Annotated in this window: 37 protein-coding genes and 2 pseudogenes; 18 read left to right on the forward strand and 21 right to left on the reverse strand. The window is 74.0% G+C overall.

Annotation, left to right across the window (positions count from 1 at the left end):
* Window positions 1-24 precede the first annotated feature (24 nt).
* The gene (locus ACFRAV_RS13495) at window positions 25-2,736 is read left to right on the forward strand and encodes a SpoIIE family protein phosphatase (RefSeq protein ID WP_382554728.1); all 2,712 of its coding nucleotides are present in this window, start codon (window positions 25-27) and stop codon (window positions 2,734-2,736) included.
* A gap of 28 nt (window positions 2,737-2,764) precedes the next feature.
* Window positions 2,765-3,598, forward strand: coding sequence for an SDR family NAD(P)-dependent oxidoreductase (locus ACFRAV_RS13500; RefSeq protein WP_382554731.1), 834 nt, complete (start codon window positions 2,765-2,767; stop codon window positions 3,596-3,598).
* A 74-nt stretch (window positions 3,599-3,672) separates the two neighbouring features.
* Here ACFRAV_RS13500 and ACFRAV_RS13505 read toward each other — a convergent pair whose 3' ends face one another.
* The 7 genes and pseudogenes from ACFRAV_RS13505 to rph all read right to left on the reverse strand — a co-directional run bounded on the left by ACFRAV_RS13505 (window position 3,673) and on the right by rph (window position 11,981).
* The gene (locus tag ACFRAV_RS13505) at window positions 3,673-4,980 is read right to left on the reverse strand and encodes a phytase (RefSeq protein WP_382554733.1); all 1,308 of its coding nucleotides are present in this window, start codon (window positions 4,978-4,980) and stop codon (window positions 3,673-3,675) included.
* 301 nt (window positions 4,981-5,281) lie between these two features.
* Complete coding sequence (locus ACFRAV_RS13510) at window positions 5,282-5,635, reverse strand: GNAT family N-acetyltransferase (RefSeq protein ID WP_382554816.1); 354 nt, start codon at window positions 5,633-5,635, stop codon at window positions 5,282-5,284.
* A pseudogene (locus tag ACFRAV_RS13515) lies at window positions 5,636-6,610 on the reverse strand (pirin family protein); the annotation flags it as partial.
* 125 nt (window positions 6,611-6,735) lie between these two features.
* A complete protein-coding gene (locus tag ACFRAV_RS13520) occupies window positions 6,736-7,317 on the reverse strand; it encodes a TetR/AcrR family transcriptional regulator (RefSeq protein ID WP_382554735.1) in 582 nt (193 codons plus the stop codon).
* Between the two features lie 55 nt (window positions 7,318-7,372).
* Window positions 7,373-8,086, reverse strand: a complete 714-nt coding sequence (locus tag ACFRAV_RS13525) for an ABC transporter ATP-binding protein (protein WP_382554738.1) — start codon at window positions 8,084-8,086, stop codon at window positions 7,373-7,375.
* Window positions 8,083-9,210 carry an ABC transporter permease gene (locus tag ACFRAV_RS13530; RefSeq protein ID WP_382554819.1) on the reverse strand — a complete coding sequence of 376 codons (1,128 nt, stop codon included), beginning with the start codon at window positions 9,208-9,210 and terminating at the stop codon, window positions 8,083-8,085. Before ACFRAV_RS13530 ends, ACFRAV_RS13525 begins: the two co-directional genes overlap by 4 nt.
* 158 nt (window positions 9,211-9,368) lie before the next feature.
* A pseudogene (gene rph / locus ACFRAV_RS13535) lies at window positions 9,369-11,981 on the reverse strand (rifamycin-inactivating phosphotransferase).
* A gap of 178 nt (window positions 11,982-12,159) precedes the next feature.
* Between rph and ACFRAV_RS13540 the strand changes: the two are divergent.
* Window positions 12,160-13,362, forward strand: a complete 1,203-nt coding sequence (locus ACFRAV_RS13540) for a winged helix DNA-binding domain-containing protein (protein ID WP_382554741.1) — start codon at window positions 12,160-12,162, stop codon at window positions 13,360-13,362.
* Between the two features lie 231 nt (window positions 13,363-13,593).
* Window positions 13,594-13,971 carry a hypothetical protein gene (locus ACFRAV_RS13545; RefSeq protein ID WP_382554744.1) on the forward strand — a complete coding sequence of 126 codons (378 nt, stop codon included), beginning with the start codon at window positions 13,594-13,596 and terminating at the stop codon, window positions 13,969-13,971.
* Window positions 13,972-13,996: 25 nt separating this feature from the next.
* On the opposite strand, the gene ACFRAV_RS13550 is transcribed toward ACFRAV_RS13545, so the two are convergent.
* On the reverse strand, window positions 13,997-14,449 hold the full coding sequence (locus ACFRAV_RS13550) for a flavodoxin family protein (RefSeq protein ID WP_108953053.1): 453 nt from the start codon (window positions 14,447-14,449) through the stop codon (window positions 13,997-13,999).
* A 42-nt stretch (window positions 14,450-14,491) separates the two neighbouring features.
* Here ACFRAV_RS13550 and ACFRAV_RS13555 point away from each other — a divergent pair, with 42 nt between their 5' ends.
* The 3 genes from ACFRAV_RS13555 to ACFRAV_RS13565 are packed head-to-tail and all read left to right on the forward strand — an operon-like array spanning window position 14,492 to window position 17,210.
* Window positions 14,492-15,139, forward strand: coding sequence for a class I SAM-dependent methyltransferase (locus ACFRAV_RS13555; RefSeq protein WP_382554747.1), 648 nt, complete (start codon window positions 14,492-14,494; stop codon window positions 15,137-15,139).
* Window positions 15,140-15,180: 41 nt separating this feature from the next.
* Window positions 15,181-16,191, forward strand: a complete 1,011-nt coding sequence (locus ACFRAV_RS13560) for an ADP-ribosylglycohydrolase family protein (protein WP_382554749.1) — start codon at window positions 15,181-15,183, stop codon at window positions 16,189-16,191.
* Entirely contained in the window at window positions 16,188-17,210 is a 1,023-nt protein-coding gene (locus tag ACFRAV_RS13565) for a zinc-binding dehydrogenase (RefSeq protein ID WP_382554752.1), read from the forward strand. The genes ACFRAV_RS13560 and ACFRAV_RS13565 overlap by 4 nt, the downstream gene beginning before the upstream one ends.
* Here the strand turns inward: ACFRAV_RS13565 and ACFRAV_RS13570 are convergent.
* Complete coding sequence (locus ACFRAV_RS13570) at window positions 17,200-18,264, reverse strand: phosphotransferase family protein (RefSeq protein ID WP_382554754.1); 1,065 nt, start codon at window positions 18,262-18,264, stop codon at window positions 17,200-17,202. The genes ACFRAV_RS13565 and ACFRAV_RS13570 overlap by 11 nt on opposite strands.
* Before the next feature lie 233 nt (window positions 18,265-18,497).
* On the opposite strand from ACFRAV_RS13570, the gene ACFRAV_RS13575 reads away from it, so the two are divergent.
* Entirely contained in the window at window positions 18,498-19,298 is an 801-nt protein-coding gene (locus tag ACFRAV_RS13575) for a type 1 glutamine amidotransferase (RefSeq protein WP_382554757.1), read from the forward strand.
* Here the strand turns inward: ACFRAV_RS13575 and ACFRAV_RS13580 are convergent.
* The 7 genes from ACFRAV_RS13580 to ACFRAV_RS13610 form a co-directional block, all read right to left on the reverse strand.
* Window positions 19,288-20,541 carry a cytochrome P450 gene (locus ACFRAV_RS13580; protein ID WP_382554759.1) on the reverse strand — a complete coding sequence of 418 codons (1,254 nt, stop codon included), beginning with the start codon at window positions 20,539-20,541 and terminating at the stop codon, window positions 19,288-19,290. The two genes, ACFRAV_RS13575 and ACFRAV_RS13580, sit on opposite strands and share 11 nt — an antisense overlap.
* Window positions 20,538-21,812: a cytochrome P450 gene (locus ACFRAV_RS13585; protein ID WP_382554762.1), complete on the reverse strand. Its 1,275-nt coding sequence runs from the start codon at window positions 21,810-21,812 to the stop codon at window positions 20,538-20,540. The genes ACFRAV_RS13580 and ACFRAV_RS13585 overlap by 4 nt, the downstream gene beginning before the upstream one ends.
* Before the next feature lie 7 nt (window positions 21,813-21,819).
* Window positions 21,820-22,449: an ATP/GTP-binding protein gene (locus ACFRAV_RS13590; protein WP_382554765.1), complete on the reverse strand. Its 630-nt coding sequence runs from the start codon at window positions 22,447-22,449 to the stop codon at window positions 21,820-21,822.
* The gene (locus ACFRAV_RS13595) at window positions 22,430-22,786 is read right to left on the reverse strand and encodes a DUF742 domain-containing protein (protein ID WP_351117554.1); all 357 of its coding nucleotides are present in this window, start codon (window positions 22,784-22,786) and stop codon (window positions 22,430-22,432) included. The genes ACFRAV_RS13590 and ACFRAV_RS13595 overlap by 20 nt, the downstream gene beginning before the upstream one ends.
* Entirely contained in the window at window positions 22,783-23,220 is a 438-nt protein-coding gene (locus ACFRAV_RS13600; RefSeq protein ID WP_351117555.1) for a roadblock/LC7 domain-containing protein, read from the reverse strand. The genes ACFRAV_RS13595 and ACFRAV_RS13600 overlap by 4 nt, the downstream gene beginning before the upstream one ends.
* A 46-nt stretch (window positions 23,221-23,266) precedes the next feature.
* A complete protein-coding gene (locus ACFRAV_RS13605) occupies window positions 23,267-24,835 on the reverse strand; it encodes a sensor histidine kinase (RefSeq protein ID WP_382554768.1) in 1,569 nt (522 codons plus the stop codon).
* 206 nt (window positions 24,836-25,041) lie between these two features.
* Window positions 25,042-26,169, reverse strand: a complete 1,128-nt coding sequence (locus ACFRAV_RS13610; RefSeq protein WP_382554771.1) for a lipid II:glycine glycyltransferase FemX — start codon at window positions 26,167-26,169, stop codon at window positions 25,042-25,044.
* A 238-nt stretch (window positions 26,170-26,407) separates the two neighbouring features.
* On the opposite strand from ACFRAV_RS13610, the gene ACFRAV_RS13615 reads away from it, so the two are divergent.
* Window positions 26,408-27,430, forward strand: coding sequence for a phosphotransferase (locus ACFRAV_RS13615; protein ID WP_382554773.1), 1,023 nt, complete (start codon window positions 26,408-26,410; stop codon window positions 27,428-27,430).
* A 159-nt stretch (window positions 27,431-27,589) separates the two neighbouring features.
* Window positions 27,590-28,189, forward strand: coding sequence for a hypothetical protein (locus tag ACFRAV_RS13620; protein WP_382554776.1), 600 nt, complete (start codon window positions 27,590-27,592; stop codon window positions 28,187-28,189).
* On the opposite strand, the gene ACFRAV_RS13625 is transcribed toward ACFRAV_RS13620, so the two are convergent.
* Window positions 28,183-28,692, reverse strand: coding sequence for a hypothetical protein (locus ACFRAV_RS13625; RefSeq protein ID WP_382554779.1), 510 nt, complete (start codon window positions 28,690-28,692; stop codon window positions 28,183-28,185). The two genes, ACFRAV_RS13620 and ACFRAV_RS13625, sit on opposite strands and share 7 nt — an antisense overlap.
* 107 nt (window positions 28,693-28,799) lie before the next feature.
* Between ACFRAV_RS13625 and ACFRAV_RS13630 the strand changes: the two genes are divergently transcribed.
* Entirely contained in the window at window positions 28,800-29,651 is an 852-nt protein-coding gene (locus ACFRAV_RS13630) for a DUF3626 domain-containing protein (RefSeq protein ID WP_382554782.1), read from the forward strand.
* A 19-nt stretch (window positions 29,652-29,670) separates the two neighbouring features.
* Here ACFRAV_RS13630 and ACFRAV_RS13635 read toward each other — a convergent pair whose 3' ends face one another.
* Window positions 29,671-30,321 (reverse strand): nucleoside/nucleotide kinase family protein, encoded by a 651-nt coding sequence (locus ACFRAV_RS13635; protein ID WP_382554784.1) that lies wholly within the window; start codon window positions 30,319-30,321, stop codon window positions 29,671-29,673.
* Between the two features lie 145 nt (window positions 30,322-30,466).
* Here ACFRAV_RS13635 and ACFRAV_RS13640 point away from each other — a divergent pair, with 145 nt between their 5' ends.
* A complete protein-coding gene (locus tag ACFRAV_RS13640) occupies window positions 30,467-31,255 on the forward strand; it encodes a class I SAM-dependent methyltransferase (RefSeq protein ID WP_382554787.1) in 789 nt (262 codons plus the stop codon).
* A 47-nt stretch (window positions 31,256-31,302) separates the two neighbouring features.
* On the opposite strand, the gene ACFRAV_RS13645 is transcribed toward ACFRAV_RS13640, so the two are convergent.
* Window positions 31,303-32,382, reverse strand: coding sequence for an acyltransferase family protein (locus ACFRAV_RS13645; RefSeq protein WP_382554789.1), 1,080 nt, complete (start codon window positions 32,380-32,382; stop codon window positions 31,303-31,305).
* 144 nt (window positions 32,383-32,526) lie between these two features.
* Between ACFRAV_RS13645 and ACFRAV_RS13650 the strand changes: the two genes are divergently transcribed.
* Window positions 32,527-34,179, forward strand: coding sequence for an N-6 DNA methylase (locus tag ACFRAV_RS13650; RefSeq protein ID WP_382554791.1), 1,653 nt, complete (start codon window positions 32,527-32,529; stop codon window positions 34,177-34,179).
* A 117-nt stretch (window positions 34,180-34,296) separates the two neighbouring features.
* On the opposite strand, the gene ACFRAV_RS13655 is transcribed toward ACFRAV_RS13650, so the two are convergent.
* Window positions 34,297-34,953, reverse strand: coding sequence for a hypothetical protein (locus ACFRAV_RS13655; RefSeq protein ID WP_382554794.1), 657 nt, complete (start codon window positions 34,951-34,953; stop codon window positions 34,297-34,299).
* A gap of 228 nt (window positions 34,954-35,181) precedes the next feature.
* Here ACFRAV_RS13655 and ACFRAV_RS13660 point away from each other — a divergent pair, with 228 nt between their 5' ends.
* The gene (locus ACFRAV_RS13660; RefSeq protein WP_382554797.1) at window positions 35,182-35,580 is read left to right on the forward strand and encodes a hypothetical protein; all 399 of its coding nucleotides are present in this window, start codon (window positions 35,182-35,184) and stop codon (window positions 35,578-35,580) included.
* Here ACFRAV_RS13660 and ACFRAV_RS13665 read toward each other — a convergent pair.
* Window positions 35,498-36,193 (reverse strand): HAD-IA family hydrolase, encoded by a 696-nt coding sequence (locus tag ACFRAV_RS13665; protein WP_382554799.1) that lies wholly within the window; start codon window positions 36,191-36,193, stop codon window positions 35,498-35,500. The genes ACFRAV_RS13660 and ACFRAV_RS13665 overlap by 83 nt on opposite strands.
* A 523-nt stretch (window positions 36,194-36,716) precedes the next feature.
* Between ACFRAV_RS13665 and ACFRAV_RS13670 the strand changes: the two genes are divergently transcribed.
* The 4 genes from ACFRAV_RS13670 to ACFRAV_RS13685 all read left to right on the forward strand — a co-directional run bounded on the left by ACFRAV_RS13670 (window position 36,717) and on the right by ACFRAV_RS13685 (window position 40,522).
* The gene (locus ACFRAV_RS13670; protein ID WP_382554802.1) at window positions 36,717-37,790 is read left to right on the forward strand and encodes a glucose-1-phosphate thymidylyltransferase; all 1,074 of its coding nucleotides are present in this window, start codon (window positions 36,717-36,719) and stop codon (window positions 37,788-37,790) included.
* Between the two features lie 5 nt (window positions 37,791-37,795).
* Complete coding sequence (rfbB, locus tag ACFRAV_RS13675) at window positions 37,796-38,764, forward strand: dTDP-glucose 4,6-dehydratase (protein ID WP_382554822.1); 969 nt, start codon at window positions 37,796-37,798, stop codon at window positions 38,762-38,764.
* 70 nt (window positions 38,765-38,834) lie between these two features.
* Window positions 38,835-39,719: a dTDP-4-dehydrorhamnose reductase gene (gene rfbD, locus ACFRAV_RS13680; RefSeq protein WP_382554804.1), complete on the forward strand. Its 885-nt coding sequence runs from the start codon at window positions 38,835-38,837 to the stop codon at window positions 39,717-39,719.
* Entirely contained in the window at window positions 39,716-40,522 is an 807-nt protein-coding gene (locus tag ACFRAV_RS13685; RefSeq protein ID WP_382554807.1) for a class I SAM-dependent methyltransferase, read from the forward strand. Before rfbD ends, ACFRAV_RS13685 begins: the two co-directional genes overlap by 4 nt.
* Window positions 40,523-40,558 lie beyond the last annotated feature (36 nt).

Consider the following 40,558-nt stretch of genomic DNA (forward strand, 5'->3'; position numbering starts at 1 on the left):
CGGGCGGCGGTGCAGACTGGCCCCATGGACAGCTCGCCGTCGCCCGGAGCGCCGCGCTCCCGGCGGTTCGACGGGCGGCGGGCGGACAGCGTGGCCGCCGCCCGCGGCTTCGTGCGGTCCGTCCTCGAGGCGGCGGGCGCCCCGCCGGGGCCCCTGGACACCGCGTGCCTGCTGGTCAGCGAACTGGCGACCAACAGCTTTCTGCACGCCCGCACCGAGGTGGAGGTGACGGTCCGGGCCGACGAGGAGCGGATCCGCGTGGAGGTCGCCGACCGCAGACCCGACCTCATGCCGGTGCCCCGCACGTGTCCCCCCAACGCGGGCACCGGGCGGGGGCTGGGCGTGGTCACCGAACTCGCCGACCGGTTCGGAGCCGACCGGGGCGGCGAGGAGAAACGGGTGTGGTGCGAACTGCTGCTGCGGGAGGGGAGGCCCGGCGCGCCCTCCCGGTGGCCCCCGGCCCGCCCGCTCGCCGGCCCCGACACCGTCCCCGTGGTGCTCATCGACCTGCCCGGCGCGCTGCACGTCACCTCCGAGCACCACCGGCACGCCGTCCTGCGCGAACTGGCCCTCGCCGGAACCATCGGCGACCGGCTGGGCGTCGACCCGGAGGAACTGCTCGCCGCACGCGACACCTGCAACGTGCTGAGCGCGGCGGCCCAGGCCGCCCTCGGCGGCCGGCGAGGCGTCACCGGGATCCGCACCGTCACCCTCTCCCTGCCCGTGGGCAGCGGCCCCGCCGTCCGGCTGCTGCGCCGTGTCCTGGAGAGCGCCGAGGAGGCCAGCCGCGACGAACTCCTGCTGACCCGGCCCGGCCTGCCGCAGAGCCAGGCCCTGCAGGACTGGTTCTTCGGGCAGATCGTCGCTCAGCTGGACGGAGCACTGCCGACCGCCTGGACGGTGGTGCCCCGCGACCCCTCGGCCAGCCCGCTGGACCTGGTGCCCTGGGACGAGGAGGAGGTGCACACCAGCCGCCTGCCCACCGTGGTCGTCGACGACGACAACCTGATCGTCGCCGTCAACGCGCCCGCCGCCGACCTCCTCGGCTGGGACCGCGACGCCCTCGTCGGCCGGTACCTGACCACCCTGATCCCCGACCACCTGCAACAACGCCACCTGGCCGCCTTCCACTCGCTGCTGCTGACCGGACGACCCCGCATCCTCGGGCGGCCGGTGCCGCTGCCGGCACTGCACCGGGACGGTCACCTCGTGCCGGTGCGGCTGCTGATCCAGGCGCAGGAGATGGCGGACGGCCACACCGTGTTCATCGGCCAGATGGTGCCCCGCTCCACCGCCTTCGGGCCGGACCCCCGCCCCTCCCACCGCAGGCCGGCCGTCCGGCCGGCGGGCGTGCCCGAGCCGCCGGCCCCGTCGGCCCCGCCCCGGCGGGACGCCCCGGACGGTGCGCCGGACCTCACCGAGTTCGGCCGCCGCCCGGCCGCGGCGGCGGCCGCGATGGCCGCCATGGACCGGCTCAGTCTGCTCGCCGACGTCGGCCGCGCACTCGCGGACGCGTCGGAACTCGGGCAGGGACTGCACGCCGTCTCCGCCCACCTGGTCAGGCGTCTGGCCGACTGGTGCGTCATCGACCTCCTCGACGGCGAGACCGTGGAGCGCGTCGGCGTCATGCACCGCGACGGCACCAGGGCCGCGGAAGGCGGCATCGAAGGCCGCCTCCCGCCCATCTCGGAAAGCGCGCGCGGCCCCCTCGCCCGCACCCTGCGGGGCGCCGGGCCCCTGCTGCTCGGCGGGCGGATCCCGCCGCGCCCCGGGGAGTGCGGTCTGGACGCCGGCTACCGGTCGCTCTTCGAACAGTTCGCCTGCGCCAGCGCCGTCGTCGCCCCGCTGCGTGCCCGCCGGCAGATCTTCGGGGCCCTCACCCTGGCCCGCGAGGACCCCTCGGACCCGTTCGTCGAGAGCGATCTCGCCTTCGTCGACGACCTGGCACGCGCCGTGGCCCTCGCCGTCGAGAACCAGCGTCTGTACGACGGGACCCGCTACGTCGCCGAACCGCTCCAGCGCGACCTGCTGCCCGCCCTGCCGCGGATGCCCGGGCTGGAACTCGACGCGAGCTACGCGACGTCGTCCGTCACCACCAGGATCGGCGGCGACTGGTACGACTGCTTCCGGCTCCCCGACGGCGACCTCGCACTGATCATCGGTGACATCGCCGGTCACGACCTGGAAGCGGCGATCACCATGAGCCAGCTGCGCAGCATGCTGCGGGGCATCGCCCTCGACCGGCAGGAGCCCGCCGAGGAGGTGCTGCGCCGGCTCGACATGGCCGACCGCAGCCTGCGGTCCGCCACGACCGCCACCTGCGTGTACGGCAGGATGCGGGAACTGCGGCCCGGGGACTGGGAGTTCCACTTCTCCTCCGCGGGCCACCTGCCGCCGCTCCTGGTGCATCCGGAACGGGGCGCGCGCCTGCTCGAAGGCGGCACCGGGCTGATGCTCGGCACCGGACACGACCTGCCCCGTGAAGGGGCCTCGGTGCGGGTGCCCCAGGGGGCGACGCTCCTGCTCTTCACCGACGGCCTGGTCGAGCGACGGGGCGAGGACCTGGACGACTCCCTGCGGCGGCTCCACGACCAGGCCCTCGCCCTCGCCCACGAGCCGCTGGGCGCCCTCTGCGACGAACTGCTGATCCGTCTGGGCGCCGACGCCACCGACGACATCGCCCTGCTGGCCGTACGGCCCGGGCAGACGGACGACACGGGCGGCGAGGGCGATTGACCGCGCCCAGGCCGGTTACTCCGCCATCATGAACACGCCCAGCACCACACCCGCGCCGGGCGACCCCGGCAGCCGCCGGCCCGTCGCCCTGGTCACCGGGGCCTCACGCGGCATCGGTCTCGAACTCGCCCGTCAGTTCGCCGAGCACGGCTACGACCTGCTGATCAACGCCGAGGACGACGCCATCGAGGACGCCGCGGCCCGGCTGCGGGAGACCGGCGCCGACGTGCGCACCGTCCGCGCCGACCTCCGTGACCCGCGGGGAGTCGCCCTGGTGGTGTCCGCCGCGGCGCCCTTCGCCGTGGACGTCGCCGCGCTGAACGCCGGCGTCGGCCGCGGCGGCGCCTTCGTGGACACCGACCCCGGCGACGACCGCGAGGTCATCGACCTGAACGTCACCTCCACCGTCCTGCTCGCCAAACCGCTGCTCCGGCGGATGCTGGAGCGCGGGGAGGGCCGCCTGCTGTTCACCTCGTCGATCGCCTCCCTGTCGCCCGGTTCCTTCCAGTCCGTCTACAACGCGTCGAAGTCCTTCGTGCAGTCCTTCGCCCAGGCGTTGCAGGAGGAGCTGAAGGACACCGGCGTGACCGTCACCTCCTTCATGCCGGGCCCCACCGACACCGACTTCTTCCGGCGCGCCGGGATGGAGGACACCAAGGTCGGCACCATGGAGAAGGACGACCCCGCCGAGGTGGCCCGCCAGGCCTTCGAGGCGGTCACCAAGGGCCGGAGGAAGCTGGTCACCGGCTCCGCCCAGACCAAGGCGCAGGGGACCGTGCAGAAGGTCGTGCCGGACAAGGTGAAGGGCCTCTTCCACCGGAAGATGGCGGAGCCGGGGACGGGCGAGGACGACTCGCGGTAGTCCCGCCGGTCGGCCCCGGCCCCGGCCCCCGGCCCCGGTCACGCGCGGTCGTGCCCGGTCGCGCCCGGCCGTGCTCAGCCGCGACGCCCGTCCAGCACCGCCTCGACGTCGGCGAGGTCGACGAACTTGAAGCCGGTGGCCTCCCGGTCCGCGTCCTCCGGGGACGCGTGGCCGTCCTGCACCACCAGCAGACCGTGCGGGAAGCGGCGGCCCAGCGGGGCGCCGAGGACGGCCGCGCCGTCGCACTCCTCGGAGCCGTCCGGCCCGCCCGACGCCACCACGCGGAATCCGCCCGCGTACCGGCCCCGCTCGTACACGGCGAAGGTGTCGTCGCCCTGGCTGGAGGCAAGGAGCCGGGTGCCGCCGCCCGCGCCGCCGGGCAGCAGTGTCAGGCCCTCGACGTCTGCGGTGAGGCGGGTGCCGCCCACGCCGGGGTCCGCGCCGGCCGCGACGCACTCGTCGCTCTCCTCGTCGTACACCGCGGGCACGCCGAACTCCCGCACGGTGTCCATCAGTTCCGGCCGGCCGCGCAGCCCCGACGGGATCCGCCAGATGCCGACGTCCTCCTGCCCCGCGTACACGGTGCCGGTCGCGGGATCCACCACCATGCCCTCGACCTGGGGCAGTTCGCCGGGATCGCCGCACGGCGACCAGGACCCCCCGCCGGGCAGGCCGAACGACGAGGGAAGCGCGACGGTGCGCACCTTCCGGTAGGTGACGGAGCCGGCCGACGTGAGGCGAAGCTCCAGCAGCGCCACCTCGGTGGTCCCGGCCCGGCTCACCACGGCGTAGGACCGGCCGGTGCGCCGGTCGGTGAAGGCGGCCAGACCGTAGGCGGTGCGCTCCTCGTTCACCTCCTCCTGCGAAGCGGTGAAGATCCGCGGGGCCGCCGCGTCGGTGACGTCCGTGAGCGGGGCGGCGGTGCGGCCGCCGTCGATCCGGTAGAACCGCAGCCGGTCGGTGCCGCGGTCGCTGGCCACGGCGACGTCCGCCCGGCCGGAGGGCAGCCGCAGACCTCGCACCAGGTCGACGTTGTTGAACCGGCCCGGCGCGTCCTCGGGTCCGGGGGCCGGGGGAGCCGGAACGGCCTGCACCTGCCGGGCGTCGAGGTCGTAGACGCGCAGACCGCCCTCCTTCACCGCGGCGACGACCAGACTGCGGTCCGGGTCGGCCGGGTTCCGCCAGATCGCCGGGTCGTCGGCGTCCGCGTTGCCGCCCTCGTCGTCGTCGAAGACCGCGGCGGTCTCCGCGCGGGGCGTCACGCCGGGGAGCTCCCCGGCCGGGCGGCCCGAGGCGTCGGCCGCCGGGGCCAGGGCCAGGGTGCTCGCGATCACCGCCACGGCGGCGGTCAGGACGCGTGTGCTGCTGGTACCGGTCTTCACAACTCGCTCCCGGGGACTGCGCTGATCGTCTGGGTCGGACAGCCGGAGCGTGCCTGTCCACCGTGCGCGGGAGAAGACCGCGGTCCGTCCGCGGGGCGACGGACGGGTGAACGCCAGGATCGGGGGAGCCGGCGGACCGGACGGAGGAACGCGGCCCACGCGGCGGGGGCGGACCGCGGAGGGCCGCTGGACGAGGCGGGGTGCGGCCTGCCGCTGGTCGCGGCGCTCGCCCGCTCGTGGGGCGTCGCGCCGCGCCGGGGGCCGGACAGGACCGTGTGGGCGGAGGTCGACCCGCCCGGGGTCAGGCCTCGAGCTCGGCCTTCAGCCAGGCCTTGACCTCCGGGGTCACCTCGTCCGTGATGTCGCGGTAACCGTCGTGCTTGGTCAGGTACTTGGCCACGTACGGGCAGATCGGGACCAGGTGCATGCCGCTCGCGCGCACGTGCTCCAGCGCCTCGCGAACCAGGACCGAGGCCAGGCCACGGCCCGCGTAGGCGTCCTCGACCACCGTGTGGAAGAAGACCCGCCGGCTTCCGTGATCGCGGAACTCGGTGAAACCGGCGACCGCGCCCTCCACCAGGATCTCGTAACGGTGGGCCTCGAGGGCGAGGCGGACCTGGGTGGTCTCGTCGGGGGCGGGCGGGTTCTCGGGCACGGGGTTCCTTCGCGGCTGGAGACGGATGTTGGGCAGGGCGGGCGCGGGCAGCCGGTCGCCCGGATAGCCCTCCACGACGCCGAACCGGTCGGAGTGCGCCTCCCACGCGGCCCGGGCCTCGGCGATCTCCTCGTGCGAACGCCCCACGAAATTCCACCACATGACGATCTCCTCGCCGAACGGCGGGCCGCCCAGCAGGATCACCCGGGCGGGCTCGTCGGCGCTCGGGTTGGCGATGTCGACGGTGGCCCGACCCGGCGGCAGGTAACCCAGCTCCGCGGGCGCCAGACGGTTCCCGCCGGGGAAGGTCAGCGCGCCGGTGTCCAGCAGCAGGCCGTGCTCGTAGCTCTCGTCCACCGGCAGGCTGACGGTGGCCCGGGGGGAGAGGACCAGCTCGGCGCCCAGCAGCGGGGTGAAGGTGGGGACCGGCGAGACCGAGCCGAGCAGCGAGCCCAGGAAGACCCGTACCTCGCCCGCGGAGCCGGGCAGGGCCACCGGCTCCGGCACGTGGTGCCGGAAGTCGCGCGGCGCGTCCCGGTGCTCGGCCGGCAGCGCCACCCAGAGCTGCACGCCGTGCAGGACCGTGGTCGACGGGGTCGACACCTCGGTGTGGGCGATGCCGTGGCCGCCCGTCATCAGGTTGATCTCGCCGGGGCGGACCATGGCGTGACTGCCCAGGCTGTCCCGGTGCTCGATCTCCCCGGTGAACAGCCAGCTCACCGTCTGGAGCCCGATGTGCGGGTGCGGGGCGACGTCCATGCCGCCGCTCTCGGCGACGTCGTCCGGGCCGTAGTGGTCCGCGAAGCACCAGGCGCCGATCAACGAGCGGGCACGCTGCGGCAGCGTGCGCCGCACCGTCATCGCCCGCGGCCCGCCCAGCGGCACCGAGCGCGGGGTCAGGATCTCCACCCGGGCCGAGGAGGCCGGGGAGGACGTGCACAGCACCTCCGGTGGGTGCACCTCGGTGTTGCTCATCTGCCCCGCCTCGCTTCCGCCCGGTGATCGTCCCGTCCGGCCCCATCGTATGCCCGGCACCGCCCTCGTCGGCGAGGCGCATCCCTCTGACCAGCACCGTCACGGCCGAAGGCGGCCCTCGCCGGTCAGCCGGACGTGGACAGGCACCGGTGCACCAGCTCCAGGGACCGCCTCGTCACCGTCTCCAGGGGCGCGCCCCGCTCGACGGCGGACAGCGCGGAGTGCAGCATCCCGGCGATCAGGTCCGCGGTCAGCTCGGGCTCGGGGACGCCGATCTCCTCGACCGAGGCCCGGAACGGCGCCACCTGCCGCAGGTGGAGCTCCATCAGACGCGCCCGGCAGGCGGGCGGGAGGTCGGCGCCCATCAGCGCCGCGGCCGGCCGGTGGGCGCCCTCCGCGCCCAGCCGCAGACTCTCCCGGAAGTAGGCCTCCGCACGCTCCACCGGACCCGCCGCGTCCGCCATCGCCCTGGCCAGGGCCTCGTCCGACCGGCGGAAGGCCTCCTCGACCACGGTGGCCAGCAGGGCGGCCGAGGAGTCGAAGTACTGGTACACGCTGGAGCGGGCCAGCCCGGCACGGGCGCCGACCGCCGCGGGGGTCACGGCGGCGGCGCCCTCCTGCACCAGCATCTCGACGGCTGCCCGCACCAACGCCTCGCGCTGGCGGGCGCGGTGCTCGGCGACGGTGGCGGCGTTGATCTTCGGCATACGGGCGGACTCCGGGGTGGCGGACGGTCCGGGTGCCGAGAGCCGGCCCTCCCGGTCAGGACAGGCGGCCGTCGACCATCTCGTGCACCCGGTCGGCGGCGTCCATTATCGCCGTGTCGTGGGTGACCATGACGGTCGCCGTCCCGTGCGCCCGGGTCTGCTCGGCGATCAGCCGCACGGCCTCCGCCGACCGTGCCCGGTCGAGCGCCGAGGTGGGCTCGTCGACCAGGAGCACCGCGGGGGAGGTCATCAGAGCCCGGGCCAGACCGGCCCGCTGGCGTTCGCCGCCGGACAGCTGGTGCGGCCGGGCGCCGGCACGGTGCGCGAGGCCGACCGCCTCGATCAGCTCGTCCGCCCGTGCGCGGGCCGCCGCGCCGAGGCGGCCGTCGATGTGCAGCGGCAGTAGCAACTGCTCCCGCACGGTGAGAGAGTTGAGCAGGTTGGACTGCTGGAAGACGAACCCGATGTGCCGGCGGCGGGCCTTGGTGCGCCGCTTGTCCGTCAGGGACGTCAGCTCTGCGCCGGCCACGGTGACGGTGCCGGACGTGGGGCGCTGCAGCCCGCCGGCGACGGCGAGGAGGCTGGACTTGCCCGAACCGGAGGGCCCCACGACGGCGACGAACTCCCCGGGGGCGACCCGCAGGGTGACCTGGTCGAGGGCGGTGACGGCCGTGTCGCCGTCGCCGTGGACCAGGGTGACGTCGCACAGGCTCAGACCGGGGGCGGCGGTGTCGGCGGTGGAAGCGGTGTCGGCGGCGGGGACGGTCATCGGGTGGCTCCCAGGGCGGTCAGGGGGTCGACGGCGGTGATGCGGCGGACGGCGACGGCGGCGCCCGCGGCGCCGAGGCCGATCAGCAGGGCGGCGGAGGTGGCGACGGCGGAGGCGGACAGCGAGAAGGGGGCCTTGCCGATCATCGCGCTGCCCAGGGCCAGTCCCACGGCCGTGCCCGCCGCGGTGGCGGCCACCAGGACGACGACGACCTGGGCGAGGGCGTCGCGCAGGATGTAGCGCGTGGGCGCGCCGAGCGCCTTCAGCAGGGCGATCTCCGCCTTGCGCTGCACCGTCCACACGGTGAAGAACGCCCCGATCACCAGGGCCGAGATGGCGTACAGGAAGCCCTTGATCAGGGCCATGGTGCTCGACTCGGCCGCGTATCCGGGAGAGGCGTCGAAGGCCTTCTCCTTGGTGTCGGCGCGGGTGCCGGTGGCGTGCTCCACCTCGCTCACGTCGGCGCCCGGGGCCAGCGTCAGCGCCACGGCGGTGGCCTGGCGGGCGGCCGCCTCGGGAAGCTCCCCGGGCAGGCCGTAGTGCAGGTGCCGCCAGGTGTCCAGATCGGCGTAGACGACGCCGATGTGGCCGTAGGACACCGGCTCGTCGACCAGCCCGACGACCTTCAGGCGGACCTCGCTGCGGTCCGCGGTGAGCACGTCACCGATCCGCACGCCCAGATCGGCGATCTCCTGGGTGATGACGATGCCGCCACCGCCGTCCGCGAAGGATGTGCCCTCGGTGGGCTCCGGCACCATGGCGGACCCCGGCGTCATGCCGAACACCGCGAGGTTGACCTGTTCGCCCTTCTCCGCACCCGCGGTGACCTGGGCGTTGACGAGGGTGTTGCCGAACGGCTCGGCCCGGTCCACCCCGGGAGCGGCCGACCAGGACTCCCAGTCCTCGGCCTCCACGGTCGAACGGGAGAACTGCTCACTGGTGGCCTTCTCGTCGAAGGCCAGGTGGGACACGGGCAGGGCGCGCAGGCCGGAGATGCCGGCGTCGGCCAGCCCGGAGGCCAGTCCGGACAGCAGGACGCCGAGCACGGCGATGAGGGCGACCACGGCCCCCATCAGGGCGAAACGACCGCGGGCGAAGCGCAGATCGCGTAGGGCGAGGAACACGGGGATCTCCACGGAGCAGGAGGCGACGGGCAGCGTCGATCCACGGCAGGCGCACAGCACTTTGCCGGAACTTGACGACAGCAGTGTCAGCATCATAGACGCTCTTCTCGACACCGGTGTCGGCAACCCGTCGCCCCTCTCTTCCCGGGGGCCTCGCGTCAGGGCAGCAGCTCGACGTACCCCTCGGTCCCGTGGACGCGGATGCGCTGCCCGTCGCGGATCAGGCGGGTGGCTCCCTCCACCCCCACGACGGCCGGAAGTCCGTACTCCCGGGCGATCACCGCGCCGTGGGTCATCCGGCCGCCCACCTCCGTCACCAGGCCCGCGATCCCCACGAACAGGGGCGACCAGCTGGGGTCGGTGAACGGGGTGACCAGGATGTCGCCCGCCGCGAGATCGGCGTCCGCGAGATCGAGGACCACGCGCGCCCTCCCCTCCACGCTGCCGGCGGACACCGGCAGGCCCGCCAGGGCGCCGGCCGGGACGTCGTCGCGCCGGTACGCCCCGGTGAGGGCCTCCCCGTCGGAGGTGAGCACCCGGGGCGGCGTCAGCGCGTGGTACGAGCGGAACTCCTCCGCGCGCCGCCGCACGAGCCCTTCCTCCACCCGGTGGGTCCGCACGGCTTCGTGGAACTCCTGGAAGGTGAGGTGGAAGACGTCCTCCGGGTCCTCGACCACACCCCCGCGGGCCAGCCGCACCGCCTCCGCCAGCAGGGCCCGCTTGTAGAGGAAGTAGCGGCGGACGATGTCGTACTTCGGATACTCCCGGTACCCGATGAAGTCCCTGACCCGGGCGATCATCCGCTCCGTCTCGTCCGCCCTGCGGTCGCCGTCGGGCAGCGCCCGCAGCCGCCCCAGGACCTCCTGCTCCTTCCGCAGGGCCGCCAGCCGCCCCTCCTCGAAACGCCGGGCGGCGGCGCCGGGCCCGAAGTTCCTGACGTTGTCGAGGATCGCCGGCACCAGCGCGGTGGGGCGCTCGCGCCACCGCGGCCTGGTGATGTCGATCTCCCCGACGCACCGCATGCCGTACCGGTCGAGGTAGCTCTCCAGGGCCTCGCGCGCCTCCCGCCCGCCGGGGAGCTTCTCCAGTTCCGGCAGGAAACCGTCGCCCTCGACGTCCTGGAGGAAGGCCACCACCTCGGGGTGAGGACGGATCGCGTCCGCGACGTCGAGCAGCGCCAGCCCCATCTCCGAGGTGATGTTGCCCGGGGCCGACAGGGTCAGCGTGTCGGCCGCGTTCTTCTCACCCAGCCATTCCTCCAGCTTCTCGTCGAGCCACCAGGTGGCCCCCATGCCCGCCATCAGCGCCTGATGGCTCAGCGGATCGCGGACCACCCGCCGGTGCTCCTCGAACGTCTCCAGCAGGAAGTCGAAGAGGGCCGTCCCGGTCCTCGACGCCAGGTCGCGTTCCAGGGCCGCGAGGGAGGCCCGGCTGCGCTCGACCAGTTCGGTGACGACGGCGGGGTCGGGCGCGACGGACTCCGGCGCGCCGGGCGCGGGAGCCGCGCCGGCCGGCGGTCCCGCCGAAGACTCGTCCGGCAGCGAGGGGACGAAGCCGTCCCGCTCCAGGACGGTCTCCAGGGCGTCCCTGACGAGCGGATCGCCCTTCCCCATGGCGTCCAGCAGAGCGGCACGGCTCGCGGGCGAGGCCAGCCGCCGGGTGACGTCGACGAACAGCCTTCCGCCGGCCTCGTGCATCGGCACGAGCGCCGTCAGACGCCACATCGAGTGCCCCAGGGCCTTCATGGGGTCGGTCATCATCTGGCCGTGGCCGACCGAGACGTAGACATGGTTCTCGTCGTCACCGGCCTCGGGGACCGGGAAGAGCGTGGTGACCGGGCGGCTCTGCACGACGGCGAACTCGCCCTCCGCCAGGCACCATTCGATGTCCTGCGGGCATCCGAAGCCCGCTTCGATCCGGCGCCCGAGCTCCACCAGGCGCACCACCTGCGCGTCCGTCAGGGACGGCTCGGTCCGCCGTCACGGGTCGGCCTCCACCTCCCGGGTGCCGCCGTCCGCCAGGGCGCGCACCTCCCGCCGCTTGGCGCCGACCGTCCTCGTGACGATCCGGCCGCCGCGCACCGTGAAGGCGTCCGGGTCCACCAGGCCGGAGACCAGGGCTTCGCCCAGGCCGAGGACGGCCTCCACGGTGGAGACCTTCCGGTTCCCGGTGACGGGGTCGGCCGTGAACAGGACACCGGAGGCCTCCGGGACGACCATCCGCTGCACGACCACCCCCATGTCGACCGCGCGGTGGTCGATGCCGTTGCGCCGCCGGTAGGCCACCGCCCGCTCGGTGAACAGCGAGGCCCAGCACCGGCCGACGTGCCGCAGGACGTCGGCCGGGCCGAGGACGTTCAGGTAGGTGTCCTGCTGGCCCGCGAAGGAGGCCGTCGGCAGGTCCTCGGCCGTCGCGCTGGACCGCACGGCGTAGGCGGCCCCCTCGCCGTGCCGGGCGAGCGCCCGCATGATCTCCGCCGCGACGTCGTCCGGGACGCCCGCCTCCTCGACCGCCTCGCGGATCTCCGCGGCCAGGGCCGCCGAAGCGGCCCGGTCGTCCGGGGCGACGGACGAGAGCCGGTCGATCCGCTCGCCGATCGACGGCTCCCGCTCCACGGCCCGCCGGAAGGCGCCCGTCGTCACGCAGAAGCCGTCCGGCACCCGGAAACCCTCCATCCGCGCCAGCACGCCCAGGTGCGCGCCCTTCCCCCCGACGGCCGGAGCCATGGCCGCGTCCACGGCTCGTAGGTCCAGCACGTACTGCTCGGTCACTGCGACACCTCCAGGACCGCCCTCCTGCGCGCGGCGGTCGTCGATCGGACCACGGATTCTGGGGCCTGACCGGGGTCTTGCGGCAAGGCCCCCGGTGCGCTATACGTTGAGCACGGCAAGGAGAGCGCTCTCCTTGCCTTTCCCTTTTCGCCCTCACCAGCCACCAGGAAGACGGCGCATGCGAGCCATCGGTGTGGACCAGCGCCGGGCCCGGCTGGGGCGGCGGCACCTGCTGACGCCCGACGGCCGGGCCACGGATCCGGCGGAGGCCGCCCGCGCCGTGGTGGCGCTGCACGGCACCGACCCGACATCGGTGCACCTGTCCTGCTGGGTGCGGACCACCGGCTGCGGCGTCGCCGAGGTGGAGCGGGCGCTCTACGAGGAGCGGACTCTGATCCGGCTGCTGGCGATGCGCCGCACCGTCTTCGTCACCACCCTCGACCTGGCCGCGATCCTGCAGAGCGCCAGTTCCCTGGAGGTCGCGGCGAGGGAGCGCCGCAAACTCGTCAAGATGCTCGCCGAGTCCGGCGTCCCCGACGGCACGGAACCCGGCGCCGCCCGCTGGCTTACCGGCGCGGAGGAGGCGGCGCTCGCCTCGCTGGACAAGCGCGGCGAGGCCACTGCGACCGAACTCGCCGCGGACGACCCGCGGTTGGCCGAGCGCGTGGTGCTCGGCCGCGGCAGCCGCAACGAGGCCCGGCAGAGCGTCGCCGCCCGGCTGCTGCTCCTGCTGGCCGCCGAGGGCCGGGCGGTGCGCGGCAGACCGCGCGGATCGTGGACCTCCCACCAGTACCGCTGGTCACCGCTGACCCGGTGGTGCCCGCAAGGGCTCGCCGAGATCCCCGAGGCGGAGGCCGAGAGGGAACTCGCCCGGCTGTACCTGCGGTCCTTCGGCCCCGCCCCCGCCGAGGACCTCCAGTGGTGGACCGGCTGGACGCGCACGCGCACCCGGCGGGCGCTGGCCGGCCTGGACCTGGTGGAGGTGGACCTCGACGGCTCCTTGGGGCTGCTGCTCGCCGACGACCAGGAGGACGTGCCGGAACCCGAGCCCTGGGCGGCCCTGTTGCCCGCGCTCGACCCCACGCCCATGGGCTGGCAGCGCCGTGAGTGGTTCCTCGGCCCGCACGGCCCCAAGCTGTTCGACCGCGCGGGCAACGGCGGACCGTCCGTGTGGTGGAACGGCCGCGTCGTCGGCGGGTGGACCACCGACGAGGACGGCCGGGTCGTCCACCGCTTCCTGGAGGACGTCGGCGCCGAGGCCCGCGCCGCGGTGAGCACCGAGGCCGACCGCCTCACCGCACTCCTCGACGGCACCCGCCTCGCCCCGCGCACCCGCGGCCGCACCTGGCTGGAGCAGGAGCTGGCGGACGCCGCCGGCTGACGGGCGTCACGGGAAGGCCCGGGGAGGGGCGACGCAGTCGTGATGTTCCGTCAGCTGCGCCTGCGAACAGGGCAGTTGACCCCTGCGTGGGGCAGCGGCCCCGCCGGGGCGGGGGTGGACCGCCGGGCGTAGAGTTCGATCTCCGCGGCCCGACCGGTCGGATCGTCGCACCGGTCGGGGGCGGCAGACCGTCGTTCTCCGGCCTGATCCGGCCGCCGTCCGAGAGGGACCATGCGCCCCACAGCACCCCGCACCGCCGTCGCCCGCTCGGCCGCCGTGCTCACCCTGACCCTCCTCGGGACCACGGCGTGCGGCGCCGCGTCCGAGCCCGCCGCCGATGTCCCCGCGGCGTCCGGCTCCCCGGCCGCCGCCACACCCGAGGTGCTCAGCACCCTGGCCGACCTCACCGACCAGTACGAGGGCGGCAACGCGCGCAGGGCCATGGAACAGCTCCAGGGGGACCCGGACGTCCGCTTCACCGACGCGAGCGGGGAGGGCAGGCCGGTGGAGAACCCCGAGCAGTGGAAGATCTGCGCGGCCCACCAGCTCGGCGGCGACTCCCGGGTGGTGTTCGAGTTCGACGTGGTCCTCCACGACGAGACGTGCTGACCGGAACGCGTCCGCCGCGGCCGGCTCAGACCGTCAGGCCCGCCGCGACGGTCGCGCCCAGCTCCCAGCACGCCTCGGTCCCGGCCCTGCCCGGCTCCCCGGTGACGGTCACCGGCTCGGCCGCGCGTCGCCAGCCCAGACCGGTGGTGATCGACTCGATGCCCCGCGCGGCGCCGGTCACGTCGTTGTTCCCGTGCAGGTAGTAGCCGAAGGGGCGGCCCCGGGTGGCGTCGAGACAGGGGTAGTAGACCTGGTCGAAGAAATGCTTGAGCGCGCCCGACATGTACCCGAGGTTGGCGGGCGTGCCGAGGACGTAGCCGTCGGCCTCCAGGACGTCGGAGGCGGTCGCCGCCAGCGCCGCCCGGCGGACGACCCTGACGTCCTCGATCTCCGGATCGGTCGCCCCGGAGACGACCGCTTCGAACATCGCCTGACAGCTCGGCGAGGGCGTGTGATGGACGATCAGCAAGGTGGGCACGGCACCATTGTCCTCCCGTCGGGCCGGTGCGACGATGCCGCCATGACCGACGCCGACGGAAGCACTCCCCGCCCGCGCCCCGAGACCCTCTTCGACGCGCTGGGCGCCGACTACGAGAAGGCCTTCGCGGGGGCCGAGGCGCACCACGCCTCGCTGGACTGGCTGCTCGGCCGGCTGGCGCCCGGCAGCAAGGTCCTGGACGTGGGCAGCGGCACCGGGCGGCCCACCGCCGAGGTCCTCGCCGCGGCGGGCCACGACGTGCTGGGCCTCGACGTCTCGCCGGTGATGGTGGAGCTCGCCGCCCGGCAGGTCCCCGGCGCCCGGTTCCGCCTCGCCGACGTCCGCGAGGCGCCGCTGGAGGAGGAGGCGTTCGACGCCGTCACGGTGTACTTCTCCCTGCTCCAGATGACCCGTGACGAACAGACGGCCCTGGTGGCGCGCGCCGCCCGCGCCGCGCGGCCGGGCGGCGCCGTGGTGCTGGCGACGGTGCCGGTGGACGCGGACGACGTCCCGCACGTGTTCATGGGCCACCCGGTCCGGGTGAGCAGCTTCGCGGCGGACGGCTTCACCCGACTGGCCCGGCAGGCCGGGCTCACCGTCCTGGAGGAGCGTTCCGTGCTGTTCACCCCGGCCCACCCCGCGGGGGAACCGGAACCGCACCTGTACCTGCACTGCGTGCGGGAGGCGTAATTCCTTTCCCGGCCGGCGCCACGGATGGAAGCATGCCGGGCATGACCACCCCTCCTCCTTCCCCTCCCGTGGCCGCCGCTTCGCCCGCACTCGACTCGCTGGAAGGGCTGGCGCTCGGCGACGCCTTCGGCGAGCGATGGTTCCCGCGCTTCCACGGCGGGCAGCACATGGCGGCCGCGGCCCTGCGGGAGCGCAGGACGCCCGAGGGCCCCGTCCCCTGGCGCTGGACCGACGACACGGCGCTGGCACTCGCCCTGTTCGGGGTCGTGCGGAGCACCGGGGCCGTCCACCAGGAGCTGCTGGCCGAGGCGTTCGGCGTGATCTACCTCGACGACCAGTACCGGGGTTACGGCTACGGCATGCACCAGCTCCTGCCCCGGCTGGCCGAGCGGCCCGCCCGGTGGCGTGCCGAGGCGCAGGCCATGTTCGACGGCCGGGGCAGTCTGGGCAACGGGGCGGCGATGCGGGTCGCCCCGCTGGGCGCGTGGTTCCACGACGACGTCGAGGAGGCCGCCGAACAGGCGGTGCTGTCGGCGAAGGTGACGCACACCCACCCCGAGGCGGTGGCCGGCGCGGTCGCGGTCGCGGTGGCCGCCGCGCTGTTCGCCGCGAGCCGGGGCCGGGCGGCCCCCGAGCCGTCCCGGCTCCTGGCCGAGGTGGTGGGGCGGACGCCGGACGGCGCGGTGCGCGACGGACTGCTCGAGGCCGCCCGGCTCCCCGCGGGCACCTCCGCGGCCGACGCCGCGGAGATCCTGGGCAGTGGGGAGAAGATCTCCGCCGCCGACACCGTCCCCTTCGCCGTCTGGTCCGCGACCCGGCACGCCGACGACCTGACCGAGGCGCTGTGGCACACCGCGGAGGGATTCGGCGACGTCGACACGACCTGCGCCGTCGTGGGCGGCATCGTCGCGGCCCGCACCGGCGTGGGCGACGCGCCCGCCGACTGGCGGGGCAGACGCGAGCCACTGCCCGCGTGGGTGTACGAAGGTGGCGAGGAGCAGGCCGACGGGGCCGCCGAGGCCGACAGGAACGGGAAGGGACGTACGTCATGAGCCGCACGAGCCGCACCATGCTGGCGGGCCGGATGAACTTCACGACCAGGACGTTCGCCGTCCAGGAGGTGCCCGTCCCGGACCCCGGCCCCGGCGAGGTGCGGGTGCGGGTGCGCGCCGCGGGCGTGTGCCTCTCCGACGTCCACCTCATCGACGGCAGGCTGCGCCCCATGCTGCTCCAGGGCGACGAGGTCACCCTCGGGCACGAGGTGGCCGGCGAGGTGGACCTGCTCGGCGACGGCGTCACCGGGACCGCGCCGGGCGCACGGGTGATCGTCGGCGCGGGCAAGCGGGTCGGCGACGTGGTGTGGACTATGGGCGTCGACTACGACGGCGGCTGGGCCGAGTACGTGGTGGCGCCCGCCGAGGTGCTGGTTCCGATCCCCGACACCCTCCCCTTCGAACAGGCGGCGATCATCCCGGACGCGGTGTCCACCCCCTGGGGCGCCGTCGAGTGGACCGGGCGGGTCAAGGCCGGCGAGGCGGTCGGCGTCTGGGGTGTCGGCGGCCTGGGCGCGCACGGCGTGCAGCTGCTGCGGTTCATGGGCGCGGCGCCGATCGTCGCCGTGGACCCGGTGGAGGCGGCCCGCGAACGGGCCCTGGAGTTCGGCGCGGACCTCGCGCTGGACCCGCAGGACCCCGACCTCGCCGCCAGGATCGCCGCCGCCACCGGCGGAGCGGGCCTGGACGTCGCGCTCGACTTCGCCGGCGTCGCGCCGGTGCGGAGCCAGGCTCTGGAGGCGCTCGGGGCGGGCGGCCGGCTGGTGCTGGTGGGCATCAGCGGCGGCCCGCTCACCGTGGAGAGCGACGGGCTGTTCCAGTACGGGCGCAAGCAGATCCTGGGGCACTACGGCTCCGAGCCGCGGCACGTGGTGGACCTGGTGCGGCTGAACGCGCTGGGACGCCTGGACTTCTCACGCTCCGTCAGCGGGGCGCTCCCGCTGGAGGACGCGGCCAAGGCGGTGGAGCGCCTGGAGTCCAAGCAGGGCAACCCCATCCGCCTGGTGCTCATTCCCTAGGCCACACGTGCTCCATCGGCCCCCGCCCGCCGGCCCAGGCGTCGATCATCTCCCCGAGCGGCCCGTAGATGTCCCGCTCCAGCCAGGCGAGGTGCCCGGCGTCGAACTTCCGGGGCACCGCCTCCACCCACATGATCAGGTACAGGTGGGCGCGGTAGAGCGCCATCCGGTTGCGGGCGGCCGCGTCGAAGGTGACGGAGCCGCCCGCGGCGCGGTAGCCCTCCCAGAACGGCTCGTCCCGGGTGATGTCGTGGAAGAGGCCCAGCGAGACGAACTCGGCCACCGGGTCGCCCCACAGGGCCCGTTCGGCGTCGATCAGCGCGGTGATCCGCGGCCGGCCGGCGTCCGGAGCGCCCTGCGGCGCGAGCTCGGCGAGGATGTTGCCGTCCCACAGGTCCCAGTGCACCAGCCGCGGCACGGTCACCTCGTCGAGCGACCCGCTCTCGGCGGTGAGCACCTCCCGGATCTCCTTGGCCGGCCGGGGCAGCGTGACGTCGAAGCGCGCCGCGTCCCCGAGCACCGAGTCGACCATCGCGAGGAACGTCTCCCGCCAGCTCGGGCGGAGGGGGCCGAGGGAGAGCGCCGGGTAGCCGAAGCCCTCCGCGCCGTCGAGGGCGTGCATGCGGGCGACGTGCCCGCCGAGTTCCCTGCGCAGGTGGTCCCGGTCCTCGGGCCCGACCTCCTGCTGCAGCTCGTTCCACGGCTTCCCCGGGCAGTACCCGGTGACCAGGTGGTCGCCGGGCCGCTCCTCGTCCTGCGCGCTCACCGCCAGCACCGTGGCGACCGGGACGTCCGTCCGCTCCCGGGCGGTCCGCAGGTACCAGGCCTCGGTCCCCAGGATGCCGCGCTCGTACTCCAGCACCGGACGATCGGAGGAGGGCGCCAGCTTCACCACGATCCGCTCGCCGCCGGTCGTGCGCACGCCGAAGACGGCGCCGAAGGTGCCGCCGCTGAGCGGGCCGCAGTCGGCCACCTGCCCCCACCGGACCCCGGCGTCCTCCAACGCCGCGACCAGCCGCTCCTGCTGCAGCTTCTCCCTCTCGAGTTCGTCCATGACCGTTCCCCCTCGGGTTCGCCACCCCGCGCCGATGGCCCCGCCATCCTGGCAGCGCCCACCGGCGCGAGGGAAGAAGCCGTCCGCCGCGACGTCGGCGCACCGGTCCGCACGGCTCCCCGCCGGGCGCGGCGCGCGACCCGGGCGACGGCGGTACTGACCCTGCCCCGCCGGGGGTAGGGATCGGGGGACACCGACGCCGACAGCCGTATCCGGCACCGAAAGGACCAGGCATGCCCGCTCCCACCGCCCTCGTCGTGCAGAACTTCCCCGGCGGCGGCCCCGGCCGGCTCCAGGACTGGCTGGGCGAGGCCGGGCTCGGCTGTGAGGTGGTCGAGGCCCACACCGGAGTGGCGCTGCCCCGCTCGCTGGAGGGCCGGTACGCGGCGCTGGTGGTCCTCGGCGGCCCCTTCATGCCCGACGACGACCTCCGCGCGCCGTGGCTCCCGGCCACCCGCGCCCTGGCCCGGGAGGCGCTGGAGACCGGCCTGCCCTATCTGGGCATCTGCCTGGGCGGTCAGCTCCTCGCCCAGGTGGCCGGAGGCGAGGTGCGCGCCGAGCACGGCACACCGGAGGCGGGCAGCACCCCGCTCACCCTGCTGCCGGGCGCGGTCGCCGACGATCCGCTGCTGCACGGCCTGCCCGAGCGGGTCACCGCCATCGAGCACCACGTGGACGCGGTCACCGCCCTGCCGCCCGCCGCCGTCTGGCTGGCCCGTTCCGAGACCTGCCCGCACCAGGCGTTCCGGGTCGGCCGGTCCGCCTGGGGCGTGCAGTTCCACCCGGAGATCGCCGCCGAACGCCTCGCCCACTGGAACCCCGAGCGACTCGCCCGCAACGGCTTCGACCACGCCGAACTGCTCGCCCGCGCAGAGCGCGACGAGGCCGCCGCGGCCGAGGTCTGGCGCACGGTGGCCCACCGCTTCGGCGCGCTGGTCACCTCCCGGGAGGAGGTCCGGTACGCCGGAGCCCCGGTCCTCGGCGGGAAGGCCGCGGGCCGGGGCTCCGGTGACGGACCGGGCGTCAGGCGATGAACACCGGGAACGCCGCCAGGTCGTTCTGCGTCATGACGGGGAGGTTCTGGATCTCCCCGTCGGGCAGCGCCGCCCGCATGCCCGGGAACCGCTCGAACAGCGCCGGCAGGGCGATGGCCGCCTCCAGCCGGGACAGCGCCGCCCCGGGGCAGATGTGCGGGCCGTGGCCGAAGGCCATGTGACGGATCGGCGTCGCGCGGGTGAGGTCGAAGGCGTCCGCGTCGGCGCCGTGCTGCTCGCGGTCCCGGTTGATCGCCCGGTAGGACATGACCACTCCGTCGCCCTTGGGGATCACCGTGTCGCCGACGGTGAGGTCCTCGGTGGGGAACCGCATCAGCAGGTGGGTGTTGGCCGGGTCCCAGCGCAGGGTCTCCTCGATCACCGTCTCCCACGACACCTTGCCCGCGAGCACCAGCGCCAGCTGGTCGGGGTGGTTCAGCAGGGCACGGGTCGCGCTGGTGATCAGGTCGATGGTGGTCTCGTGGCCCGCCGCCACCAGCGCCTTGAGGTTGCCCAGCACCTCGTCCTCGCTCAGCGGCTCGCCGCCCTCCTCGCTGTGGATCAGCGCGCTGAGCAGGTCGTCGCCCGGGTTCGCCTTCCGCTCGCGGATGAGCTCGAGGTACCACCGGTCGAAGGTCTCCAGGATCTCCAGCCGCTCCTCGTGCGGGGTGAGCATGGAGAAGAAGCGCTTGTACCCGTCCGCCAGCCAGGGCTGGCTCTCCACGGGGACGTCGAGCAGCAGGCACACCACCTGCATGGGCAGCGGCTGGGCGAACACCGCCTTCATGTCCACCGGGGAGCCGTCCCGGCCGGCCTCCTCCATGGCGTCCAGCAGCTCGTGGGTGAAGGCGACGATGTCCTCGCGCACCGCCTCGATGCGCCGGGGCGTGAGGGCCTGCGCGGTCTTGGTGCGCAGCCGGCGGTGGTCGGCGCCGTCCACGGTGAACATGGACCGGCCGGCGTCGATCATGGTGATCAGCGGCCACTCCCGGGTGACGACCCCCTCCTGCCACAGCCGCCACGCGTTCAGGTCCTTGACCAGGCGCGGGTCCATCAGCAGGTCACGGGCCACGGCGTGCCGGGTCACCGACCAGGCGGGCACGCCCAGCAGCTCGATCGGCACGACGGGACCGGAGGCGACCAGACGCGCGGTCTCGCCGTCCAGGTCCCGCACCATCGGGTCGATCACCAGGGGTTCGGCGGAGGGCTCGGCGGCGACGGCGCCGGTGTGAGGGCACTTCATGAGTAGTCTCCAACGGTCCGGACGGCGGTGAAACGCACTGGCAGCGACGTGAACCCCCGCATGAACGGGGAGGGGCGGCGCACCAGGGACTCGGCAGGGACCGTCAGTTCGAGGTCGGGCAGCCGGTCGAGGAGCACCTCGATACCGGTCCGCGCGATGATTTCGGCGATCTCCTGGGCGGGGAAGGGACAGCGGAACTCGCCGTGGCTGAAAGAGAGATGGGCGCTGTTGCCGGCCGCGACCACGGTCCGGCCGGCCGTCAGGTCCTGGCGGACGTGCGGGTCCAGGTTGGCGCCGCCGTAGCCCAGCAGGATCAGGTCGCCGGCGCGGATCACCCGCCCGCCCAGCGTGGTGTCGCGGGCGGCCCACCGGTTGGGCAGCATCTGGGAGGGGGTGTCCTCCCAGAGCACCTCGTTCATGGCCTGCGCGATGCTGTGCCGCGCCCCGCCCAGCGCGGTCGCGAAGCGGACGTCGGTGAGCATCAGCCGGATCGAGTTGCCGATCCAGTCGGTGGTCTGGAGGTACCCGGCGGCCACGATGGCCCGCAGGTCCCAGACCATCTCCTCCTCGGTGAACGGCGTGTCCGGGGAGTTGTCGAACCCGAGGATCCGCGAGGCGATGTCCGGGCCCGGCTCCTTGCGCTTGGAGTTCAGCAGGTCCAGCATGCTCGCCCCGAACTCGTCGTTCGCCTTCGTGGCGTCCGGGCCGGCGTCGGAGAGCCGCTGGATGATGCGGGCGATGCGCGGACCGTCCTCGTCGGCGAAACCGGCGAGCCGGGCCAGCGTGAGGATCGGCAGCGCCACGGCGAACTCGTCGACCAGGTCGGCGCTCCCGCGCCCGCAGAACGCGTCGATCAGCCGGTCCGCCAACTCCTCGGTCTCACGCCGGAGTTCGAAGGCGTCGGTCTGCTCGAGCACCGAGTTCACCAAGCGGGTGTGACGCCGGTGCTCCTCGCCCACGGTGAAGTACACGCACGGCACGCGCTCGCCCAGCATCGGACGCAGCGGCCAGTCGGCGGGCACGTTCGGCCACTGGTTCCACAGGCCGGCGTCGCGCGGGAAGAGCTCCGGGTCGCTGGTGACCTGGTGCAGCTCCCGGTAGCCGATCACCAGCCAGGCGGGGAAGCCGGCGAACTCCACCGGCACCACCGGACCGTAGCGGGCCCGCATGTCCCGGTACTGGTCGTGCGGCGCGGTGTGGAAACGCTCGTCCGCCAGCAGGTCGACGGGGCAGACGCCGCCCTGCGCGGAGGTCTGGGCTGATGTGTTCATCTCGGCCTCACCGGACGGGGGCCGCGGCGTGGGCCCCATGGAGGGTCTGCAGGTGCTCGGCCAGCGTCAGCAGGACCTGCTTGCTGGAATGCCGGGACCGGGCGTCGCAGTCGATCAGGGGGACGCGCGGGTCCAGGTCGAGCGCCTCCCGGACGTCTTCCAGGCTGTGCCGCGGACCCCCGAAGTCGTTGCGGGCCACGATGAACGGCGTGCCGTGGTGCTCCAGCCGGTCGATCGCGTACCAGGACTCGTCGAGACGTCGGTCGTCGACCAGGACCACCGCGCCGATGGTGCCGGCGAACAGCCGGTCCCACAGGAACCAGAAACGTTCCTGCCCGGGAGCGCCGAACAGGTAGAGGACGGTCTCCTCGTCCAGCGTGATCCGCCCGAAGTCGAAGGCGACCGTGGTCGACGTCTTCTCCGGCACGTGGCTGGTGTCGTCGGTGGGGACCCCGGCGCGCGTCATCGTCTCCTCGGTGTTGAGGGGACGGATCTCGCTGACCGAACGGACCATGGTGGTCTTGCCGACACCGAAGCCGCCCACGACGACGATCTTGAGGCCGTTGCTGGCCCGGTCGCCGAGCGGAGCGCGCGGCCCGTCGGGCACGGGCCGTGATTCAGAGAGCGCGGAGTCCAACGAGCACCTTCTCCAGTGTGGCGGGGTCCAGCTCCGGACGGCCGGAGGCGGTGTACCGCGGATGACGGGCGGTGGCCCGGCCCGCGTCCAGAAGATCCGAGACGAGGATCTTCGTGATGGACACGGGCAGGCCGAGCTCGGCGGAGATCTCGACCACCGAGGTGGGGTGGACGCACAGACGCAGGATCGCCGCCAGCTCCGACGACAGCCCGGCCGCCGGTCCGCTCTCGGCGACGATCAGCGTCACCAGGTCCAGGTCCTCCCGGGAGGGCCGGCTGCGCCCCGAGGTGAGGGTGTACAGCCGGTCCGGCCGGTCGTCGGTCCCCGGTCGGTTCACGACGAGGCGGCCTTCACGGCCTCGCCGGTCGCCTCCCGGGGCGGCGTGCTCAGGTGCTCTCCGAGCTGCTCGATCAGCTCCTGCATGGTGTGCCCGACCAGCCCGGGGTCGGCGTCCTCCTGGGCGACGACCGCGATGTGGGCGCCGGCCCCGGCCTCCACGATGAACAGGAGGCCGCCGTGGAACTCCGTCATGGACTGCCGTACGCCGCCGTCGCCGCTGCCGAACTCGGCGGAGGCGCCCTGGGCGAGGGACTGGATCCCCGCCGATATCGCGGCCAGCTGGTCGGCCTGGTCGACGGTGAGCTCGGGGGAGTGGCACAGCTTCAGACCGTCCCGGGAGAGCACCAGCGCGTGGCGCGCTCCCGGGGTGCGTTCGAGCAGGCCTTCCAGGAGCCATGTCAGCTCGGCGATTCGACTGTGGTCGTGGGTCATCGGTGGATTCCTCGGGTGTCGGCGCTCGCGGGAGGGGGTCGCGGGATTACCTGTCCTCGGCTGTCGCCGAGTCGGACGCGCGGGGGGTGGTGCTCTTCTCACCGGCCTGGCCCGTGACGGCCTGCCGGAAGGCGTGGAACCGCGCAGCGTGTGCGGCGGGTCGGGGCGAGGGCGCGGGCCGGTCGCCGCCGTCCGGGGCGGCGCCCGGGGTGTTCGGCAGGCCGCCGGGGTGGGCGGCGGCGAAGGTCTGGCCGCGACGGCGCCGGGGGAGCGTGGCGCCTGAGCCCGAGGAGGGGGCGTCGGGTCCCGTGGCGGAGGTCGCGGGCGCGGCGGGCGCCGCGGCCGGGGAGCCCGCGCCGGGTGTCCCGCGGTCCGCCGACCGGCGCCGCGGGAGCGCGTCGGGGCCGGCCGTGGTCCTGGGGCCGGCGGGAGTGCGCTGGCTGGGGATCGCTCCGCCGGCCGGGCGTGCGGCGGCCGGCTCGGGGGCGGCGGAGGCCGGGGCGGTGGCGGAGGCCTCGGCGACCGCGGCGGGCGCGGGCTCGTCGGTCCGGGAGATCAGGTGGCGGGGGACGAGCACCAGCACCGCGGTGCCGCCCGTCGCGGAGGGGCGGAAGGAGACCGTGAGGTCGTGCTTGCGGGCCAGTTGCCCGACGACGGCCAGACCGAGCCGGGTGCCGGTGAGCGCCGACAGGTCGGGGGTGTCCCCGGAGACCGCGTGCTCGGCGCGGCGCAGGGCCGAGTCGCTCATGGTCAGGCCGCTGTCCTCGACGGTGACCAGCAGACCGGCCGGCACCTCGCTGACGTAGGTGTGGACCTCGGTGCTGGGCGGGCTGAAGTTGCAGGCGTTGTCGAGGAGTTCGGCCAGCACGTGCATCACGCCCTCGGCGGCGTGACCCGCCACGGACAGACTCGGCGGAACGGCTCTCAGGCGCACCCGCTGGTAGCCCGCGATACGGCCCATCGCGCCGCGCAGCACCGACTCCATGGCGATGGGACGCGCCCAGCGGCGTCCGGAGCGGGCGCCGCTGAGCACCGCGATGGAGTCCGCCAGCCGGCCGGCCTGCGCGGTGCGGTGGTCGACGTGCAGCAGGTCGGCCAGCACGTCGCCGTCGTTGTGCCGCTCCTCCATCTCCCGCAGTTCGGCGAGGGTGGAGGTGGACATGGCCTGCATGCGGCCGGCGGCGTTGGCGCAGGCGGCCAGCGCTGCGGCCCGGCGGGCCTCGCTGCGGCCCAGCGCCCGGACGGCCTGCTGGAGCGCCCGCACCTGCTCGGGCCGGGCGGGGGCCAGGGCCGCCCGTCTGCCGGTCCGGGTGAACTCGGCCAGCACCCGCTCGGCGGTGGCGCCCTCGGCGACGCGGGCGAGCGCCGCCGGCAGCGTGGTGTCCGCGAACCGCACTGCGTCCGCCTCGAGTTCGGCGTACCGCTCACGGGCGAGCCGTTCACGGCCGCGGAACCAGGCGGCGAGCCCGGAGGTGACCGTCACCAGGGCGGCCCCGCCGACGGCCCAGACGAACCCCTGGCCCTCGGCCGGGGCGGCGAACGCCACGACGCCTGCCAGCGCGCCGGTCGTCACTCCCCAGACGAACATGGCCGAGCGAGCTCGGGTAGGTCTCATCGGCGTACTCCTCAGCGGGCCAGGGGCAGCAGGGCGGCAACTCGGGGACACTATAGGGATGTTGTGTGTCTCGACTTGCCTGCTGGTGACCGAACTGTGAGGAGAAGTTGATCACAGATTTCTGACAATCGCCCACTTGTCACATCAAGTTGACCAAGGATGAGAGCGTCGACGACCTGTCAGAGGTAAGTTTTTTTACCCGGCGGTCATCGCCGTGCGGCCATGTACACCTCAAAAGCCTTGTGCAGGGCCTTGTTCAGGGGGTACTCCCACTCGCCGAGGTACTCCACGGCCTCGCCTCCGGTGCCCACCTTGAAGCGGAGCAGACCGAGCAGCGGGTCGTCCTCCTCCAGGGTGTCGGTGATCCCGCGCAGGTCGTAGACCGCGGCGCCGCGCTCGTGGGCGTCGCAGATCATCCGCCACTGCAGCGCGTTGCTCGGCTGCACCTCGCGGTGGCGTGTGGTGGAGGCGCCGTAGGAGTACCAGACGTGCTCACCCACCGTCAGCATGGTCGCCGCGGCCAGCGTCTCCCCGTCGTGCGACGCCAGGTACAGGCGCATCCGGCCCGGGTCCTCCGCGCGCAGCGCGTCCCACATGCGGCGGAAGTAACCCAGCGGGCGGGGGGTGAACCCGTCGCGCTTCGCGGTCTCCAGGTAGAGCTCGTGGAAGGTCCCCAGGTCCTCGCCGTCCCCCTCGACGACCTTGACCCCGGCCTTCTCGGCCTTCTTCACGTTGCGCCGCCACTGCTGGTTCAGGCCGTTCTGGACCTGCTCCAGCGTCCGTCCGGCGAGCGGCAGTTGGAAGACGTACCGCGGCTGCCCCAGGGCGAAGCCGCCCGAGCCGCCCTCGCCCGAGCGCCGCCAGCCGGACCGCCCCAGCCGTTCGGCGACCTCGTCGGCCCGCTCCTCGCGCGCGGACGGCTCCGCGTCCGCCAGCCGGTGCGCCGCCGGGTCGGCGACCGCCTCCTTGACCCGCTCGGCGCTCCACCGTCGGGACACCACCGGCGGACCCAGCCGCACGCTGAACGCGCCCAGACCCTTCAGGTGGTCCAGCATCGGCCGCAGCCACCCCTCGGCCAGCTCGGAGTCGTCCCAGTCCACCACCGGGCCCTCCGGGAGGTAGGCCAGCGAGCGGCCGATGCCGGGCATCGCCCGCAGCAGCGCGAGCCCCGCCCCCACCAGTCGTCCCTCCCCGTCGAACCAGCCCAGGTTCCGCGGCTGCCAGTCCTCCTTGACGTCGCCCCAGGCGGGGACCTGCAGATGGCTCACCGACGGCCGCGCCCGGACGAAGTCCAGATGCTCCTCGCGGGTGATCGCCCGAACCTCGCACCTCATACGTCTGCTCTCCTGCCCCGGACCGCCCGCCTGCGGGATTGCCGTCCAGCGGTGTCCGACGATCAGCCGACACGAACGCTGAAGGGTAGGCGCAGCCCACCGGCGGATCGGGGCACCAACACTCCGCGTCCACCGCCCCGCGCCACCGGCGCCAGGGGCGGGCCGCGACCGCGCGCCCTCGCTGTCGGCGGGGAGAAAACGCTGGTCGCGCGGCGTGTCCAGCTGATCCAATGACCTCATGCGGCACACGACGACGGACACCGACATCGACCGGGGCGACTGGCCGGACGCCGTCACCCCCTGGGGCGACGCCGCCTGGCGCACAGCGGCGGAGGCCTTCACCGCCGAAGGGCTGGCGGCGCACGGCCTGCGCCCGGCCGGGAAGCGGACCGCCCGGCTGCGTCCGTGGTCCGTCCTGGTCCGGATCCCCACCGACGACGGGTCGCGGGTCTGGTTCAAGGCCAACCCGCCCGCGAGCCGCTTCGAGGCGGGCCTGGCCCTCGCGCTGGACCGCCGGGTGCCCGGCCGCGTGCTCCGTCCGCTCGCCGTCGACGCCGGCCGCGGCTGGTCGCTGCTGCCCGACGGGGGCCCGGTCCTGGCCGACGTCCTCGCCGGGGCCGACGCCGGGGAGGCGACCCGTATCTGGGAGGAGATCCTGCCCCTCTACGCCCAGGTGCAGCAGACCCTCACCGGTCACACCGCCGAACTCACCGCGGCGGGCCTGCCCGAGGCGCGCACCGCCGCGCTGCCCGCGCTGTTCGAGCGGCTGCTGGCCGAGAACGCCGTCCACCTGGACACGGCCGAGCGCGCCCGGCTGGAGGCGGCCCGGCCGCTGATCGACGGGGCGAGCACGGAACTCGCCGCGCTGGGGATCGCCGACACCCTCGACCACTCCGACCTCCAGGACGCCCAGATCCTCCGGCCGGAACCGGGCCGCTACACCTTCTTCGACTGGGGCGACTCCTCCGTCACCCACCCGTTCTGCAGCCTGCTGGTCACCTCCCGGATCTTCCGCCGCCGGCACGGCGACGCCACGCTGCCCAGGCTCCGCGACGCCTACCTGGAGGCGTGGACCGGCCCAGGCCGCACCTCCGCCGAACTGCGGCGCGGCCTCGACCTGGCCCTGCGGCTGGCGGCACTGACCCGCGCCGCCGCCTGGGGGCGGCTCTTCCCGAGCAACGCCGAGGCGGGCGCGGCGCCCGGGGAGCGTCCGGCGGCCGCGCGCTGGCTGCTGCGGGTGCTGGACGGGACGCGGCTGTAAGCGGTTCGGGTGGAACGCGCCGTCCGGTGCAACCATGTCCCCCTTCCGGCTGTCGTATCAGGGGAAAGGGGACATCGTCCGCCGGCCGGCACCTCGGGCAACGGCCGCCCGGCGCGCGGGGGACCCGCAGCACCCGTGCTCGAGAGAGAAGGCACCCGCATGCGCCGCAGCACCGCAGCCGTGGTCACCGCCACGGCGATCGCCCTGACCCTTCCCGCCACCACGGCGACCGCCGCCACCGCGGCCTCGACGCCCCGCTTCCTCGCCCCCGCCGACCTCCCGCCGCACCCTTCGTCCGACTGGTACGCGGGCGCGGTCACGGCCGGCGTGCCCGACCCGGTGCCCTTCTGCTACGGCCAGGCGCTCCCCGGGGCGACCTCGCGGTACCGGGAGTTCTGGACCGACCTGGACGCCAATGCCCGCCAGGTGACCGTCGTCGAGAAGGACCGCGCCTCCGCCAAGGGCCTGGCCGAACTGCTGCGGCGCAGCGTGCGGCAGTGCGCGGCGCGGACCGAGGCGCAGTACCCGGACGTGGACGCCACGGTCCGCGACCTCGGCCGCCTCAACGTGGAGGAGGGCGCCCGGCTGTACGCGGTCCAGGTCACCACCGAGTACACCCGGGACGTCCACCTCTTCTCGGTGGGCCGCGACGACCGCACCGTGACGGTGGTCCAGTGGGGCCAGATGGGCCGCTTCAAGGACGCGCCCGTCACCGCCTTCCGTAACACCGCCCGGACCTCGGTCGCCAAGCTCTACTGAGACCCCGTCAGGCCGCCGTTCCACTCCGGGGGCAGGTCCGCGTCGCAGAACACGCACACGAAGTGCGCGTCCCGCACGACCTGGGCCTGCCCGCACCCCGGACACCACCGGAACACCACCGGCTCCGTGAAGCCGTCCGGGCGGCGGATCCCGGCCCGGTCCAGCGCCGTCGCCACCGCGGACCAGGAGGCCAGGTCCGGGCAGTAGCCCGTCGACAGGTTGCCGACCTCCGCCACCGCCCAGCTCCCCGTGCCGGCCGGCCGGAAGGAGATCTCCCCGGCCCCGAGCACCGGCTCCCCGCCCGCGCAGACCACGTGTTCGCTGCGTCGCGGGGCCAGCCGCATCACCCCGTCGAGGTCCACCACGTACGTGAACACCTCACCGGCCTCCGCCTCCCGCAGATCCTCCGGCCCTCGCAACGCCCGGCCCCCGCGCCCGGGCCGGGCCAGGGCCCTCAGCTCCTCCGGACCGACGTAGCGGTAGCGGTAACGGGACGCGGTCATGAACCGGGAAGATACCGGGACCCCTCCCCGACCAGGGTGCCGGTCCTCGCGGAGCCGTCGGGAAATCCGGCTGACGTGGCGCGCCCCGGCTGGGCAGACTGGCGGGCATGACCACGGACGCCGGCACCACCGTGCACGAGGCGGCGCTGCGGCACGTCGCCGCCCGGGCGGCGGGCGGGCCGCTCGCTGCGGGCACGCGCGTCACCGCGCACTTCCACCCCGACCGGCTGCTGCCCGGCGGCGCGCCGGTCCTCGCCGCGATGGCCGAGGACGGGGTCTACCTCTCCCAGTTCGTGACCGGCACCAGCAACGGCGGCCTGACGGCACATCCCGGCGGCGACCGGTGGCGGTGGGAGAGCCGCATCTTCGGCGGGGTCTACGACGCCGTGGAGGCGGCGCACCGGCCCGTCTACGGCGCGCTGAACCACCGTCACGACCCGATGGGCGCCGCGCCCCGGTTCGGGTCCTCGTACTTCCGGCTGACCTCGGCGGCCCTGCGGCGGGCGACCTTCTGCTACCCGGACAGCGCCGCCGAACCCACCGACTTCGGCGTCGCCGACCACTGCTCGGCGCTGGTCGGCCTGGCCGAGGCCGACCGCGACGCCGACGCGCTCGACCACTACGTCGAGGCCCACGTCCACGGCCCGGTCCGCTTCGACCGCGACGTCGAGGCCCTCGTCCTGGACCCCTGCTACCGCTCCACACCGGTGGAGGACGCCGCCCGCGCGCTGCCCTGCCCCGTCGAGTGGCACCCCGGATTCGTCCTCGACGTCGACGAACTGAGACGTCGCCCCGACTACCGCGGCCCCGAGTTCGTCGAACTCGGTGTCCGGATCGCCGTCGACGGCAGGATCGACCCGGCGGTCGTCGGCGCGGCCGCCCGTACCGGGGAGCACGATCCGCAGGCGCTCAAGAAGGTCTGGCACCTCCTCGCCCGCTTCGGCCGCCGCCCGGCATGACGCCGACCGCGCCGGGCGCTCACGGAGAATCCAGCGGCCCGTCCACGGTGATCACCCGGTCGCAGGCGTCCCGGGTGGCGGTCACCAGCTCCCCGTTGGGCCGGTCGTTGCCCGCCACCCAGGCCCGCGCCGCCTCGGCGGTGAAGCCGGTCGAGGTGTGCCGCCCGTGCAGGCGCTCCTCGCGCACCGCCTCGGGGGTGTCCAGGAACCACAGCGCGTCCAGACAGGCGCGGGCCGCCGGCCAGGGTCCCTCCCCGACGGCGAGGTAGTTCCCCTCGGTGACGACCAGCCGCGCCGCCGGCTCCACCACGTGGAGCGCCGCCACCGGCTCGTGCAGGGTGCGCGAGTAGCCGGGCGCGTACACCGGCTCGTCGCCCTCCTCCCGAAGCCGCCGCAGCAGCGCGGCGAAGCCCCAGCCGTCGAAACTCGGCTCGGAGCCCTTCCGGTTGGTCAGCCCCAGGCGATCCAACTGGAGGTTGGAGAGGTGCCAGCCGTCCATCGGGACGTACGCCGCCGCGCCCGGCCCCAGCCGCTCGGCGGCGGCCGCCACCAGGTGCTCGGCCAGGGTCGACTTCCCGGCCCCCGGCGCCCCCGCGATGCCGAGGATCACCCGCCCGGGCGCCCTCTCCGTCAGGGTCAGCGTCTCCCGCAGCAGTGTCGTGGCGTCCATGGACGCCATCGGACCACGTCCACCCCGCGGGCCGCAGCACCCCTGTGACCCAACTCTCCACGAGGTGTCCTGTCCCGCCCCCGAGCCGTGCGCGAGGATCGGCGGACGATCTTGTGTGAACGTCTTCGCAGCACAGGGAGCACCCATGGAGCGCAGCGACCGGAGCAACCCGGACTTCGGGCTCACCGCCGAGGACTACCGACGCCACCGCGCCGGATTCCCCCCGGAACTCGTCACCCGTCTGGCCGGCCACGGCGTCGAGCCGTCCGGCCGCGACGTCCTGGACATCGGCACCGGCACCGGGAGCCTGGCCCGTCTGATGGCGCTGGCGGGCGGCCGGGTGACCGGCGTCGACCCGGCGGCCCCGCTGCTCGAACAGGCCCGGGGACTGGACGCCGAGGCCGGCGTGGGCGTCGAGTACCGGGTGGGAACCGCCGAGGCCACCGGTCTGCCGGACGCAGCCTTCGACATCGTCACGGCCGGACAGTGCTGGCACTGGTTCGACGCCCCCCGCGCCGCCGCCGAGGTCCGGCGGCTGCTGCGCCCGGGCGGCCACGTGGTCATCGCCCACTTCGACTGGCTGCCGCTGCCCGGCAACGTGGTCGCAGCCACCGAGGAACTGATCCTCGCCCACAACCCGCACTGGTCCATGGCCGGCGGCACCGGCCTGCACCCGCGCTGGCTGACCGACCTGGCCACCGCCGGGTTCCGGGACATCGAGACCTTCTCCTTCGACCTGGAGGTCCCCTACCGGCCCGAGGACTGGGTGGGCCGGATCCGCGCCAGCGCCGGGGTGGGCGCGAGCCTCCCGGAGGACGGCGTGCGCGCCTTCTCCGACGAGCTCACCGCCGTCCTGCGTGACCGCTTCCCCGGGGACCCGTTGCGCGTCCCGCACCGGACCTGGGCGGTCACCGCCCGGACACCCCTCGCCTGACCCGCGCGCCTTCCGCGCGGGAGCCTCCCGCTCCCGCGCGGGCCGGGTCAGCGCCGGACGGCCTCGCGCTGTTCCCGGAACGCCCGGTCCGTCCTCGGCTCCACCACCGGCCGGAACAGCCGCCGCACCGGCGCCGTGCACAGCGCCGTCACCACCAGCGCGCCCAGGACCGTCACCGCGAGGAGTCCGGCGCCGCCGTAGGGACGCAGCAGGTCGTAGAAGCTCGTGTGGGCGAGGAACTTCATGAAGAAGCCGTGCAGCAGATAGCCGTACAGGGTCCCCTCGCCGAGCGCGGTGAACCACGTCCGGCGAGCCGGCACCCAGGCGAGGAAGCAGACGACCAGGGCCACGCCGCAGCCGAACAGCAACAGCGTCATCAGCGGTCCCGCCCACCACGGCATGCCCAGCTGCTGCGCGGCACTGCTGTGGTAGAGCCAGGCGTAGTTCATCCGCGGCACCGCCCACCAGGCCGCCGCCAGGCCCGCCACCGCCACCGGCACCGACAACACCCTCACCACCGGGTGCCGCACCAGCGCGAAGTGCTCCGGCCGCAGACCGAGCCCGAGGACGAAGTACGGCAGGAACTGCAGCACCCGCTGCAGGTCGAGGTCCTCGCCGATCGAGGGGGACAGGGCGGCCAGCATCGCCACCCCCAGCGCCACCGGCAGCGGCCACCGCAGCGACCGCCACAGCGGCGCGGTCAGCCGCCAGACGAACAGCGCCGCCAGGAACCAGGTCACGTAGGTGGGGTCCAGCAGGGTGACGGGCCGTCCGGGGTCGTCGTCGCTCCAGCGGGTGAAGAGCGCGTACGCGGTCTCGAAGAGGACGTAGGGCACGACGACGCCGGTCACCAGCCGCCGGACCCGGTGCGGCGAGGCGTCGAAGGACCGGGAGAAGTAGCCGGAGACCACGATGAACGCCGGCATGTGGAAGGCGTAGACGAACATGTAGAGGGCGAGGACCCCGCGGTCGCCCTCCCGCAGCGGCTCCCAGACGTGGCCGACCGCCACCAGGAGGATCGCCAGGAACTTGGCGTTGTCGAAGAACGCGTCACGGGAGGCCGGCGCGCCCAGGCCCTTGTCCGGTGCGGAGTGCGTCCGCGGAGCGGTGGAGGTCGCCGTTGACATGCGCCTGCGCCTCACCGGCCAGGCGGAGGCCAAACCTCCGCATCCACCCCTATGGCGCACTTCACTCGATCGGAGCAATCCACGTGAACGGTGTCAACGCCCCTTCGTTGAACAGTTCCCCCGGTGCTGTGTACGGTGTGCGCCATGACTGACAGCGCTGGGAGCCAGGCGGCAGGAGCTTTGGTGACCGGCTCGGAGATCGCCCGTCTCGCCGGCGTCACCCGCGCCGCCGTCTCCAACTGGCGAAGACGGTACGACGACTTCCCCGAACCGGCCGGGGGCGGCCCCAACAGTCCGCTCTTCGCCCTCGCCGAGATCCGCTCCTGGCTGGAGCGCCAGCGCAAGGGGCAGGACGTCTCCGAGGAGGTCAGGCTCTGGCAGACCCTCCGCGGCGCCTACGGCGACGACATGGTCACCGCCCTCGCCGACACGGCCGCGCACGTCGACGACCCGGACGCGCTCACCCCGCTCCCCGAGGAGGCCGTACGGCTCGTGGGGCGCCTGCTCGACCGCGGCTCCGCCGCCGACCTGGTCACCGGACTCGCGGAACGCTTCACGGACTCCGTCCGCCGCGCCGCGTCCGACCAGGTCACCACCGCCCGCGTGGTGCGGGCCGTGCGCCACTTCGCCGGACGCGTGGCCAAGGACGCCGTGGTCTTCGACCCGGCCTGCGGGATCGGCACCCTGCTCCTGCGCGTGGGACCCGAACGCGGACCGCGGCGCCTCGGGCAGGAGATCGACCCGGACAGCGCGCGCTTCGCCCAGCTGAGGGCCGACCTGACGGGCCGCGCCGGAGTGGAGATCGCGGTCGGGGACTCGCTGCGCGAGGACCGGCTGCCGGAACTCAAGGCCGACCTGGTCGTCTGCGACCCGCCCGTCGGGGACACCGACTGGGGCCGGGAACAGCTCCTGCTGGACCGCCGCTGGGAGTTGGGCACGCCGTCCCGGGCGGAGAGCGAACTCGCCTGGCTTCAGCACGCGTACGCGCACACCGCCCCCGGCGGCCGGGTGCTGATGGTGATGCCCGCCTCGGTCGCCTACCGCAAGGCGGGCCGCCGCATCAGGGCCGAACTGGTCCGGCGCGGCATCCTCACCCAGGTCACCGCGCTCGCCCCGGGCACCGCCGCCTCGCACGCCCAGCCCGTCCACCTCTGGCACCTGCGCCGCCCCACGGGGCCCGGCGACACCGCCGCCGCGGTGCGGATGGTCGACCTCACCGCCGAGGATCCGGACGGACCGCTGGAACCCGGACCGGCCCAGACGGCGGAGATCGCCCTGATCGACCTGCTCGACGACGCCGTCGACCTCACCCCGGGGCGCCATGTCGAGGACTCCACCCGCGACTTCGCCGCCGAGTACCAGGAACTGCGGCGGCAGCTGGACGAGAGACTGACACGGCTCGGGTTGCTGCTGCCCGCACTCGCGGAGGGGCGGGGGCCCGGTTCCCTGGAGGGATCCACCGTGAGCGTCGCCGAACTCGCGCGGGCCGGGCTGGTCAGCCACGGGGCCGACGAACCCGTCTCGACCAGCGAGCAGTTGGACACCGACTACCTACGCGGCTTCCTGCGCTCGTCGGCCAATGTCCGCCGCTCCACCTCGCTCAGCGGGACGTTCCGCCTCGACGGGCGGGGTGCGCGGGTGCCGCAGATGGACATCGACGAGCAACGCCGGTACGGGGCGGCGTTCCGCACCCTGCGCGAGTTCGAGACCTCTGCCCGCGAGATCGCCGACCTCACGGCGCGGATCGCCGAACTGGCGGGCGAGGGGCTGGGCAACGGGGCGCTGGCCCCCGGTTAGCAGAGCGGTCGGCGCGGGACGGCCCCGGACCGCGGCGTGCGGTCCGGGGCCGGCCGGTTGCTCGGGGCGGGCGGCGTGCTCACTCGTCCGGCGCGCCGGAGGGAGGGCCGCCCGGCGTCACGGGGTCGGAGGCGGAGAGAGCTCCAGGCAGACGGCCTCGACCGTGGCCACGGTGCTGGCCATGCCGGTGTTCCGGAAGGTCACCGCCCAGGTGGTCGGCGAGGTCGCCTCGCTCGAGAGGACGACCAGGGGCGGGGACGCGGCGGACTCCGTGACGTAGCCGCCGCCGGTGACGGTGGTCCCGTCCCCGCAGAAGGCCGTGATCGTGGCCGTCTCACCGGGGTCGAGGGTGTCGGACGCCGACGGGCTCGTGGTCTCGGAGACCTCACCGGGAGGGCCCTGCTCGCCCGTTTCGCCCTGGGGGCCTTCGGGTCCCGCCGGGCCTTCCGCCCCTTGCGGACCCTCCGGTCCCGCGGGTCCCGCCGCTCCTTCCGGTCCCGCGGGACCGGCGACGCCCGCCGGGCCCTGCGGTCCGGACGGACCCGCCTCGCCCTGCGGCCCGGACGGGCCGGGCTCGCCCTGCGGTCCGGCCGGGCCCGCGGGCCCGGGCCTGCCGCCCCCGCCGCCCCCGCACGAGTGGTCGCAGTCGTGCGAGGCGGCCCGGTCCGTGCCCGCCTCGGCGGCCATGACCTGCGGCGCCACCGCGCCGGAGACGAGGGCCGCCGTGAGCACGGGCAGGCCTGCGCGGCAGAGCCGACGTATCGACTTCTTCAAGGTTGCTCCCGATGAGGTGAAGGGGCCCGGCAGCGGGGAACACGTCGAGCGGTTCCCGCCGGGTCTCGATCGACGTCACCGATCCCAGCACGAGGCGCGACACGCCGCTCGGCGAGAGCACTCCTCCGGGCTACCGGCGCCGGCGGACGTCATCCGGACGGCCGTGTGCCGTGACCGTTCGGAGCCCGCGGAAGAGGCCGCAGCGGCCAGGTGAGCAGGGGGAATTCGATGGAGCACAGGCCCGACCCGATCCAGATCATCACCCGCCCCAGCACGTCGGTGGCGCAGGACCGGATCCAGGCGCTGGGGGCCTGGATGGACGCGGCCCGCCACGCCGGATGGCGGGTGGACCCTCTGGACGAGCCGGTGGACTGGCCGGCGGGGGAGTGCGGCCTGGTCGACATCGAGGGGCTGCGCTACCTGCTCCGGGTCGGCCTGCGCGGCCGCACCCGGGCCATGCTGCTGCCGGCCGCGCACGCGGACCGCGCCGTGGCCCGGCCGGTCGCGGGCGACACCGCGAGCGCGACCCGACCGGTGCTTCAACTCACGACGTGGGCCGAACCGTTGCTCGACGTGGAGCTGTACCGGCGGCGGCCCCCGAGGGCGCTGCCGCGCCGGGAGCGGTGAACAGCGGCTCCAGCGCCTGCCGCAGATCCTCCACGGAGCGGTACCGCACGGCGGACATGCCGAGCGCCGCGGCCGCCTCGGTGTTCTCCGCCCGGTCGTCCACGAACAGGCAGCGCTCCGGCGCGACCCCGGCCAGCCGGCAGGCGGTCCGGTAGATCTCCGGGTCGGGCTTGGCGACGCCCTCCCACGCGCTGTTGACGACATGGTGGGCGAGGTCGCCGATCCCCATGGCCTCCAGTTCGCCCTCCAGCCCGGCCGTCGCGTTGGTGACGATCACCAGCCGCACCAGGTCCCGTGCCCGGCGCAGCAGTTCGACCGCCTCGGGGTCCGCGCGGAACGGCGCGTCCGCCATGGCCCGCGCCAGTTCGAGGGCCCGGCCGGGAGACACGAAGGGGGCCAGCCGCCCGGCGACGGACTCCGTCCACCGCCCGACGCCTACGCGCCCGAGCAGCAGCGGGAGATCGAGGTCGGGCGCGTAGGCCACTGACGCGGTGAGACCGGCGGCGAGGCCCGACTCCCGCTCGAGCGAGGTGAGTTCGGAGAAGTCGTAGAGACGGACGACGTTGTCGAGGTCGCAGAGAACGGCGTCGAAGGAGCGCGGCGGGGGTGTCACGACCCCAGCCTCCCACGGTGTCCGAGCCGGGTCCCGGCGTGTCCCCCCCAGGTCACGCCGGGACCGGTCGGCCCCCCTGCTGATCCCCCCCCGGGATCCCCCCTCAGGTCCCCCCCCCGAGGCGCACCGGCCCGCCCCCCGACGAGGCGGTGCGTCCGAGGAAGACGCTACACGAATGTGTCGGGTTACACCAGGAGCTTGTTCTGTTGACATCGTCAACAGAAACTTTCGAAGCCATGGCCAACACGTGGTGGTGGAGCGCGGAAAACGCGGCTCGGGTTGATCGACCGCCGACCGACGGAGAAGGTTGTACGGCACGGAGGAAAAACTTTCGGCTTCTTCCGCCCACCCGTCAGCCCTCCGTCGGCCCGCCCACCCGTCAGCCCCCGTCGACCTGCCCGTCAGCTCACCCGCTCGCCCGGCGCGGAGCCCGCGGAGCGGCGTGTCACGCGGAAGCGGGAAAAGACCGTCGCATCGTCCGGTTCGCCGCCCGGCGGCGGCGGGCGCGGCTAGTGTGGACCGAATGAAGGCTCTTGTCCTGTCAGGTGGAGCCGGTACGCGACTGCGGCCGATCACCCACACGTCGGCCAAACAGCTCGTGCCGGTGGCCAACAAGCCGGTGCTGTTCTACGGACTGGAATCCATCGCCGACGCCGGGATAACCGAGGTCGGAATGATCGTCGGGGACACCGCCGACGAGATCCGTGCCGCGGTCGGGGACGGCTCGCGGTTCGGCCTCCAGGTGACGTACATCCCGCAGGAGAAGCCGCTCGGGCTGGCCCACGCGGTGCTGATCGCACGGGACTTCCTCGGTGAGGACGACTTCGTCATGTACCTCGGCGACAACTTCATCGTCGGCGGCATCAACGACATCGTCGACGACTTCCGGGCCAGCCGCCCCGACGCCCAGATCCTGCTGACCAAGGTCCCCGATCCCCGCGCCTTCGGCGTCGCCGTCCTCGACGAGGAGGGCCAGGTGGTGACCCTGGAGGAGAAGCCCGAGCGGCCCGAGAGCGACCTGGCGCTGGTCGGCGTCTACCTGTTCACGCCGCGGATCCACCAGGCGGTGCGCTCCATCGAGCCCTCCCGGCGAGGCGAACTGGAGATCACCCACGCCATCCAGCGGCTGATCGACGACCGGGCGGCCGTGCGGTCCACCGTCATCCAGGGGTACTGGAAGGACACCGGGAACGTGGTCGACATGCTCGAGGTCAACCGGATGGTCCTCGAGTCGCTGGAGCCGCGCAACGACGGGGAGGTGGACGAGGAGAGCGAGACGGTCGGCCGGGTCGTGATCGAGGCGGGCGCCCGGGTGACCCGCTCGAGGATCGTGGGCCCCGCCGTCATCGGCGCCGGCACCCGGATCGACGACTCCTACGTCGGACCGTTCACCTCGGTGGGCGAGAACTGCACCGTCAGCGGCAGCGAGCTGGAGTTCTCGATCCTGCTGCGGGACGCCACCATCGAGGGCGTCGGACGCATCGAGTCCTCCCTGATCGGCCGCCACGCCGAGGTGACCACGCAGTCGGCGCCTGGCGTGCCCAGCGCCCACCGTCTCGTCCTCGGCGACCACAGCAAGGTGCGGATCCAGCCATGACCTCCCTGAACCTCCTCGTCACCGGCGCCGCCGGCTTCATCGGGTCCACCTACGTGCGCAACCTCCTGGCGGACGGCGCCGAGGACCTGCGCGTCACCGTGCTCGACAAGCTCACCTACGCGGGCACCCTCGACAACCTGCCGCTGGACCATCCGCGGCTGGAGTTCGTCCAGGGCGACATCCGCGACGCCGAGCTGGTGGACAAACTGATGGGAGCCGCCGACCAGGTCGTCCACTTCGCCGCCGAGTCCCACGTGGACCGCTCGATCACCGGCGCCGCGGACTTCGTCCTCACCAACGTGGTCGGCACCCAGACCCTGCTGGACGCCGCCCTGAGGCACCGAGTGGGTCCCTTCGTGCACATCTCCACCGACGAGGTGTACGGCTCCATCGCGTCGGGTTCCTGGCCGGAGACCCACCCCCTCGCGCCCAACTCGCCCTACTCCGCCTCCAAGGCGTCCTCCGACCTGCTCGCCCTGGCCTACCACCGGACCCACGGCATGGACGTCCGGGTCACCCGCTGCTCGAACAACTACGGGCCCCACCAGTTCCCCGAAAAGGTGATTCCCCTCTTCGTCACCAACCTCCTCGACGGCAGGAAGGTGCCGCTCTACGGCGACGGGCGCAACGTCCGCGACTGGCTGCACGTGGAGGACCACTGCCAGGGCGTCGAACTCGTCCGAACCCGGGGCTCAGCAGGGGAGATCTACAACATCGGGGGCGGCACCGAGCTCTCCAACAAGGAGCTCACCGGCCTGCTCCTGGAGGCCTGCGGGGCCGGCTGGGACATGGTCGAGTACGTCGAGGACCGCAAGGGACACGACCTGCGCTACTCCGTCGACTGGGGCAAGGCGCGTACCGAACTCGGCTACCATCCGCGGCACGACTTCCCCGCCTCTCTCGCCGACACCGTCAACTGGTACCGCGAGAACCGGGGTTGGTGGGAGCCGTTGAAGGAGCGGGCCGGCGGGTGAGCCGCTCCTGCGGTCAGGGCGGCCGGCCCGTCACCGGCCGTCGGAGCACGGGAAGTACGGAGAGGCGCGCATGAGATGGCTCGTCACCGGCGCAGCGGGCATGCTCGGCCGGGACACCGCGCAGGAACTGGCACGCCGCGGCGAGGAGACGGTGACCCTCGGCCGCGCCGAACTCGACATCACGAGTGAGGACGACGTCCGTGCCGCCCTCGCCGCGCACCGGCCCGACGTGGTCGTCAACTGCGCCGCCTACACGGCCGTCGACGACGCCGAGACCGACGAGGCGACCGCCCTGCGGATCAACGGCGACGGCCCCCGCACCCTCGCCAGGGCCTGTGCCGAACAGGGCACGGCCCGCCTGATCCACGTCTCCACCGACTACGTCTTCGACGGCCGGGCCACCGCTCCCTACCCCGAGGACCACCCCACCGCCCCGCGCACCGCCTACGGCCGCACCAAACTGGCCGGCGAGCGGGCGGTCCTCGACGAACTGCCCGGCCGGGGCGCCGTCGTGCGCACCGCCTGGCTCTACGGCGTCCACGGCGGCAACTTCGTGCGCACCATGACCCGGCTCGAATCCCGCCGGGACACCCTCGACGTCGTCGCCGACCAGCGCGGCCAGCCCACCTGGAGCGCCGACGTCGCCGGCCGGATCGCCGACCTCGGCGCCCGGCTCGGCGCGGACGACCCGGACGCCACCGGCGTCTTCCACGCGACCAGCTCCGGCGAGGCCACCTGGCACGAACTGGCCCAGGAGGTCTTCCGCCTGCTCGACGCCGACCCGGCCCGGGTACGCCCCGTCACCAGCGAGGCGTTCCCCCGGCCCGCACCCCGCCCCGCCTACAGCGCCCTCGCGCACCACCGGTGGCGGCCGCTCGGTCTGCCGCCCCTGCGCGACTGGCGCGCCGCCCTTCAAGTTGCCCTCCCGCTCATCCGCAAGGAGTCCTGTTCGTGAAGCGCCACGAGTTCCTGAGGGAGCTCCACAAGACCTGCGCCAACCGGAACTACCTGGAGATCGGCGTCAACGACGGCCGCAGCCTCACCCTCTCCCGGGTCCCGAGCATCGCCGTCGACCCCGCCTTCAAGGTGGTCACGGAGATCCGGTGCGACGTCCACCTGGTGAAGGCCACCAGTGACGACTTCTTCGCCCGCGAGAACCCCCTGGGGCACCTCAAGGGCGGCCGCCACCCGCTGCGCAACCTCGCCCGCAACCGCAGCCCGTTCGGCTACTGGCAGGACGTCACGCTGGACCTGTCGTTCATCGACGGCATGCACCTCTTCGAGTACGCCCTGCGGGACTTCATCAACGTCGAGAAGCACTCCGACTGGGCCAGTGTCGTCGTCCTCGACGACATGCTGCCGCGCAACGTCGACGAGGCGGCGCGCGACCGGCACACCAACGCGTGGACCGGCGACGTCTACAAGGTCGTCGAGATCCTTCAGCGCTACCGGCCCGACCTGAGGACCGTGCTGGTCGACACCCAGCCCACCGGACAGCTGCTGGTCTTCGGCGCCGACCCGACCAACACGGTGCTGCAGGACAAGTACGACGAGATCATGGCCGAGTTCGAGGTCCCCGACCCGCAGAAGGTGCCGGAGTCGATCCTCGGCCGCACCACCGCGGTGCGCGCCGAGGACCTGCTGAACGCCGGGTTCTGGAAGCCGCTGGTCCACGCCCGCAACCGGGGCACCAAGCGCGCCAAGGGCTGGGAGCAGCTGAGCAGGTCGCTGGACCTGCTCACCGGCGAGCGGGGCTGACCGACGACGGCGGAGGCGGGACCCCGGGGTCCCGCC

The organism is Streptomyces sp. NPDC056600 (assembly GCF_042792855.1).
GTDB lineage: Bacteria > Actinomycetota > Actinomycetes > Streptomycetales > Streptomycetaceae > Streptomyces.

Coding starts and splice junctions, on each gene's coding strand:
- ACFRAV_RS13600 (WP_351117555.1), bottom strand. CDS start 23,220: ATGACCCACGACCACAGTCGAATCGCCGAGCTGACATGGCTCCTGGAA.
- ACFRAV_RS13630 (WP_382554782.1), top strand. CDS start 28,800: ATGACCACGGACGCCGGCACCACCGTGCACGAGGCGGCGCTGCGGCAC.
- ACFRAV_RS13495 (WP_382554728.1), top strand. CDS start 25: ATGGACAGCTCGCCGTCGCCCGGAGCGCCGCGCTCCCGGCGGTTCGAC.
- ACFRAV_RS13540 (WP_382554741.1), top strand. CDS start 12,160: ATGCGAGCCATCGGTGTGGACCAGCGCCGGGCCCGGCTGGGGCGGCGG.
- ACFRAV_RS13610 (WP_382554771.1), bottom strand. CDS start 26,169: ATGAGGTGCGAGGTTCGGGCGATCACCCGCGAGGAGCATCTGGACTTC.
- ACFRAV_RS13560 (WP_382554749.1), top strand. CDS start 15,181: ATGACCACCCCTCCTCCTTCCCCTCCCGTGGCCGCCGCTTCGCCCGCA.
- ACFRAV_RS13640 (WP_382554787.1), top strand. CDS start 30,467: ATGGAGCGCAGCGACCGGAGCAACCCGGACTTCGGGCTCACCGCCGAG.
- ACFRAV_RS13635 (WP_382554784.1), bottom strand. CDS start 30,321: ATGGACGCCACGACACTGCTGCGGGAGACGCTGACCCTGACGGAGAGG.
- ACFRAV_RS13645 (WP_382554789.1), bottom strand. CDS start 32,382: ATGTCAACGGCGACCTCCACCGCTCCGCGGACGCACTCCGCACCGGAC.
- ACFRAV_RS13660 (WP_382554797.1), top strand. CDS start 35,182: ATGGAGCACAGGCCCGACCCGATCCAGATCATCACCCGCCCCAGCACG.
- ACFRAV_RS13555 (WP_382554747.1), top strand. CDS start 14,492: ATGACCGACGCCGACGGAAGCACTCCCCGCCCGCGCCCCGAGACCCTC.
- ACFRAV_RS13570 (WP_382554754.1), bottom strand. CDS start 18,264: ATGGACGAACTCGAGAGGGAGAAGCTGCAGCAGGAGCGGCTGGTCGCG.
- ACFRAV_RS13670 (WP_382554802.1), top strand. CDS start 36,717: ATGAAGGCTCTTGTCCTGTCAGGTGGAGCCGGTACGCGACTGCGGCCG.
- ACFRAV_RS13650 (WP_382554791.1), top strand. CDS start 32,527: ATGACTGACAGCGCTGGGAGCCAGGCGGCAGGAGCTTTGGTGACCGGC.
- ACFRAV_RS13525 (WP_382554738.1), bottom strand. CDS start 8,086: ATGACCGTCCCCGCCGCCGACACCGCTTCCACCGCCGACACCGCCGCC.
- ACFRAV_RS13605 (WP_382554768.1), bottom strand. CDS start 24,835: ATGAGACCTACCCGAGCTCGCTCGGCCATGTTCGTCTGGGGAGTGACG.
- ACFRAV_RS13575 (WP_382554757.1), top strand. CDS start 18,498: ATGCCCGCTCCCACCGCCCTCGTCGTGCAGAACTTCCCCGGCGGCGGC.
- ACFRAV_RS13520 (WP_382554735.1), bottom strand. CDS start 7,317: ATGCCGAAGATCAACGCCGCCACCGTCGCCGAGCACCGCGCCCGCCAG.
- ACFRAV_RS13620 (WP_382554776.1), top strand. CDS start 27,590: ATGCGCCGCAGCACCGCAGCCGTGGTCACCGCCACGGCGATCGCCCTG.
- ACFRAV_RS13625 (WP_382554779.1), bottom strand. CDS start 28,692: ATGACCGCGTCCCGTTACCGCTACCGCTACGTCGGTCCGGAGGAGCTG.
- ACFRAV_RS13585 (WP_382554762.1), bottom strand. CDS start 21,812: ATGAACACATCAGCCCAGACCTCCGCGCAGGGCGGCGTCTGCCCCGTC.
- ACFRAV_RS13565 (WP_382554752.1), top strand. CDS start 16,188: ATGAGCCGCACGAGCCGCACCATGCTGGCGGGCCGGATGAACTTCACG.
- ACFRAV_RS13545 (WP_382554744.1), top strand. CDS start 13,594: ATGCGCCCCACAGCACCCCGCACCGCCGTCGCCCGCTCGGCCGCCGTG.
- rfbD (WP_382554804.1), top strand. CDS start 38,835: ATGAGATGGCTCGTCACCGGCGCAGCGGGCATGCTCGGCCGGGACACC.
- ACFRAV_RS13580 (WP_382554759.1), bottom strand. CDS start 20,541: ATGAAGTGCCCTCACACCGGCGCCGTCGCCGCCGAGCCCTCCGCCGAA.
- ACFRAV_RS13615 (WP_382554773.1), top strand. CDS start 26,408: ATGCGGCACACGACGACGGACACCGACATCGACCGGGGCGACTGGCCG.
- ACFRAV_RS13500 (WP_382554731.1), top strand. CDS start 2,765: ATGAACACGCCCAGCACCACACCCGCGCCGGGCGACCCCGGCAGCCGC.